A 57150-nucleotide genomic window follows, 5' to 3' on the forward strand; every position below is an offset into this window, starting at 1 on the left:
CGAGGCATGACAGATCATGACATCAAGCAGATCTGCGATCAGCTCAACAACACGCCCCGCAAATGCTTGGGATGGAAAACTCCAGCGGAGGTGTTCCGTGAAAAGATGATGGAGGAAACAGGCAAACACCCCTACCCTCAGCGCCAATAGGAGTCGCAGTTCAACTATCGCTCACAGGCGCAAAGCTTGTCAGAGTACGTAGATAATGAGAATGAGATTCGTCTCGGTCCAGTTTCAAGGATTCATGATTTTTGCGCTTTTCAGCGAAATCTGTAGATTTAGCCGACGCAAGCGATCACAGCGACAGCAGTATTGATCAATTCAAATAGCGCTGCTTTTAAGGAATGTTCTTGAAGTAGAGGATATTGGGTGATGCAGTAGATCCTCGGCATTCGGAGCAAAAAAAGGGAAACGGACGTGCATCATCATAGCGAGACGGAAGATCTCTTGACCCGGCCTGAAGTAGCGACGAGGGCTGTGTTTTGTTTTCATAAATGCTGGTTGACCGCCCTGCCCGCCTCAAGCAGATCGTTCCCTGACAAGGCCGTCTTCATCAATCGAGACCCAGGAGCTTTTTCTGGTCGTTCGCCCATTTCAGGATGGTCAGGTCAAAGGTCAGCGCCATCAGAGCCACGCAAATGCCCAGCACAAAATTCTTGCCCAGATCAGTGCCTGCAAGGGTGCGTTGAAGCTCTTGGCCAAGGTCTTGCGTGCCGATGAACGCCGCAATGATGACCATGAAGAAGGCAAACATAATCGCCTGATTGAACCCAACGGCCATCGTAGGCAGCGCCAGCGGCAGTTGCACCTTCCACAACTTTTGCATCCGTGTGGCACCCGCCATGTCGGCGGCCTCGGTCATCTCTTCCGGCACGGTGCGCAGCCCCTCGATCGTATAGCGGATCAGCGGCACCATAGCGAAGATCAGGATCGAAAAGATTACCGCAATGTCAGTAATGCCAAACAGCATGATCGCCGGAATTAGATAGACAAAACTCGGGAAGGTTTGCGCCGTATCGCAAACCAGCAAAATGCGCTTGGACCACTTTTCCGTCCGTGCGGCCACAATGCCGATGGGCAGGCCCAGAAGCATCGCAATAGCCACCGCTGATAGAACAGAATAAAGCGTGATAACTGAGCGGTCCCACCACCCGGACAGCGCCACCAGCGAAAAGAACAGTGTCGCATAGATCGCCTGCTTTCTGCCCCCCAGCCACAGCGCGAAGGCTGCCACGAGCAAGATGAGCGCGGGCGTCGGGATTGATAGCAGGAAGTTGCGGAACGGGATCAGGATTTGCACATTCACAAAGGCGCGCAGAAAACCAGTGGTGGCCTTCACCGCGCCAATGTCGAGGAAGCCTTTGATCAGATTGTCCAGCTCTTTACCCATGGAGAAGTTCTGCGTGCGACCGAGCTGACCCGCCTCAGGGATTATTTGTGCGACGAGAACAAAAAATACGAACGCGCCTGCGGCAAGGCACAGTGTCAGGTGGCGCTTCCACCATGGGGTGCCTTTCTCGAAATGTTCAGGCTGTTTGACCACCCAGGCCTTAGACATGCGGTCCAGCATCACAGCCAGAAGCACGATGGTAATGCCAATTTCAAACGATCGACCAAGCTTGAAGCTGCCCATCATCGCCAGTAATTTTGCCCCAAGACCGGGCATGCCGATGAAGGCCGTCAGAACCACCATGGCAAGGCAAAGCATGATCACTTGGTTTACACCCACCAGAATTTCCGTTCGGGCCGACGGTAAATAGACATGGAATAACAGCTGACGACGGGTGCAACCGCTCATGTTGCCGGCTTCCACCACTTCGGGTGAAACCTTCTTTAGGCCAAGCGTTGTCATCAGGATCATCGGCGGGATCGCATAGATGGTGGTAGCCACCGCACCAGCCGTTGGACCCACCTTGAAGAAGATGACCGCAGGTAGCAAATAAGTGAAGAAGGGTAGAGTTTGCAGAACCGACAGGATTGGTTTCAGCGCCGCGTCTACCCATGGCTTGCGCCACGCCAAGATGCCAAGACCCAAGCCGATAAGGAACGCCGAAGGGGCTGCGACGACAAGAACTGACATCGTCTCCATGGCAATTTTCCACTGCCCGATCAGCGCCGTCCATACGAATGTGCCCGCAGCCAAAAGCGCCATGGTCCAGCCGCCAAGGTAATAACCAATCACCCCCGCGACAGCCGCGATAGCGGTCCATGGGATGGGGCCAATACTCGGCCAACGCCGCTTGCCGAACAGCAAGTTAGCGGTCGTATCAAGGAAAGCCTGTAAAATTTCGGTCAGAAAGCGCGTGAGCTTCAACAGCCCCAGATCATCTTTCACGAAGTTGAAAATCGCGTCCAGCCAGCCTGCGAAATTCGGGACCACCGCCTCTGGCACCCGAAACAAGGCGGCGGGCAGCAGGCCCGCGTATTGAAGCAGCATGAGCACGATGGCGACACCCACAAGGATAAGTGCGCCACGCGGGCGCGTCAGCGTCTGACCTGTGCGCAATTCAGGCTGGGCTGTCGTCTCTGCCATTAGCCATTCTCCAACAGAATTTCCAACGCTTCGGTGCGGTTCATGCCGCCGATGACTGTGCCGTCTTTGGCAACCGGAATAACGTCGCGGGTGTCTTGGACAAGCAGGCGGGCAAGGTCCTGCACCGTTGCCTTTGCGTCCACAGGATCGCCCTCGCCTATTGTTTCAGCGGTCGCAAGAACGCGGGCATGGACCACGCGGGCCTTGTCGATATCTTCGGTGAACTTACGCACATATTCGGTCGCGGGGCGCAGAACGATCTGATCGGGCGTGTCGCACTGCTCCACCGCGCCGTCTTTCATGATGGCGATGCGGTCGGCAAGGCGCAGGGCTTCGTCAAAGTCGTGAGTGATGAACACGATGGTCTTGCCAAGCAGCGCTTGCAGGCGCAGGAACTCGTCTTGCATCTCGCGCCGGATCAGCGGGTCGAGCGCGGAAAACGGCTCGTCCAGAAACCAAATGTCGGGCTCGATGGCGAGGCTGCGTGCGATGCCAACGCGCTGTTGCTGTCCGCCGGACAACTCGCGAGGGAAATAATCCTCGCGGCCCTCAAGGCCGACCAGTTTCACAACTTCCAGCGCGCGCGCGCGGCGTTCGTGTTTGTCTTGGCCACGCATCTCAAGTGGGAAGGCCACATTCTCCAGCACCGTTCGGTGCGGCAGCAGGCCGAAGCTTTGAAAAACCATGCCCATCTTGTTTCGACGCAACTCGATCAGCTCTTTTTCGGTGAGCGACATGATGTCCTGCCCGTCCACCTCAATGCTGCCACCGGTGATTTCGTGCAGGCGTGAGAAGCAGCGCACCAGTGTCGACTTTCCCGACCCCGACAGCCCCATAATGACCAACATTTCACCCTTGCTAACATCGAGCGAGACATCCTTCACGCCTGCGATGTAGCCATCTTCGCGGATCTGATCAAAGCTCTTACCTTCCGCCATTTGGGCAAGGTAGCGTTCAGGATGTGCCCCAAAGATTTTCCAAACATTGCGGCAGGAAATCACGGGTTTGGTGGTCATGATGCGGCTCTCCCCTCACCGATCCAAGCGCCGGTGCTCAAAACGTCTGCCCGGAGGTTACTCCGGACAGACGCATTTTCTTAGTGATTTGTCAGATAGGCTTTAAGAGCCGGTCCAACCCTGCCAAACGTCGGGATTCGCTTCCAGCCAAGCGGCGGCGGCGTCCTCGGCTTCCATCTCGTCTATGTCGACCAGCTTGGCCATCTCGGCGATCTGTGCGTTGGTGAACGAGACTTTGGTCAGCGTGTCATAGGCTGCGGGCCACTTGTCCTTCATACCATCCCAAGCGGCTTTCTTGAGGTAACCCTTGGCAGGGTTGCCGCAGTCATACATCGCATTCGGGTTCACGCCGACGGCTGGGTCTTTGTCACAGCCTTCGACCCATTCTGGGAATTCCACAAATTCACCGGGCCACACAGCTTCAGCAAAGTTCGGCGTCCAGTTGAACACCACGACCGGACGTTTGTCGGCCTCTGCCGCGCCGATTTCGGCCCAGAGGGCGGCGGCGGAGCCTGCATTCACCACGACGAAGTTCATGTCGAGCGCTTCAACACGTTCTTGACCGTGCTTCAGCCAGTCAACGGGGCCGTCCAGATAACGACCTTTATCGCCAGTCTCGGCGGTCGCAAACACGGCGGCACAGTCATTAAGCGCTTCCCAGCTTGGCAGGCCCGGGCAGGCGTCTTTGGTCCACATCGGATACCACCAGTCCTCGCGCGTCACTGCGTCGTGGTCACCGGCGTCGTGCAGTCCACCTTTTTCCAGCGCCGCGCGGAAGGACGCGCCAAACGCGCCTTCCCAGACCTCCAACTCCATCGTAACATCGCCCAAACGGATGGATTCATAGACGGCTTGGCTATCTGTCGTGACAAATTCCACGTTGTTACCCATGGATTCTAGAATCTGTCCAACCGCGTGGCTCATCACGATCTGTGACGACCAGTTGTGGATCGGAATCACGATTGGATCGCTGCTGTCTTCCGCAAAGGCTAGGCCAGAGCTGAGCGCGAGCGCAGCAGCGGTCAACGCCGTTGTAAACTTCGTCATGTTAATTCTCCCAGTTGTGTCGCGGTCTATTGCGCCGCTTCATATTGGATCGCAGGGCAGTCCTGCGTCTCGCGAAGGTCGAATCTTGTTGAACTTCCGCATTTCTCCGTCGCTACTGTCGCACGATTTTCCTCTCGATCAAGAATTTTTCTTCATGGTGCGTGTTCAACTTTTTGCGGAGAAAGGCCAAAATCTGGTGTTTTGGTCCGATTTGGACGGCTCGAAGTCGGGTTTGGAAGTGACTTTGTGACAAAAAATAGGAAGCCTGTAGCAAAAGAGGTCTGATTCCATGCGCTACTCCGGCTTTAAGGTCATCAAGGAAGCCCTGACGGGCCACCGAGGCTGGACGCCCGCATGGCGCGACCCCGAGCCCCAAAGCCACTATGACATCGTCATCATTGGCGGTGGCGGTCATGGGTTGGCGACTGCGCATTACCTGTCCAAAGTGTATGACGAGAAGCGGGTTGCCGTTCTGGAAAAGGGCTGGATTGGCGGTGGCAATGTCGGGCGCAACACGACCATCATCCGCTCCAACTACCTGCTCGACGGAAACGAGCCATTCTACGAGATGTCGTTGAAGCTGTGGGAAGGGTTGGAGCAAGACCTGAACTACAACGCTATGATCAGCCAACGCGGCATCATGAACCTGATCCATTCGGATGCACAGCGCGATGCGTTTGTCCGGCGGGGCAACGCGATGATGTTGAACGGCGCGGACGCCGAATACCTGAATGAAGACCAAATCCGCAAGGAATACCCGTTTCTGAATTTCGACGATGCTCGCTTTCCTATCAAAGGGGGGCTGGCGCAGCGACGTGGCGGCACCGTGCGCCATGACGCAGTCGCATGGGGCTTTGCGCGCAGCGCCGACAGCCACGGCGTCGACATCATCCAGAACTGCGAGGTGCAGGGCTTCCGCATCGAAGGCGGCGTGTGCAAAGGCGTCGAAACTTCGCGCGGCTTTGTCGGGGCGGGCAAAGTCGGGTGCGCGGTGGCGGGAAATTCAGGACGTCTGATGGCCATGGCGGGCATGCGGCTGCCGATTGAGAGCCACGTATTGCAGGCCTTCGTCTCTGAGGGTCTGAAACCCGTCCTACCCGGTGTCATTACCTTCGGCGCAGGCCACTTCTATGTGTCGCAATCCGACAAGGGCGGGCTGGTCTTCGGCGGCGATCTTGATGGCTATAACTCCTATGCCCAACGCGGCAACCTGCCTGTGGTCGAAGACGTCTGCGAGGGTGGCATGGCGATCATGCCGATGATTGGCCGCGCCCGGATGTTGCGGATGTGGGGCGGGATCATGGATATGTCCATGGACGGTTCCCCCATTATCGACCGCACCCATATCGATGGGCTCTATTTCAATGGCGGCTGGTGCTACGGCGGCTTCAAAGCGACGCCTGCATCGGGCTATGCCTTCGCCCATCTGTTGGCGAAAGATGAGCCGCACGAGACTGCGACTGCATACCGGATCGACCGCTTCCGTACCGGTCACATGATCGACGAAAAGGGAATGGGCAATCAGCCCAACTTGCACTGATGATTATCAACCACCCCCTACTCGGCCCGCGCGACAGCGCCGAATTCATCTATATGGGCGACGCAGGGCTCATCAATCGCCCTGACCCTGAAACCGCCAGCGGAGAAGAATGGTATGCATATGCCTATCTACGCGACAACCCGGCGGGCGAGCATCGGGAATTGTGGTGGCATGAGGGCGGCGACCGCTCTTGGCTGGTGGTGACGCGCAACACGGTAACGCACGAAATATCCAAGGTCGAAATCGCACGTGATGTGGCCCGCGCGCAAGGACGCTCAAAATGACCCAGTCCAATCGCCTGAGCGGCGGCCAGATCGACCGCAACACCACGCTGAAATTTACGTTCGACGGCAAGACCTACGATGGCCACCCCGGTGATACACTGGCCTCTGCACTGCTGGCGAACAACGTGCGTCTGATGGGCCGATCGTTCAAATACCACCGCCCGCGCGGGCCTTTGACTGCGGGCTCGGAAGAACCGAACGCCATTGTTGAGTTGCGCAGTGGCGACCGCCAAGAACCCAACACCCGCGCGACAACGGCCGAGCTATATGACGGCCTCGTCGCCAAATCGCAAAACCGCTGGCCCTCGCTTGCCTTCGATGCCATGGCGATTAATGACCGCTTCTCGAATTTTTTGACGGCAGGCTTCTACTACAAGACCTTCATGTGGCCCGCCGCGTTCTGGGAAAAGGTATACGAGCCGATTATTCGCAAAGCCGCAGGGCTTGGATCGCTGTCCATGCAGGCGGACCCCGACGCGTATGACAAGGGCTTCCGCCATTGCGAATTGTTGATTGTCGGCGCGGGGCCCGCAGGCCTGATGGCCGCTTTGACGGCTGGGCGTGCCGGGCGTGATGTTATCTTGGCAGACGAAGATTTCGCCATGGGCGGGCAACTAAATTCCGAAACCTTTGCATTGAATGACGCCCCTGCCCTTGATTGGACCACCGCCACCGTGGCCGAGCTGTCGTCGCTGCCCAACGTCCGCCTGATGCCCCGCACGACGGTTATTGGCGCGTTCGATCACGGCATCTATGGCGCTGTTGAGCGGATATCGGACCACTTGGAAACCCCGCCAGAGGGCAAGCCGCGCCAAATTCTGTGGCGTATCTACACCCAAAAAACTCTCCTTTGCGCAGGCGCCACCGAGCGCTCGATTGCCTTTGAAAACAACGACCGACCGGGCATTATGCTTGCCTCGGCTATCCGGACATATGCGAACCGTTGGGCGGCCACACCGGCACAGCGTGTTACGATCTTTACCAACAATGACGACGGCCACCGCACAGCCGCCGATCTGCACGCCAAGCATGTGAATATTGCCGCCGTTGTGGACACGCGTGCAGATGCCCCGTTCAGCAGCGACTATGAGGTTATCAAAGGCGCACAAGTGGTCGACACAAAAGGTCGCCTTGGGCTGACATTCGCTGAGTTGCGGTTGGCGAATGGCGAAAGTCGAACCGTCGAGTGCGGTGCGTTGGGCGTCTCGGGAGGTTGGAACCCGAATGTGCATTTGACCTGCCACCAACGCGGACGGCCAACTTGGAACGAGGACTTGGCGGCTTTCGTGCCGGGCGCCGACCTGCCCCCCGGGATGACCGTCGCAGGCGCGGCAGACGGCACGTTTTCCACCCATGGCGCGCTGACCTCCGGTGCGAATGCCGCTGCGCGGATACTGGACATCAAGCCCTCCGACGCCCCAACCACCGAGGATGCCGCCGTCAGGCAAACACCGTTCTGGTTTGTCGAAGGCTGCTCTCGTGCGTGGCTTGATCAACAAAACGACGTGACCGTGAAAGATGTGAAGCTGTCTCATCAAGAGGGCTTCCGCTCGGTCGAACACCTGAAACGTTACACCACACTCGGCATGGCCACCGATCAGGGAAAGACGTCCAACATGGGCGGGCTAGCCATCATGGCAGAGCTTGTGGGTAAATCCATCCCCGAAGTTGGCACCACAATTTTTCGCCCACCGTACACGCCCACAGCCATCGGCGTGCTGGGTGGCCGGATGCGCGGGATGGATTTTCACCCGACCCGCCTGACGCCTTCTCACTTTTGGGCAAAAGAGCGCGGCGCGGTCTTTGTCGAGGTCGGCAACTGGTTGCGCGCGCAGTGGTTCCCCATTGCGGGCGAAACCAATTGGCGCGCAAGTGTTGACCGTGAAGTTCGCGCCACTCGCAATTCGGTCGGCGTGTGCGACTGCACAACGCTGGGCAAAATCGACGTGCAAGGCACCGACGCGGCATTGTTCCTGAATAAAGTATATTGCAACGGGTTTGCCAAACTCGCCGTGGGCAAAACCCGGTACGGTTTGATGCTGCGCGAAGACGGGATTGCCATGGATGACGGCACCGCGGGGCGACTGGCGGAGGATCATTTCGTGGTCACCACGACCACCGCCAATGCAGGCAAGGTCTATCAGCACATGGAATTCGTGCGCCAATGTCTGATGCCGGACGCCGACGTGCAGCTGATTTCCACCACCGAGGCGTGGGCGCAATATGCCGTTGCGGGGCCAAATTCACGAAAGCTGTTGCAAAAGATCGTGGACCCCGCGTTCGACATCTCTAACGACGGCTTTCCCTTCATGGCCTGCGGCAACATCACCGTTTGCGGCGGGCTGCGTGCGCGCCTGTTCCGTATCTCATTCTCGGGCGAGTTGGCATTCGAGATTGCCGTGCCGTCGCGGTATGGTGACGCTTTGATACGCAAGTTGATGGCCCAAGGCGAAGAATTCGATGTCACGCCATATGGCACCGAAGCACTTGGCGTTATGCGGATAGAGAAAGGCCACGCGGCTGGCAACGAGTTGAACGGCACCACCACGGCGCTGAACCTTGGAATGGGGCGGATGGTGTCCAAGGCGAAGGACAGCATCGGCTCCAAACTGTCAGAGCGCGCGGGGCTAAACGAAGACGGCGCACTGGCGCAAGTGGGCATAAAGCCGGTGAACGCAGCCGATAAGATCACCGCCGGCGGGCATTTGATGGCGGCCACAGGCCCGGTCGATGCGAAGCACGATCAAGGCTACGTTACCTCCGCCGCCTTCTCTCCAAGCTTGGATCACATGATTGGGCTTGGGTTCCTGAAAGACGGCGGCAGTCGGCTGGGTGAAACGATGCGGCTGGTGTCACCCGTGACCGATCTAACGGTGGAGGTCGAGATCGTCTCGGCCCATTTTGTCGATCCCGAAGGGGAGCGTGTTCGTGCATGATCTGATAGCCATAACTGCGCTTGGCGGCAGCGCCCCGCGCGTTGACCGCGTGGCGGATACGACGCTGACCGAAAACCCCGGGATCGCGCTGGCGTCAGTCGCCGCGCGTATGGACCAAGAGACTACGTGCCGCAAACATTTGAAAGCCGTCATCGGCGCGGTTCCCGGGCCCGGCAAGGTACAGCTGCACGACCCTGAAGCAGGATTTTGGATGGGTCCCGATCAGTGGATGGTCGGCGCACCGTTCGACACACATGAAGACTTGGCCGCGCAACTAAAGGCGCGGTTTGGCGAGTCGGCATCGGTGACCGAGCAAACCGACGCTTGGGTCTGTTTCGATCTGCGAGGCGACGGAATGGAGGCGGTGATGGAGCTGCTGTGCAACGTCAACATCCGCGCCATGCAAACCGGTGACGCGCAGCGTACATCTATTCACCATCTGGGCTGCTTTGTGCTGCGCCGCGACCCATCCGATTGGGTGCGCATCCTTGGGCCGCGTGCTTCGGCAGGCTCGCTACATCATGCGATCCTGACCGCGATGAAATCTGCACTTTAGGTCGATGGCACCGGCATGTCGCCCACGACGCGAAAGGCATTGATCCGCGCGCGGTCTTCTTGCGGGCTTAGACCAAACGCGGTGCGGTAATGTGCAATTAATGGCGTCGGCGAGGCGTAGCCCACCGCGCAAGCGATCTGCGCCATACTGTCTTTGGAATAAAGCACGAGCTGCCGCGCGGCCTTCATCCGCAGCTTGCGATAGTAATGTGTAGGGTTCTGGCCTGTTGCCTTCTTAAAGGCGCGTTCCACCTGACGCGGTGTTACGTTCAAGCTGTCCGCCACCTCGCCAATGGAAATTGGATCCTCGATGCGTCCTGCGAACAATGCAACGGCGCGGCCCACGAGGTCTGGCAGTGAAGGGTCGGCGCTGGCTTGCATTGGCACCCGCTGCCGAACCCCCTCGCCGCGCATCGTTGGATGCTGGAACCAACATGCGACCTCGTGGGCGATATCTGCCCCCAAGCGGTCCTCGACCAGTCTTAGCGCCAAATCAAACGCAGACGCCGCGCCCGAGACGGTATAGCGGCGGCGGTCGGTCACGATGACGTCCCCTTCGGCTTGCATGTCTGGGAATTCGGCGCGGTATGCCGCCTCGTAGCACCAATGCACCGAGCAGCGATGGCCAGCCATCACACCAGCACGCGTGAGTGGAAACACCCCGCCACTGATGCCTCCCAATATAACGCCACGTCGATCCATGGCCCGCAAAATACCGTTAGAGGCTTTGGGGTCCGTGAAGGTGCTGGTGGGGCTGGACAGAAGAAACAACATGTCAACGTCACGCAAATCCGTCAAAGCGCAATCCGGCTCGAAGCTAACAGCGGCACTTGAGGCGACCTTTTCGCCATGCTCAGACACGAGTTTCCAGGCAAAAGATTGCCGTCCTGCAATCTCGCCTGCGGCTCTGAGTGGCTCGATAAAGGAGGTCAGGCAAGCCATCGGGAATCCGGGAAAAATTAGAAACCCAATCCGCAATATTTCACTGTCGTTCATCTTTATATTTCTATCAGGAATAATCTGACTATAATATAATCAGTTTTCATGGAAAGGCGATTGATCGTTCTTCTATGACCCCCTAAAGCGATTGCGCTATGGACATCGAGAAAATCAGCCCGAATATGGCGTCGAAACTCACCCAAAATCCGCACAAAACGCGGGATGGTGAACGAGAGAAAGTACTTGAGGTCGCCATCGGCCGTGAGGTGCGTGCTTTTCGCCGCCAGAAAGAGCTTACCGTGGCCGAGCTGGCCGCGATCACCGGACTTTCGATCGGTATGTTGTCAAAGATCGAAAACGGCAACACATCCCCATCGCTGACGACCTTGCAAACGCTCGCCAACGCGCTGAGCGTGCCGCTGACCGGCTTCTTCCGCCGCTTTGAGGAAAGTCGCCAAGCCGTCCATACAAAAGCAGGTGAGGGGGTTGAAATTGACCGCGAAGGCACGCGTGCGAACCACCAATACAACCTGTTGGGACATATTGGTGCGAACGCCTCTGGCGTCATCGTGGAGCCGTATCTGATTACGCTCAGCGACAAGTCAGACGTGTTTCCAGCCTTTCAGCATGGCGGGATCGAGACGATCTATATGCTGGAGGGAGAGGTCGACTATCGCCATGGTGACGTCGTGCATTCCTTGCAGCCTGGTGACACATTGTTCTTCGACGCAGATGCCCCGCATGGGCCAGAGCAGTTGGTGAAATTGCCCGCCCGCTATCTGTCGATCATCAGCTACCCGCAAAACGCCTGACAGACCAATCCCCGTGCCCGCGCAGTTACTTCTGCAAAGGCGGCTCGGTATCAGTGTCAGCGAACACGCCCAGTGACGTGGGCAGCCCGTCGTCGAATTGTGACAAGTAGTCCAGCATCATCGGGCGGTTGTCGATGAAACCTTTGTAGGTTGCCAATTCATCGGGCAAATCGCGGATCACGCGATGCAAGCGGCGGCCCCATTTGGGCTTCGTCATCAGATCTTGGAAGCTGCACAAATAACAGCGGATCGGGAACACCAGCGCATTCGAGCGCGGCAGGCGGAAGAATGTCTGCAGCTCCACTCTCAGATGTTGCTTTGACCCAATATTTTCCGGCGTCAGCGACGTCTTCTGGATGCCCCATTTGTGATAGTTCTCTGGGCTGGTATCCAGCAGAGGGTTCACCGTCATCGTCCAGTTCAATCGCCGCGCAGGTGCACCTTGCTGGATGTTGAGCAAGAACTTCAGCGCACGCACAAAGATGCCCTTCTCATGGGCCAGCGGCACAGGTGCGTGCCATTCAAAAAAGTTCATGCCGATATCGAAATCAAGCGACCAGTCAGCCTGCGTCGTGATCATACCCGCATCCATCCACAGGTTTTCGTCACGCTGGTCCAACACGCAGAAATCACCCTGCGCTTGACGCGTGATGTATTCCATTGGTCCGTAAGGCAGCGTGGTTTCGTCCATGAATGTGAACGTGTCGTCGATCCCCATGGGTTTGTTGACCCACCGCCATGTGTCCCCGTCACGGTGCAGCTCGAACAGGTCGGGATAATCCTCTGATTTGGAAACCATGATCAGTTCCAGCAAGTCCCAACCTGCCAGCGTCATATGCGGTAAGCATTGGCACCGCAGTGGGTCATCCGCCAACACCATGGCGCGGTCACGCATCTCGGCCACGTAATGCTCGTCCACATCGAAGCGCTTCTCATAAACCGAGTCCGCTGGCCCTCCTCGGTGTTGTTCCATGTTAACCGAATACATGTAGCTGTCTTCGTGGAACGGGAACGGGAAGCGGTCGATGGCCCTTTGCGAATTGTGGAAAGAGTAGTCGTCACGGAAGGTTTCGTCATTGAATTGCAGGGTCATATTAGCGGTCCAGTTCCAGAGATTTGCCAACAAAGCGACTGACGCAGGGCATGATTTTCTTGCCTGATGCGTGTTCTTCGTCATCCAGCCAATGGTCGCGGTGGACGAATTCGCCATCCGCAGCGATCACTTCGGTTTCACATTGCCCGCATGAACCGCCGCGACACAGGAACGGGGCCTCGACCCCTGCCCGCTCGATTGCTTCCAACAGGCTTTCATCTTCGCGTACGGTGATGGTCTTGTCCGATCTGCACAGGCGCACTTCAAAGGGTTCGCCCGGTTCAGGAGCGAGGAATTCTTCCGAATGGACATGTTCATCGGGCCAGCCTGCGGCGGTGGCCGTGGCGTGAACCCAATTGATCATACCTTTTGGACCACAAACATAAGCATGGGTGCCTAAGGGTTGGCCGTCGAGCAGATGTTCAAGGTCAATCGCTTGAGATTGCTCATCAAAATAGATGTGCACCTTGCCCGGGTACTTATAGCTCAGAACGTCCACATAGCTGCCAAGGCTTTCCGAGCGGCAGGCGTAATGCAGCTCCCAATTCCCGTTTGAACGTTCCAGCTGGGCAATCATTGCCATGAACGGGGTGATACCGATGCCACCTGCAAAGAACAAATGCTTGCGCGCGCGTAAATCCAGCGAGAACAGGTTGACCGGATAGGTGATCGTCATCTCGTCGCCGACCTTAACATTGCGGTGCATGAACAGCGAACCACCGCGCCCTTCATCGTCGCGACGCACGGATATAGCGTAGGTCGACAAATCGCCCGGATCCGACATCAGTGAATAGGGGTTTAGACGCGTGCGGCCATTATCGTTCATCTCGACCACCGTGTGCGCCCCACCAGAGAATGGTGGGAAAAGCGCACCATCGCGGCGTTGGAATTCAAATCGCGTGACGAGGTCATTCAGCGGTACGACAGCAGAGACGGCAATGTCGATCTTCTCGGCTCCGGCCTTCACTTTCTGGGGTGCGGCGCTCATTCGTAAATCCCCTTCGCTTCGGGCACATTGCCCGGGTCTTCTGCGTCGATACATACACCCTGATAGGCGGCTAAACGGCGCGAGTAGTGGTCGCGCACAAACAGGTTCAGGCCACAATGCGCACAGACAAAAGGATCGGTTTCCACGTCTTCGGTGATGCCTTTGCAATGCACACATTGCATTCGCCGCGCGATGGAGCCGCGATGCTCCGTCTGAATGGCGGTGTGTGGATATCCGGCCTGCATCGCCTCGTTCTGGGCTTGGCCCATCAAACCTTCGGTACCGGCAAGGTAGATTTGCAGACCCATATGGGCGTTTTGCAGAACATGACGGATGCGCTGAAGCGAGGCCGCGTAGCTAGGTCCCTCATAAAACTGGGCAGGCTTGAGTGCGCGAAGTTTATCCGTGAAGACGGCACCTTTTGGGATATAGATGATGTGGGTTTTGGCCATTAGTTCAGGTGTGGCCACGTCGAGAATCGCCTCGGCCCCGTCAGCATCCGCGACCATCAGGTGATGTTTTCCGGGGCGCGCTTCCAACGTACCATAGACGGGGCGGCTTCTTATTGACGGCGGGAATTCAAACTTAGGCATTGTCGTCCTCTAGTAAAGCAAGAAGGGCGCGAGCCTTAACCCGCACCCTATCCGATTAGCCTTTGGCGATACGAATTGTCTTTTCTTTGTCGTAGAATGGCATCTCTTCGGTAACACAGCCGATTTCGGTGCCGTCCTCGTTTCTTACCGTCAATTTCACGCCTGGTGTAGCGCAATCCTTGGGCATACGGGCGATGCCGACATTGTGCTTGTTCAGCTCGGAATACATCCCGAAGGTCACGACGCCAACTTTCTTGCCATCCTGCAACAAATCCGCACCTTCGTCGGCCGGTGTGGTGCCGTCCAGACGGACGCCGTAGATCTTGAAGCGCTCCTTGCCCTCTAACGCATAGTGGTTTTCCGCACCGATGAAGCCAGTCTTTTCCGGCGAGACCGTGAATTCCAGACCCAGTTCCCATATCGTGTCGCCCACATGCGGGGCGTCATCAAACGGATAGGTCTCGGAGTTGTCGCCCGGGTAGAACAGCAGGTAGCTTTCGGTGCGCAACAAATCGAGGGTCGAAAACTGCACCGGACGGATCCCCATGCTTGCGCCTTCGGACAGGATGTTGTCCCACAAATGCGTGGCATCCTTGGCGCCTACGAAAATCTCATAGCCCCGCTCGCCGGTGTAACCCGTACGAGAGATCATCACATCACGTCCAAACAGCCGCGTGTTCATGATGCCGAAATAGGCAAGATCACGGATGCCCTTGATGTGCTTGGCAAGGAAATCGACTGCGACAGGGCCTTGCAATGACATGTCGTGCAGGTCGTCGTCGAACAATACAGAGACGTTTTTGGCGGCTGCAACGGACGTGAACTGCTCCATCCCCGCGCCTGTGCCGTGGACGACCATCCATGTGTTCACCGCAAGATGATAGATGATGCAATCGTCGATGAACTTGCCATCAGCGTTCAGGATAGAGGCGTATGTTGAGCGGCCCGGAGCTATCTTTTCGACGTTGCGGGTGGTTACCCGATCAATCACATAGGCCGCATCGGCGCCGACGATATGCAGTTTCTTCAGACCAGACACGTCCATCAGCCCGGCTTTGGTGCGGATAGCTTCGTAGTCTGCTTTCGCCCGCTCGGGTGTATGATCATAGAACCAAGCGGTGCCCATACCGTTCCAATCCTCAAGCTCTCCACCGATTTCCGCGTGGCGGGGGGCGAGGACGGAGTGTCTCCAGATTATGGCCATGTTGGTCTCCCTGTCGTGTTTTTGTGAATCTTTGTTGGGACGCATTGAGCCTCAGAGCAGCTCAAAAAGCAACATTGCAGGCAAATTTTTTTCCTGACAGGCAATATTGAAGAGGCAGCCTTTTTCCGCCCCCTCCATCTTCCGAAACAATCTTACGCTAAAGACAGCATCGTTGACAGAATCTAAGTCTGTGAGTTTATATACAGGAATAAAATATCACTAACAGGCAAAAAGCCTGAAAATTCAACAGGGAGTTGAACAGTGGACGGTAATCTAAACGCACTGACCACGGTGTTCACCGAGTTTTATTACTGGGTCACCGTGGTCTTCATGTTCCTCATTCACGTCGGGTTTTGTATGTATGAGGTTGGCGCAAGCCGACGGCGCAACCATATGCACACGCTGATGAAAAACATCATGATCATTCCCTTGGTCACTGTTACGTTTTTCTTCTTTGGATGGTGGATATATTGGGCATTTCCCAACTTCTACATCTTTGGTGGCTCAATTGATTTTGACGCCGGCGCAGCCAACACGCCTTGGTCCCCAACCATGGCGACCAACCTCGAAGATCGAATCACTGGCGTTTTTTGGGCCGCGTTCTTGCTGTTCTCATGGACAGCGGCTTCTATCGTGTCCGGCTCTGTGATCGAACGTATCCGATCGTCCGCCTTGTGGGTCCACGCCGTCCTTATTGGGTCAGTATTCTGGATCATCGACGCGGCTTGGGGGTGGCACTATGCGGGCTGGATGGTCAAATACCTTGGCTACCACGACGCCTATGCGTCTGGTGTGATCCATGCGATTGCGGGCGGTTATGCGCTTGGTGTGATCATGGTGCTGGGCCCCCGCATCGGTAAGTTTGCAGCCGACGGCACCCCACGCGATATTCCACCGCATAACCCGTGGCTGCTAACCGTCGGGATTTTCCTGATCTATACCGGTTTCTGGGGCTTCTACGCCGCCTGTAACGTGCCGATCATCGCTCCTGAAGTGATTGATGGTCAAATCGTTGGCACCACTTGGACAGCCACGAATATCTATCTGGCACCGACGACCTTATCGGCGATTACCTTCAACTTCCTGATGTCTTTGTCGGGCGGTCTGATGGCGGCTTACGTGGTCTCAAAAGGCGATGCGTTCTGGACATTCTCAGGCGGTCTTGCCGGGATCATCACTGCGTCGGCGGGCAATGACCTTTACCACCCGATCCAAGCCATGTTGGTTGGCGCTGTTGGCGTCGTGATCGTCTACAAGCTGCACTACTGGGTAGAGAAGCGGTTCAAACTTGACGATGCTGTGGGTGCGGTCGCGGTGCACGGCTATTCCGGTGTTGTCGGTCTGATCATTGCAGGCTTCCTACTTTGGGGCGCGCCTACCTCACCATTCGAAGGCTATGCGACGATCACACCGTGGGGCCAAGCCACCGGTGCCGTGATCATGTTCTTCGTGCTGGGTTTCTTGCCGGGGTTCCTTGTGTCCAAAATGCAGGCCGCCGCTGGTGTACTGCGCATTCCAGAAGAGGTGGAATTGCAAGGGCTCGACTATGCAGAACACCACGCCTACGAGGACGCAAAGGCTGACATAATCGAAGCCGACAAAGCGCATCTTGCAGCCACAACAACTCCAGCAGAGTAAGGAGACGAGTATGTCAACTATTGGATACAAAGACTGGGCCGTTGATCTTGCCGAAGTAGGAGCCGTCTATCCGCTCCAAGGCTGGGAGGTCGCGATGACCATCGTAGGCGTAATTTTCTGGCTGGTGTGGCACCGCATCCAGTTTGTTCGCGAAGGCGAACATCTGGAGAAAGCCAAGAAGATGGGAGATCAGGACAAAGTCAAAAAAGCGCTCGAGCGATACTAGAGTTTCGCGAGGGGGCGGCTTAACAATCGCCTCCTCGACCTATCCTCATAGGAATATTTATTTCCTCAGGGTTGAGAGTTGTTTTTTTTGATGCTAGCCTTTGATTCAGCTGCAAACCCACTCCCGAAAGGATCACGCATATGTGCGGAATTGTTGGACTTTTCCTGAAAGACCCTTTGCTTGAGCCAAAGCTCGGCGACATGCTGACTGACATGCTGATCACGATGACGGATCGCGGGCCGGACAGTGCGGGTATCGCAATTTATGGGGCGGAGTCAGAAGGCAACTCCAAACTGACCGTACAATCGGACACGCCTGATCAGGATTTTTCCAAGCTCGACAATGAGTTGCGCAAGATGGTCAAAGGCAAGGTCTCAATGGATGTGATCGACACTCACGCAGTGCTAACGATGCAAGCCGACCAGATCGCAATAGCCCGCGCCGCGTTGGCCGAAATCCGGCCGTCGGTTCGGGTCATGTCTCAGGGCGATACGCTGGAAATCTACAAGGAAGTTGGCTTGCCCAAAGATGTGGCAGCACGCTTTAACCTGCGACAGATGAGTGGGACGCATGGCATCGGCCACACACGAATGGCCACCGAGTCGGCGGTGACAACCATGGGGGCGCACCCGTTCAACACTGGCACGGACCAGTGCTTGGTCCATAACGGCTCGTTGTCCAACCACAACTCCCTACGTCGCAAGCTGCGCCGCCTTGGCGTTCACATCGAGACCGAGAACGACACAGAAGTGGGCGCGGCCTACCTGACGTGGAAAATGCAGACCGGCTCGACGTTGGGCGAAGCCCTGCAATCAAGCCTCGACGATCTGGACGGTTTCTTCACCTTTGTCGTTGGCACCAAGGACGGCTTCGGCGTGGTGCGCGACCCGATCGCGTGCAAACCTGCAGTTATGGCCGAGACGGACCAATACGTGGCCTTCGGGTCCGAGTATCGTGCTTTGGTGAACCTGCCAGGCATCGACACCGCCCGCGTCTGGGAGCCGGAACCCGCAACGGTTTATTTCTGGTCGCACAACGCGGCACCCACCGCACAAGAGAAAGCGGCATAAATGCAAACATTCGATCTTGAAGCGCGTGGGTTGCGCGACCTGAACGCAACTCTCCACGCGCAGGCTGAGAATACGAACCAAACCCATTGGGAAATCATCAATCCAAAAGGCAGCCACGCGATCGCGGTGGGTCTGGACGCACCGATCGAGGTGAGTGTCAAAGGCTCAACCGGCTACTACTGCGCTGGAATGAACAAGCAGGCGACTGTGCATGTCCATGGCTCTGCCGGTCCGGGCACGGCCGAAAACATGATGTCAGGTACGGTGATCGTCGAAGGCGACGCATCACAATACGCGGGGGCGACCGGCCACGGTGGCACGCTGATCATCAAGGGCAACGCATCGTCGCGCTGTGGAATTGCGATGAAAGGCATCGACATCATCGTGCACGGCGATGTTGGTCACATGTCCGCTTTCATGGCGCAGTCCGGCAATATCGTGGTCTGCGGCGATGCGGGCGACGCACTTGGTGACAGCTGCTACGAGGCTCGTTTTTTCGTGCGCGGTTCGGTCAAATCGCTTGGTGCCGATTGCATCGAAAAAGAGATGCGTCCCGAGCATATTGCCATTCTTGAAGACCTGCTTGAACGTGGCGGCTGCGACGCCAAAGCGTCCGAGTTCAGGCGCTATGGCTCGGCCCGCCAACTGTATAACTTCGATGTCGACAACGCTGCGGCTTATTAAGGATATCCCGATGAAAGATCACGACGCCCGGGGCATCCCGCACACGACACCGCGCCAGTCCGCGACCTTCAGCCAAGACGTCAACAGCGACATCCGTCGCGCGGCAGCCACGGGCATTTACGACATCAGAGGCGGCGGCGCTAAACGCAAGGTGCCACATTTCGATGACCTGCTGTTCATGGGCGCGTCGATCTCTCGCTACCCGCTCGAAGGCTATCGTGAGAAATGCGAAACCAAAGTCACACTCGGCACCCGCTTTGCAAAGAACCCGATAGAGCTTGATATCCCGATCACCATTGCGGGCATGAGTTTCGGCGCTTTGTCCGGCCCCGCGAAAGAGGCTTTGGGCCGCGGTGCAAATGCGGCAGGCACATCGACCACCACCGGTGACGGCGGCATGACACCAGAAGAACGCGGCCATTCTTCAAAGCTGGTCTATCAGTACCTGCCTTCGCGATACGGCATGAATCCCGATGATCTGCGCAAAGCCGATGCGATCGAGATTGTGGTTGGCCAAGGTGCCAAGCCCGGTGGCGGCGGCATGTTGTTGGGGCAGAAAATCTCTGACCGCGTGGCCGAGATGCGCAACCTGCCGAAAGGCATCGATCAACGCTCGTCCTGCCGCCATCCGGATTGGACCGGCCCCGACGATCTTGAAATCAAGATCCTTGAGTTGCGCGAAATCACCGGCTGGAAGGTTCCAATCTACGTCAAGATTGCTGGCGCGCGCCCCTACTTTGACACGACACTCGCTGTCAAAGCCGGTGCAGATGTTGTGGTTCTGGACGGCATGCAAGGCGGCACGGCGGCAACGCAAGACGTCTTTATCGAGCATGTCGGGCAACCCACTTTGGCGTGTATTCGCCCCGCCGTAAGGGCGCTGCAAGACCTCGGCATGCACCGCGAAGTGCAGTTGATCGTCTCTGGCGGCATTCGGTCTGGTGCAGATGTGGCGAAAGCCATGGCGTTGGGGGCTGATGCTGTTGCAATCGGCACGGCCGCCCTGATCGCACTGGGTGACAACGACCCGAAATGGGAGGCCGAGTATAACGAGTTGGGCACAACTGCTGGTGCCTATGATGACTGGCATGAAGGTCTGGACCCTGCAGGCATCACCACGCAGGACCCGGAACTGATGAAACGCTTTGACCCCATTGAAGGTGGTCGCCGGTTGAAAAACTATCTCAAGGTGCTGACGCTCGAGGCGCAAACCATCGCGCGGGCTTGTGGCAAAAATCACATGCATAATCTGGAGCCAGAAGACCTTGTGGCCCTGACAATGGAGGCCGCCGCCATGGCCCAGGTTCCATTGGCCGGCACCGACTGGTACCCCGGCAAACCTAATACTTAATTCTAACAAACGAAGGGCGCGACAGTTATGTACGCGCCCTCACTGTTGCGACCAATAGGGACGAAAACAAATGGGAACTGACCTTGCTAAATTCGCCAAGGATAACGGCGTAAAATATTTCATGATTTCATTCACGGATCTGTTCGGAGGCCAACGCGCCAAGCTGGTCCCTGCCCGCGCTATTGCGGACATGCAAGAAGATGGCGCGGGCTTTGCAGGCTTCGCCACATGGCTGGACCTGACGCCTGCTCACCCTGATATGCTGGCCGTGCCAGACCCCGAAGCGGTGATCATCCTGCCGTGGAACAAAGAAATCGCTTGGGTGCCCGCCAACTGCGTGATGGAAGGCGAACCCGTTGCCCAAGCCCCACGTAACGTGCTGCGAAAGCTGGTCGCACAAGCCGCCGAAGAAGGCATGCACGTCAAAACCGGCATCGAGGCCGAGTTCTTCCTGCTGACCCCTGCTGGCGACCAGATATCAGACGAATTCGATACCGCCGCCAAGCCATGCTACGACCAGCAAGCTTTCATGCGCCGCTTGGACGTGATCCGCGAAATCTCTGACTACATGCTGGAACTTGGCTGGGGGGCGTACCAAAACGACCACGAGGACGCCAACGGTCAGTGGGAAATGAACTGGGATTTCGACGATGCGCTGGCGACCGCCGACAAGCATTCCTTCTTCAAGTTCATGGCCAAATGCGTGGCCGAAAAGCACGGCTACCGCGTTACCTTCATGCCCAAGCCGATAGAGGGGCTGACCGGCAATGGCTGCCACGCCCACATCTCGGTCTGGGACGCGCCGGGCGCAGCATCCAAGACCAACGTTTTCGCCATGGAAGCGAACGATAGCAGCCAAACTGCCGAGCTTGGCCTGTCCGAGGAAGGCCGCTTCTTTCTGGGTGGTATCATGAAACACGCGTCAGCGTTGGCCGCGATCACCAACCCCACGGTGAACAGCTACAAGCGCATCAACGCGCCGCGCACGATATCGGGGGCCACCTGGGCTCCGAACACGGTCACATGGACCGGCAACAACCGCACCCACATGGTCCGCGTTCCCGGCCCCGGCCGTTTCGAGCTGCGCTTGCCCGACGGCGCGGTGAACCCATACTTACTTCAGGCCGTCATCATTGCGGCGGGGCTATCGGGGGTGCGTACCAAAGCTGACCCGGGCAAGCGCCATGACATCGATATGTATGCTGACGGCCACAAGGTTCGCGGTGCACCAAAGCTGCCTTTGAATATGCTCGACGCCTTGCGTGACTATGACAAAGACAAGGAACTGAAGGCGTCGATGGGCGAGGAATTTTCCAACGCTTACCTGAAGATGAAACACGAAGAATGGAACTCGTTCGTGTCGCATTTCTCCCGTTGGGAGAAAGAAAACACACTCGATATCTAGTCGCGGCGGCGGGGTGACCCCCGCCCAACACCTAACGGAGATCTACATGCCCAAACGTATCGCCATCATCGGGGCTGGCCCGTCCGGTCTTGCCCAGCTTCGCGCTTTCCAGTCTGCCAAACAAAACGGCGAGGACATCCCCGAGATCGTCTGCTTCGAGAAGCAGTCCAACTGGGGCGGTCTGTGGAACTACACGTGGCGCACGGGCGTGGATCAGTATGGCGAGCCGGTGCATGGGTCGATGTATCGCTACCTTTGGTCGAACGGCCCCAAGGAAGGTTTGGAGTTCGCAGATTATTCCTTCGAGGAACATTTCGGCAAGCAAATCGCCTCCTACCCGCCCCGCGCGGTGTTGTTCGACTATATTGAAGGACGTGTGAAGAAGGCCGGGGTGCGCGACCAGATCCGCTTCGAGACTGCCGTGCGGCGCGTAGAGTTTGAGAACGGCAAGTTCGAGGTCACCGTCAAAGACCTGCCGAACGACCATGAATACACCGAGACATTCGACCATGTGATCTGTGCCTCTGGCCACTTCTCAACCCCGAATGTGCCGGAATTCGACGGGTTCGACATGTTCAAGGGCCGCGTTTTGCACGCTCACGACTTCCGCGACGCATTGGAGTTCAAAGATCAGGACTTGCTGCTGGTCGGCACATCGTATTCTGCCGAGGATATCGGCTCGCAATGTTGGAAGTACGGCGCCAAATCGATCACCATCAGCCACCGCACCGCGCCTATGGGCTATGACTGGCCCGAAAACTGGGAAGAGGTGCCGCTGCTGGTGAAGGTCGACGGCAACACCGCGCATTTCAAGGACGGCACCACCAAGCATGTGGACGCCATTATCCTATGTACCGGCTATCAGCATCACTTCCCCTTCATGGCTGAAGACCTGCGTTTGAAAACTGCCAACCGCTTGGCGACGGCTGACCTCTACAAAGGTGTCGCGTGGGTGCACAATCCTGCGCTCTTCTATCTTGGCATGCAGGACCAGTGGTTCACTTTCAATATGTTCGACGCCCAAGCGTGGTGGGTGCGCGACGCCATCATGAGCAAGATCGCCCTGCCCTCACAGGCCAAGATGGAGGCCGACGTCGCAGACCGCATCGCGCGCGAAGATGCAGGCGCGGACGACTACGATGCCATCTGGTACCAAGGCGACTACATCAAGGAACTGATCGCCGAAACGGACTACCCCAGCTTCGACGTGGAGGGCGCTTGTCAGGCCTTCAAGCAGTGGAAAGGCCACAAGAAGGCCGGGATCATGACCTTCCGCGACAACTGCTACAAATCGGTGATGACCGGCACCATGGCCCCCGTCCATCATACCCCGTGGAAGGACGCGTTGGACGATAGCCTAGAGGCCTATTTGCAGAATTGAGCGTCCCCTACGGCCCCACCTGCAAGCGGGTCGTAGGGATTATTCTGTTGGCCGATTGGAGCCCATCTGGACGAGCGGGCGCAGAGTGTCTCTGAGGTATTTTCCTATGCAGAAGAGCTCGAAATCTTCATCAGCACGATCCCCGCAACGATCAGAAGGGCTGCGATCAGACGCAACGGCGTCAGAGCCTCCCCCAGCCCGATAACACCCACGGCGAACGCCCCGACGGCACCAATGCCGGTCCAGACAGTGTAGGCGGTGCCAAGTGGAAGCGATCGCATCGCGATCGAAAGCAGGAAGACGCTCGCAATCATCGTGACAATAGTGATTATGCTGGGCACTAACAGCGTGAACCCCAAGGATTTTTTCATGAAGAACGTCCAAAGAACTTCCAACAAACCAGCGAAAACGAGATAAATCCAAGCCATTATTTGGCCCTTTCTATTGGGCCGGCCCGTCCTGGAATCTTTTGGAAAAGCCGGTCGTCCCGCATGGGGTGTCTAGTAGTTATGAAGTTGTTACCGGCCAAAGAGTGCGCCCAAAACGTGGCTGGGCCAACCGCGTTTAAATCCCACAAAGCGACAACTCCCCTATCCCCTTCACTTCGGCACAAACGCCAGCCGCCGGCCGTTTAGTATCTTGAACGGCGTCGGCGGGGTTGTCTTTGAGACCCAGAAGTAGTCGCCCAGATACTCCATCACGTACCATCCCTCCCACTCGGTATCGCTTGGCCAGATGGACTGGAATTCGTCACGCTCGGCATCGCTGCGCCATTCACCTTGGCTGGATGGGGTGCCTTCTTGCGCGAAGATTGTTGTGCCATCGGGGTCGAAATACTGTCGGTAAGCGCGACCGTCCCAAATACCGACTGCGGTGTTTCCCGTAAGAAGTGCCGTGATGTCTTCGGCCTTCAGTTTCACTGATTGCGCGACCGCTGGAACAGCAAGCAATGCGCATAGGAATGCAAGTGCGACGCGGCGCTTCATTCGCCCGCCACCTTTCCGTCGTTCACCAGGATCATCGCGACCCGCCGCAGCGTTGCACGCAAGCGGTCGATATGGCTACCTTCATGGCCCAGATCGTCAAGCGCTCGGTCCATGAGCGTCAGCCAGTTCTCGGCATCTTCTAAGCGGATCGGAACATGGGCGTGGATATCGCGCACGTTCATGTGGCGGTGCTTTTCCATGTAGTACTGCCGCCCGCCCATGAAGCCGGACAGAAAATCGAACTGCTCGACCCGCGTGTGGGCAAGCCCGTGATTTTGAAGGTGTAGCGACACAATCTGGCGGCCTTCCGGCATAGACTCGACCAGATCATAGAAATGCTCGACCAACGCGCGCAAAGCGGTTTCGCCGCCGATTTGGTCAAGCACTGTTGTCATGAGCGCGGGCGCTCTTTCTTGGGATCGAACGCCGCCAAGTCAGGGCGGATCGTTGCGGGCAAGCGCTTTTGATGACCGTCGAGCTTGCCGATTTCCAACTGTGTTCCGGCTTCGGCATGGGCCACATCGACCCGGGCGATCGCGATGTTGCGTCCCAGAAGCGGTGAGCGCATGGACGATGTAACCTCACCCACCTGCGCGCGGCCCACATGGACGCAATCGCCATGGCCGACCTCAACCTGACTGTCGATATCCAGCCCCACCAGTTTGCGCATAGGATGCTCTTTACGACGGATCAGGGCATCGCGCCCGATGAAATCGTCTTCTTTGGACTTTAATGGCACAGTAAATCCGACACCTGCTTCGTAAGGATCGGTTTGGTCCGAGAAGTCATAGCCCGCAAAGATCAGCCCTGCCTCAATGCGCACCATGTCCAGCGCATCCAGCCCCATCGGTTTCAGGCCGTGCTCTTTGCCAGCGTCCCAGATTGCGTCGAAAATCTCCTCGCAATCCTTCGGGTGGCACATCACCTCATATCCCAGTTCACCGGTATAGCCGGTGCGTGACAGAACGAAGGCGGTGCCGCTTTCGTTGTTAAGCCGCGCCGGTGTGAAACGGAACCAGCCAAGTTGATCAAATTCAGGATTGTGTGGTGCAGTCCAAGTGATTTTGCGCAGCAGATCGCGGCTTTCTGGTCCCTGCACCGCGACGTTGTGCAACTGATCGGTCGATGCACGCACCAACACCTTCAACCCCAACTTCTCGGCCTGCTCACGGATCCATTCCCCGCCGTAGTCAGAGCCGCCAATCCAGCGGAAATTGTCGCGGCCCAACCGGAAGACGGTGCCATCGTCGATCATGCCGCCATGCTCATAGCACATCGCGGTATAAACAACGGCACCCACAGCCAAAGTCTTCATATTACGAGTGAAGACATATTGGCACAGCGCCTCTGCATCTGGTCCTGTGATCTCGAATTTACGCAGGGGCGACAGGTCCATGATGACGGCCTTTTGTCGGCAGGCGCGGTATTCCTCAATCGGGCCGGTTTCGGCATAACAACTCGCCAACCAATAGCCGTTATACTCGATAAAGTTGCGAGTGTGCTTGGCGAAGCTGTCGTGAAATCCGGTTTGCTTGGTCATTTTAGGTTCCGCATCTGGAGTGGGCCGGTACGCGACCGAGCGTTGGAAGGTCTCTTTGCCGCTATAGGTGCGGATGTGAATGTCGGTCGGGTTCCAGCCATTGGCCGCCGACGTGTCGTCGGGACAGGCGGAGCTGACGCAGACGATATCCGTGAGTGCGCGCAACAACACGAAGTCGCCGGGGCGCGACCATGGTTCGTCGGAATACATCACGCCATGCTCGTCAAGGAAGGTGTTGAAGAAGAAGTTGATTGCCATCCAGCCACGGCGCGGGGCAACGCCGTAATCGGCGAGCGCCCCATTGAAGTTGGTCGAGCAGTTAACGTGGCCGGGATAACCCATGTCGTTATAATACTTCTCGGTACAAGCCATGGCGAACGCGTCATGCCGCCCGCAGGTGTCTTGCACGACCTCGACCAACGGCAACATTTCCTGATCATAGTATTTCGCGTGTAGTCCGGGCATTGGATAAGCATGGCCCATCAGTGTGCGGGTCGTCGTCACGTCAAGCGCGTGCTCAATGCCCTTGTCCAACTTGCGCGCCGAAAAGCATTCGAAGTCAGTGCATTGGCGACCGTCCACATCCTGGATTTGGATGTAGTCGCCCGCCTTAACGAAATAGGACTCGGCGGTGGCGTTGTGGATTCTGACGTCCAGCACAGGGTCGGCCAATGGGTCCGGCAACTCGAACTTGACATGTTGCTTGATGACGGCGCGTTTCACCATGACGGTAAGTGGCGTGGTGGTGTCTTGTGCTTCAATATCCATGGCACCGCCGGGGGCCGCGATGATCACGACCCCGTCGCGCGTTGCGCGTAAGGTCTCTTCCGACTTAGCGCGGGAAATGGCGTCGAACAGCCGGATAGCTTGTGCGTGGGCCACGTCTATCGCCCGCGCGTCAAGCCCCATCCGCAAGCCACGCAGTGAATTGTCAGAGCTGACCAACAGCGCCCGCAGACCCGTGGCCTGTGCGTTGGCGCTCGTGCCCAAAATTGCCGCATCAATTCGGCCTTTGCCGTCGGCGGCAACGATCTCGGCCACCTGCCCGCCTTCATCGTTGATCACGGTGATCTGGTCACCCGCCTCAACGGGGATCAGCACGGCGCCGGCCCCTTCGACCACATAGCGCTCTGTTCCCGGCGGCATCGAGAAGACACGAGGTTGGATAATTTCGCTGGGTTTCGGAGGGCCCGGCCTTACCTTAGGATACGGATCATCAAGCATGTTTTAGGTCCCCGTCGCGCCCATGTTGCATGAGTGGAATAATTCTTTAACAAAAAGAATAACCAGCCGATCTGTGTCCTGCAAAGAAAATCGGTCGGTGCGCAGACGTTTTCCGATGCTTGGCAAGAGATGGGGTGCTTTCCCGAGAGAATAGCAGCCTTAATGCTTAAGAATTTTTACCCGTCTGCGCGCGCGCAGCTTGGATGGCGTTTGGCCGAATTCCTCCTTCACCGCATTTGCCATGGTCGCGAGTGATCCGAACCCCGTGGCTACGGAAATCTCTGTGAGCGGCATCAGTGTTTCTTCCACCAGGTCCTTGGCGCGCCGTGTGCGCAGTCGCTTATAAAACCTTGCGGGTGTGTCGTCGAAGACTTCTCGAAAGTTGCGCTCCAGTTGACGGGTGGACAGACGCAAGTCGCGCACCAATTCGCTAATCGGTATGGGATCGGCGAGCGTGCTCTCCATGATACGGATGGCTTGCGTAACTTGACCGTCAAATAACGCAGCGTTGTCAGCCAGGTTTTTGGGCTGCTCCGCATCGCTTTTGCGGATCGTGTGTATTAGCAGTCGATTGCCCAGCTCCGCCACTTGTGGGCCATCGAGCATTGGAGCGATCAGTCCCAGGATTAACTCTGCGGTTGCCCCCGCCCCTGCGGCGGTGACGATACCGTCTGAATTTTCCGAGAAACAATGGGTCAGGTTTGGGTGGTATCCTTCCTCCGACAGCATTTCGACATCGCGCCAATGGGTGGTAACTTTTCCCGCAGGCGCATGTGTCGCCTTGATATATGCGGTGGCCGCGTCTGACAGCAGCGCAACCGGGCGGGCTTTGCGCTGCATTGCGCGGGCGCGCTTTAGCCATTCGTCGGAACGCGCGGTATTTGTTCCGCCCACCACAATCATGACATCAGACAGCAAATGATCAGGCACTGCCAACTCGGAGCGTACTATCATGTCGCTCCGGCTCTTGGTCAGCCCCGGCGTGTCGGACACAATGCGCCACGTGAAGCGCGCTGTGCCGCATAACTCATTGGCCAATGTTAACGTTCGGGTGACCGATGATAGCTCGAAATCACAAAAACCCGCGCTGACGAACAGCTCGAAACTGCGGAGAGTGCTTGGTTTCCCTGCGACAGCTAAGTTCATGTTGAATTTGGTCCCGTAACGTCCCATTTAAACCTCCAGCTCGCCAGCCGCACGGCGAGAATGCAGCGAGACGGAGCGTGCCATATGGTGGCATTCCGTCACCGCTGCACCTTCGGCCATCAGCATCATCACCGCGGATTTTTCAACGATCTCTGAATGACCAATCATCACAACCTCCGGCATATCGCTGATTGAGATCGACACAAGCTCGGGTATATTATGATGGGCATCGCAAACCGCACGGCAACTCTCAAGAATGCGAGCCGCGACGGCCTTTCCGTCCATCAGGCGGTGGTCGGCGATCAAGTCCTTCATCATGGCATGCCCCAGAAATTATCATAGCGATTTGATACTGTGGCTTGCACAGCGATTTTTCCTAAAATTCAACATTTATTACTTGGGGTCAATGTCCGGGCCACAGCCATCGGCTGATGGCTCAACAGACAAGTCCTCCAGCGCCCCGATCAAATGCCAACGAGACGGCTCGGAAAGTGTAGGTTTGGGGCGCCTAACCTGCTGGCGTCGGACATACACCTCTGAACGCCCAAGCGTGGGGGTCGAATATCTGACACCGATCCAGAAACTGAAAACAGCATAGGTTCCACTTCTTCGCAGTTAAGCCGACACAGACGTTAATGGTTCACTTTCCAGCCCTCCTGTTGCAACAGGGCGTGCGGGCGGCGATATCCGTAGCTCACTGGGCTTTCCGCGTTTCTCAGCGCAAAGGCAATCTGTTCATCGTTGATAAGTTTCTTCGAAATAGGCTCGCTCCTTATCGTGCCAGAAGTATACCCAAATTTCCGCATTAAATTTGAACCGGCTTCAGCGGGTCAAGACCAGACGCATCTTCCCAATTGACTGAGGTCATTGAGCCAAAATCAAGATCCGACATAGTGGTTCCAAACCGTTAAAAATCGTGAATTGTTGGAGAGGTGCCATGTCAGTAGCAGATGACCCACCCGTCCGGGGTATCCCGTCCCGCGCCCTGCTCTTTTTCGTATTCATCACATTTGCGATCACATGGGGGGTGATTGGGTCCTACATTTTCTTTCCCGAACAGGCCATGGCCGCGTTTGGCCAGATCAGCGGCTCGCATCCGTTCTTCTTTCTCGCGACTTGGGCGCCTGCGATTGCGGCTGTCATCCTTGTCCTAAGCTACAGCGGCCTTTTTGGCGTGTGGGCTTTTCTGTCGCGGATTTTTCTGTGGAGGATGTCGCTTGGTTGGGTCGGCTTTGTCCTGGTCGTGCTGCCCTTGGTGTTCATGGTCGGATCGCTGGCAAAGGGCGGACCGCTGCTTGCCCCGATGCCGCCTGAGGGTGCCAGCGCGATGTTCGCCGTTCTTTTCATGATGCTGTTCCTCGGACCAATCGAGGAGTTCGGCTGGCGCGGTATCGCACAGCCGCTGCTGCAGCGCCATATAGCGCCGATCTGGGCGGGTGTTACAATTGGCGCGTTCTGGGGTGTGTGGCACCTTCCCGCGTTTTATTTGTCGGGCACAGTTTTCGGCGGTTGGGACTTCTGGCCTTTCTTTGTTGGCAACATCACTCTTGCTGTGCTTGTCACCCCGATGCTGAACGCGGGTCGTGGGGGGCTGCTTTGGCCGATGCTTTTTCACTGGCAATTGATCAACCCCTTCTGGCCGGATGCACAGCCCTATGACACGTGGATACTCGTTGTCGTGGCCGTTGTGGTGGTCTGGGTCAACCGCGAAACAATGTTCACACGGCAGGGCGCGGTGACCGACGTTATCCCCGACCTGACAGGCCGACGGGCATGACGTGTCGGGCTGTTCTTTTGGCGGCGATGTGTGGACTCGTGGCGGTGATTTCGCCCCTGTCATGTATCGCAGGGGCCGATGAGTTGCCGTCTCAGGTGCAAGAGTTACTGGATGGGTTTTGCGCTGACTACGGGTTTCCCGGCGCAACCGCCGCCTATGCCCTAACGGATGGATCTATCGAGAGTGTGGCGACGGGGCTTGCCGATGTTGAGGCTGGAACGCCGATGACACCTGAAAGCCGCATGCTGGCCGCCAGCATTGGCAAAAGCTTTGTCGGGGCGACCGTGCTGGCACTTGAAGCTGACGGGCTGCTTGATCAGAGTGACCTTGTCGCGCGCCACCTTGGTGACCGCGATTGGTTCGACCGATTGGCAAATCATGAAACGATGAGAATTGGTGACCTGCTTAGACATAGCTCTGGCCTTCCCGATCACGTCCACACCAAGGCCTTCGCTGCCGAAATGCGCGCACGGATGCAATCGGGTGGCGACGCGTTGTCACCCGAAGCCGCCATCGGTTTTGTGCTTGATACCGACGCACTGTTTCGTGCTGGGACAAGTTGGGCATACAGCGACACTGGTTATTTGCTGCTTGGCCTAATTATCGAGCAGGTTGCAGAACGCCGTTACTATGATCTTGTGGCCGAGCGGTTCCTGAACCCTTTGAAGCTCACGGCAACTGCACCGTCCAACAAACGAAGGCTGCCGGGCCTTGCTGTCGGTTACGTTTCTGAGGACAATCCGTTTGGCATGCCGGTTCGCATAATGGACCAAGATGGACGGCTGCTATGGGACCCTGCGATGGAGTGGACGGGCGGAGGGCTGGCCTCCACCTCGCGCGATCTTGCGGCATGGGGACGGGCGATTTTTGGCGGCTTTGCAATGGCGGTCCCCTATTTGGACCGGCTGCTTGATGGCATGGCCATATCGCCTGACACGCCAGATATTCTGTATGGCGCGGGGATTGCGATTTATAAAGATACACCGCACGGGCCGGTATTTGGGCATGGTGGATGGATCCCCGGCTATGTCTCGAGCTTGCGCCACTACTCAAACCACGGCGTTACGATTTCATTCCAGATCAACACTGACGTCGGCATCGCAGATGACAGCACCGACCTTGTGCAAGCTCTTGAGGCCGCTCTGGCCGATCTTGTGATCACTGAGAGTGGCGGGTGAAAGAAAAGAGCCCCAACGCTTTTGTCCAGCCGCTAGCCTCCATCAAGGCGCCCTGGCCGGATATGCAAGCTCAGTCACGTTTGCGATGAAGAACGGGAAGTAGTCGTCTGTCCCAAACCAGTTTCCCGCCTCAACATGCATCGGCACGCGAAAGCCCTGCACCAATTGGAAGTCAGTCAGGTAGCCGCCAAAGGGCTGCAGGCGATGCACGCCCTCGGGGTTCGCGTTGCTCCAACGTTCAAACGCGACCCTCGTTGGCTGCCCGTCACTGTCGACTGTAACATCGACAGATTGCGCGATCCCGCCATTGTGTATCGTGTAGCGTGCGGTGTCTTGATCGACGGCTTCCCACGTGACGTTAGGTCCGGGCAGAATGGCCGCTGGTGTCCAGAATGCTGCCTCGGCGACGTAACGCCCAAAGGCCGAACGCGTATGATCCGCGTCACCCCCAAAACGGGCGACAGGGATCAACCCCACCAGCCAGAACCGCGTCCAGCGCCCTGAGTCTGAGCCTGACATCCGCATCAACCCAAGTCGGCCCGCCATCTTCCACACGAAGCCGTCAGGGGCCGCCAATACCTGCGTTGCGGACATGTTCATATAGTTCGGCACATCCTTGCTGCCGAGGCTGAACTGCCCCTCCATTTCAATCTGCGCGACGGTGTATAGGGGCGTCCCCTCGTCGATCGCGAATGAAAAATAGCGCCGCGCCGGTTCGGGCAAATCGGAGACCATCGCTTGCGAGAATCGTTCCGGCTCTTCTGGTTGGAGCGCGCGCAGGCGGTTCATTTCCGACCAGTCGCCCCGATTGTCGAGCTGCCGCCATCCGAGCAACCCGACAAGCAATAGGACCACGAATACAAACGCCACAAGAAGCAGAACCTTCATTCATCCCCCTATCAGCCGAAGCAATCGATCCAATCACCCCTATACTCGTGCTCATCTCATGCCCGTTCAAGGGTTACAGTGCGTCATGGTCGTCGCTTAGCAAAGGCATCACCCTACCCCAGCGCATAGCCCGTTCCCCGCACGGTGCGCAGTGGATCGTCTCCGCCGTGGCGGCACAGGGCTTTTCGCAGACGGCCAACATGGACGTCGACAGTGCGCGTATCGACATAGACATCACGCCCCCATACACGGTCCAGCAATTGCTCGCGGCTCCAGACACGCCCCGGTTTTTCCATCAGCGTAGACAGAAGGCGAAATTCGGTCGGCCCAAGTTTTACATCTGCCCCTGATCGTGTCACGCGGTGGCTTTCGCCGTCCAGCCTGATGTCGAGATATTCCAACCTTTGGCCAACCGCTGCCGGGCGCGTGCGGCGCAGCTGGGTGCGAACGCGCGCCATCAGCTCACTGACCGAAAACGGTTTGACCACATAGTCATCCGCGCCGGTTTCCAAGCCGCGCACGCGGTCAACCTCTTCTGAGCGGGCCGACAGCATGATCACCGGAATGTTGCGGGTTTCCTTGCGGGTTTTCAGGCGGCGGCAAATCTCGATGCCCGACACGCCGGGCAACATCCAGTCCAGCAACACGAGGTCAGGCATCACCTCATCGACAAGGATCAGCGCATCATCGCCGGTTTCAGCCATGGCCACGTCATAGCCTTCCGCGCCAAGGCTATAGCGTAGGATTTCGCGCTGTGCAGGCTCGTCTTCAACCAGCAACACGCAAGGTTTGTCAGCGGTCATTGCGTGCCCTCGATATGGCCTGCGGTCGGGGTTTCGTAATTGGGCGCATTGCCTTTGGGCCGCGCCTCGTCAGGCATGTCGCCGGTCACCAGATAGATTACCTGCTCAGCGATCGAGGTGACGTGATCCCCCATCCGTTCGATGTTCTTGGCGATGAAATGAAGGTGCATACAAGACGAGATGTTGCGCGGGTCTTCCATCATGAAAGTCAGGAATTCGCGAAACAGCGCGTTATACATCTGGTCAACTTCAAGGTCGCGCTGACGCACATCCAGCGCCAATGCCTCGTCGCGGCGGATATAGGCGTCCAGCGCGTCAGACAGCATTTTCTGCACTTCATCTGCCATCCGCTTGATCGCGCCTGATGCGCCGTCGATGGGCTGCATATGCACCAGAACCGTGGTCCGTTTGGCCATGTTCTTCGCGTAATCTCCGATACGTTCCAGATTTCCGGCGACTTTCATCACGGTCAGAACCGTGCGCAGATCAGATGCAATCGGCTGGCGTAGCGCCAGAAGACGCGCGCATTCTTCGTGGATTTGCATATCCAGCGCGTCAATTTTCTTGTCGTTCTTACGCACGGTATCGGCAAGTTCTTCGTCGCGCCGCTTAAGTGACTTCGCGCCGTCACGGATCGCGTCTTCGACCATGCCGCCCATTTTCATCAGATGGGCCTGAATTTCTTCAAGGTCGCGGTCAAAGGCAGATGCGATATGTTGGTCCGTCATGGGTCTCTCTCCTGCCCCTATGGGCGGTCTTTCGTCAGCCGATCCGGCCAGTGATGTAGCTTTCGGTGCGCTTGTCTTCCGGGTTGGTGAATATCTTATCGGTGTCACCATATTCCACCAGATTGCCCAGATGGAAAAACGCTGTTTTCTGGCTGACGCGCGCGGCCTGTTGCATCGAATGGGTGACGATCACCACGCAATAGCTTTGGCGCAACTCGTCAATCAACTCTTCCACCTGTGCGGTGGCGATGGGGTCGAGCGCCGAGCACGGCTCGTCCATCAACAGCACTTCGGGTTCCGTGGCAATCGCGCGCGCAATGCACAGCCGCTGCTGTTGGCCGCCTGACAGGCCGGTGCCGGGGGCATGAAGGCGGTCTTTCACCTCGTCCCAGATGGCCCCACGACGCAGGGATTTTTCGACAATGTCATCCAGCTCGGCCTTGTTTCTGGACAGCCCGTGAATGCGCGGACCATAGGCGATATTGTCATAGATCGACTTGGGGAACGGGTTTGGTTTTTGAAACACCATCCCGACCTTAGCGCGCAATTGCACCGGGTCGACGCGTTTGTCGTAAATATCCTCGCCGTCCAACAGAATTTCCCCGCTGACGCGGCAAATGTCGATTGTATCATTCATCCGGTTCAGGCAGCGCAGGAAGGTCGACTTGCCACAGCCGGACGGCCCAATAAAGGCGGTCACCGTCTTGTCTTGTATGTTGACCGAGACATCCTTGATGGCGTGGTTGTCGCCATAATGGACCTGCACGCCGCTTGCGGTGATTTTGATGTCCTGCATCGCCGCGACCTTCTCGATTTTCGTCATATCGTTCATGTGTTTGGTCTTTCCTACCAGCGACGCTCGAACCGGCGACGCAGAATGATTGCGATGATGTTCATGCACATCAGGAATAAAAGCAGGATGATAATGCCGCCCCACGCGCGTTCATAATAAGCTGGATCGGCGCGTTTGGCCCATTCATAGATCTGCGCGGGCATGGCCGAATTTGGCGACATAAAGCCGTCGACCAACCCGCTGGGATAGTTTGATGCGACATAGCCCACCATCCCGATCAGCAGAAGCGGCGCGGTTTCCCCAAGCGCCTGCGCCAACCCGATGATGGTTCCCGTAAGAATGCCCGGCATGGCCAGTGGCAGCACATGATGGAACACGGTCTGCATCTTGGACGCGCCCACACCCAAGGCGGCTTCGCGGATCGAAGGTGGTACGGATTTCAGTGATGCGCGGGTCGAAATGATGATCGTTGGCAAGGTCATCAGGGTCAGCACCAGCCCGCCGACCAGCGGCGCCGATTGCGGTAGGTGGGCAAACTGAATGAACACCGACAGCCCCAATATGCCGAACACAATAGACGGCACAGCGGCGAGGTTTGCGATGTTCACCTCGATCAAATCTGTGAACCAGTTCTGCGGGGCGAATTCCTCTAGATAGATCGAGGCCGCGACCCCAACCGGCAAGGCGCAGGCCAGCACTACAAGCATCATATAAAGGCTGCCCAACATTGACACACCGATCCCCGCTTGTTCCGGGCGGCTTTCCGACGCGTCCGCGCCGGTGATGAAGGGCAGGTTGAAACCCTTCGACACAACCCCTGCCCCATAAAACGCATCGACCAGATCAAGATGCGCGGGCGTCAGGTTCTTGTCGCGCGTAAGGCTTTCGCGGCTGACGCGGCCTTTCAGATACCCATCGACGCGCGATGAGGCCAGCAGGTGGAATTCGACCGTGTCACCGATCCGATCCGGGTTGGCGATGACAAAGTCGCGAACGTCTGCCGCCGCACTTGAACTGAGCATCTTGCGCAGGTCTTTGCCCTTCGAAAACGGGTTGTCAATCGCGGCGTCGGTGAGGGCTTGCGCTAAGGCGGCGTCGATCAATGGGTTATACCCGAAGGTCGTGATCTTCTTGATGGCCTCAAGATCGCGGGTGCCGGATTTGTCGATTTTTGCTTCAGACAGTTCGACATTAAGGGTGATGAACGTTTGCTGGAACGCGCCCATACCTTTGGCGAAGATCGAGGTGATCAACACCATGAGGAACAGCAAACCAATGGCGATGGCCCCAATGCCATAAGCGCGAAAGCGTGCCTCGGCCGCATTGCGTTTCTTGGTACGTGCATCCAACGCCAGAAGCGAGGATTGCGCGCGCGCACCAACGGGGAAATTCGCGTCGCTCATTCGTATTGCTCCCGATATTTGCGCACGATGTAAAGCGCGAGGATATTCAGGCCAAGCGTCAGGACGAACAGCGTCATGCCAAGGGCGAAGGCCACCAGCGCTTCGGGACTGGCAAAGTCGCTGTCGCCGGTCAACTGGCTGACGATCTTGGCTGTGACGGTAGTCATTGCTTCAAACGGGTTCAGGTCCAGCCGGGCGGCGGCCCCTGCCCCCATAACGACAATCATTGTCTCGCCAATCGCGCGGCTTGCGGCCAAAAGAACGGCACCCGCGATGCCTGGAAGGGCAGCCGGCAGCACAACCTGACGTACGGTTTCAGACTGCGTGGCACCCAGCCCGTAAGAGCCGTCGCGCATCGCCTGTGGCACCGCATTGATAATGTCGTCGGACAGCGAACTGACAAATGGGATCAACATGATACCCATCACAAGGCCCGCGGTCATTACCGAGCGTGCGCCCTGCATCCAGCCCAAACCGTCCGCGCCAAACACGTTGACCAGCAAGGGTCCGACTACGGTCAGGGCGAACAGGCCATAGACGATGGTTGGGATGCCCGCCAGCACCTCTAACAGCGGTTTGGCGAAAGCGCGGGTTGTGCGGCTGGCATATTCTGACAGATAGATGGCGGCAAACAGCCCGATGGGCACGGCCACCAAAAGGGCCACGAAGGAAATATAGAGCGTGCCCCAAAGCAGCGGCAGAATGCCCAGATGTTCCGACCCGCCACGGCCCTCCGGGCTCCAGGTTGTGCCAAACAGGAAGTCAGCGGCTGGGAACATGCCAAAAAAACTGATCGTGTTGAAGATCAGAGACAGAACAATGCCGACCGTGGTCAGGATCGCGAGCGACGCAGCCCCTATCAGCAGCAGTTTCACACCATACTCGACCGTATTGCGCGCCCGAAACGTGCCCGAGGTCATGCGCATCGCGGCCAGAAAACCCAGGGACGCAACGACCAGCACGACGAACGTCATGGCACGTTGCCCGGTGGTCGACTGGTCACGCAGCAATCGCGCGGCGGTTAGTATGTCGGCGCTGATATCGCTGCCGATTGCCACGCCAACACTCCCAAGCAGCGCACGCAGGTCGGAGGTTTCGGGGTCAAGTGTGTGAATGCCCTCGGCGGTGATGACACCCTGACGAAGGGCGTCACCCAACCCATCCGCGACGCGGTTCACATCGCTCATGATCAGGTTCAACTGACCTGCGTCACTGTAAAGTGCGTCGGGAATGTGGCCCGAGACATTGGCATTGATCATGATGGGTTGGATCACGACCCACACGGCCAGAACCAGAAGCGCGGGCACCAAGGCCAGCATTGCAACGTTGAACCCGTAATAATTCGGAAGCGAATGCAGCTTTCGCCGGTCCCCGCCAACCGACGCAACCGCGCGGCCGCGGCCGAGAATGAACCCAGTGGCGGCCAGTGCCAGTATGATTATGAGTAACCAGAGTGCGGACATGATGAACTCTTGCAGCAAAAGCAATAAGCGGTGCGAGGTCCCTGCCCCGCACCGCCAGATTTCAGTTGGTCAGAACGTCTTCTGCCGCAACAGACGCTTGGGTGGCGGCCAGTTCCGGGTCAGCCACCAGGCCATATTCCGACAGCGGGCCGTCGGGTCCGGCAATCTCGTCCGAGATGAAGAATTCCGCGAATTCTTTTACACCGGGGATGACGCCGATATGGGCCTTCTTGATGTAAAAATATAGCGGGCGCGACACGGGGTATTCGCCGGACGCAATCGTGTCCGTTGACGGTGCGACGCCCGACATGGTCGCCACTTTCAACGCGTCAGTGTTGTTTTCGTAAAAAGCCAGACCGAAGATCCCGATGCCATCCTTATTTGACGAGATCGACGCAAGCGTTTCGGTATAGTCGCCGTCGATATCGACGGATTTGCCATCGGTGCGCACTTTGTAACACATCTTGGCCGCGGCTTTCGCCTTGGCCTTGTCGTCGTCACCTTCCGCACCTGCCAGAAACGCGTCATATGCGCCGGTTGCCTTACAGCCTGCTTCCATCACTTTCACCTCAAACACTTCGCGGGTGCCGTGTTTGGTGCCGGGGATGAACGCTGCGATGTCCGTGTTGGGCAGGTCGGCGTTGAGATCAGACCATTTTTTATGGGGGTTCTCGACCAGCTTGCCGTCGACAACCACCTGCGCGCCAAGGGCGTGATAGATGTCGGCTGGATCAAACGTGGTAAAGTCGGGTCCTTCGATCTGGCTCGCGAACACGATGCCATCATAGCCGATCCGAACCTCCAAGATATCGGTGACACCTGCGTCGGCGCAAGCGGCGACCTCGCTGTCTTTGATCTTGCGTGACGCGTTCGCGATGTCGATTGTGTTTTCGCCAACACCATCACAGAACCGTTTCAGACCAGCCGACGAGCCGCCCGATTCAACAACCGGGGTCGGGAAGTCGAAGTTCTCGCCGAAAGCTTCCGCAACGATCGCGGCATAGGGCAGCACGGTCGATGATCCGGCGATCTGAACCTGATCACGGGCGTGAGCAGCGGTTGCAGACACGGCGGCGATCGCCAGCGTAGATGCGGTTAGGTTCACAAAGGACATGGATTTCTCCTGTTTTGAAATGGCATCGCCCGCTTGGACGACATGAGGTTGTCCTAGAGCTGTTGATCAAAGCTTTTGTGTAAGTTTTGTAAAAGTAGTGTGACAATTGGCGCCTGCAGACCGATTTTCTGCCTCAGAACAGAAACAAACCAGCCCCGCAGCTTGTCAGGTTTTCGGTGGCAGCGGCAATGAAACCAAAAATGTACTGCCTTCGCCCGGCGTGCTTTCGATCCGCAGCCGCCCGCGATGGCGATTGACGATGTGTTTCACGATCGCCAGCCCCAACCCGGTGCCGCCGAGCGCGCGCGAGCGATGGTCATCGACGCGATAGAACCGCTCGGTCAATCTTCCCAGATGCTTTGGGTCGATGCCTTCGCCGTCGTCTTGGACCGTGATTTGTAAGCCCGGCCCTTTGAATGCCGGGATCATGTCCGCAGACTTGACCGTTACCTGAACCGACCCGCCTTCGCGACCATACTTGATCGCGTTTTCAAATAGGTTGGTGAAAACCTGAATAAGCTGGTCCCTGTCCCCCAGCACAACAATCGAGCGCGGTGCGTCAAAGTTGGTGTGAAAGACAACCCCTCGTTCGCCCGCCGCCGGGCTGAGTGCGTTGATCACCGACAATATGACCTGATCCAACTCGATCAAATCAGTGGGGCGCATACGCACCATGTCTTCAACGCGGCTCAGGGACAAGAGGTCTGTCACCAGCCGGTTCATCCGGTTCGCTTCCCCATCCATAATATCCAAAAACCGCGCGCGCGCGTCAGGATCGTCGCGTGCAGGGCCGCGCAAGGTTTCTATAAAACCCGACAGCGCGGTCAACGGCGTGCGCAACTCGTGGCTGACATTCGCGACGAAATCCGACCGCATCTGCCCCGCCTCTTCATGAGACGACACGTCAACAAAGGTCAATACGACCGCATTTTCCGAGCGAACGGGGGCCACATGGACGTCAAAAACCAGTTCGCGACCGGGTCTTGACATGAGATAGCGAACGCTGGATTTGGGTGCGCCGGACAGCACCGATTCGACCGCCTCAAGTAATGCAGGTTGACGAACGGAGTTGGCAACATGTCGACCGATCAGATTGGCACCGAGCAAGTCCGTCGCCGCGTCATTTTGCTGCGTGACCCGGTGATCGCGACCGATCATCATGGTCGGCACCGGCAAGGCCTGCAAAATTTCAACTGACGCCATAACGCCCCCAAAACGGACTTCGTTTCCTCAGACCAATGAGATGGCCGGATAATAACGGCACGTCAAACAGCAAAAATACAACATTCCGCGTGCAGAGAGAATTGCAAATTCCACGTTCGCCTTATATGTGCATTCGGGAAGGCAATCCGACGGGCGGGCACGGCGTCCACCTGTCATTTCAAGCGGCTAATTGTGGCGATAGAATCCTCAGAACGGGAACCGGGTTGATGGCAAGTGACCGCGCCGAAAAACCGATGCTATTGGCATTGGGAGGCGATACATTCTTTGAATCCCTTTCTACGGATACATACCGTGTTTCGCACATGACGTGCGACGTTTTCTGTAAGATGACGCGGGACGACTTCGAAGAAAAGTCGATCCAACTGGTGCTGTCAGCGTTGTTTTGCGCCCAGACGGATTGCATCGAAATTGGTCAGCGTTTACATAGTCTTGGATTTCAGGGCACCTATTTGATCCGCGCCGACACCCTACCAAACCCGGCCATCATCAAACGCGAACTCCGTCAGCTATATCCGGGTTTGGATTTTCGGATCGTTATGCCCGACGAGATGACGCATGCTTTGGACAGCCCGGAGGCAGCAACCGGTCAATAGATCAGGTCATGGTCATCGCCAGAGACCTTGCCATAATGGCGCGCAAGATAGCTTAGCGCGACGCGCAACATGTATTTGCCTGACCGCGCGGGCATCGACATATCCGCCTCGACCCGTTCCATACCCCTTTCGTGACAGCATACCGCCATGGCAATCTGAGCGAGCTCTGGACCCAGCGCACCGATCGCATCCGAAAACCGCTTGCGGGCGTCAAGCTTGCGGTCCGAAGGGTGGCCGGACGGCGCTGGCGTCTGGATTGCAGCTTGCACCCGATCCCAGGTGGCCGTGCCCGACAGTGCAAACTTGCCCAAGGCAAAGTCGCGATGCAACCGTTCGGCTGCGTTCACCAGATCGGGCGCAAGATAGGGTTGCTGGCGCCCTTTGGCACGCCCCAGAACCCGCACTGGGCTGTCTGCGCCGATGGGACGTTTTGACCGTGCGCCCTTCGATGAGTTGGCGGATTTTGCCCCTTTGTGAAGGTCGGTAAGCCCCACCTGTGCCTTGACAAATCCCGTTGCACGACTTTCCATCTGAGCCAGCATCCGGTTCAACGCCACCCGGCCCTCGGACGTCATGTGGTAACGGCAAATGCGCCCTTTGGTGCTGCCGTCGATCCAACCGCGAAGGGCCATCACCTCGACCACCTCGGTCGGGCCTTTGGCCAAGGCCACCGGGTCACCCCCCTCATTGGCCGCCAGCACGACGGCGGTGTCGACGCCCTGACTGACAACCATCACGGCCTTGTCTTTCATCATCGCCCGCAACAACCTGAGCATATGGGGCGATACGGGGTCGTCCTCGATCGTTTCCAATGTGGCCTCAATCGCTTCAAGGTCGGCCTGCCCGTCGCGCACGCCTTCGCCCAAGCGGGTTAACAGGGAATCAACCAACGGATCATCCCGGCGCGCCTCGGTCTTGCGCACTTGGCGCATCACGGTCGAAGCATGAACCCCCATATCGCGCGCAAGTGCCCGGATCGACGCGCCCTTTTCGGTATGTTTTAGATACAGATGGACCTCGTCCGGCAACCAGCGCAATACAGTGTTGTGTTCGATCCCAGATGGCGTCGCGTTTTGCATTCAAGCCCCTTCCAATTGGCGTTCCGTGCGTTTCGCGATATCCCACCGCGCAACCGCAGGTTGAATTTAAGCCGATAGACCTATCATTCGTTTGGTTAGCGGTTCGTTAACCCATATCGCTCGCAGTAAGGATTGTTGCCAAAGCGGTAAGATTTGTTAAAGCCTGCGAACGGTGCAAATCGCCCTCGCGCAACACCCGCTTTGGTTGAGTCATGATCACGAGGAATCACTGAAAGGGATCCTCATGACTGACGCCTTCACTTGCTTTAAAGCACTTCGCCGCCCCCGCCTTCTGGTGCGGGCTGCGCGCTTCGGATTGGTCGACTATAACCGCGATAGAGACTTGAAAAAGCTTATGAAAACCGCCGCGACACCTAGTCCGGCCAATGCGGTTAACGAATTGTTGCAGGAAGAAGCGCGGCTAGAGGATACACGCAAAACGGGGGATGCGTCCTACTCCATTGCTTATCATGTCGAGATTCTGATCGCCCTGATGTCGGAAGTGCGACTGCTTCCGCACGGCCCGCGTGAGGTCCGATGATCGCATCTGAGACCTCAATAAGTAAGGGGGCCGTTAAGCCCCCTTACCCAGTCGTTAACCGTATCGAACGGACACGGAACAGTTGGTAAACGATTCCGTCTTAGCCAAACGCATCAGGCATGGATGCCTTTTTGGCTTCAACATAATCGCGCAAGCCTTCGGCGATCCCAGGATCCATGCCGGGCTGTTGGTAATCTGTCAGCAGTTTCGCGACGCGGGCAGATGCCAATGCCTCGGTGTCGCGCGCGCCTTCTTCTTCCCACGTCTCAAACGGTTTGTAATCCAACAGGTCCGAGCGCCAGAAGGCCGATTTGAAATTCGCCTGCGTATGCGCGCAACCAAGATAATGCCCGCCCGGCCCAACCTCACGGATCGCGTCCATCGCTTGCCCGTTTTCGTCGATTGAAATGCCCTGTGCCAAATGGTGCAGCGTGCCAAGCTGGTCGGCATCCATGACGAATTTCTCAAGGCTGGCGACCAGTCCGCCCTCAAGCCAACCCGCCGCATGCAGCATGAAGTTTACGCCGGACAAAAGGCCCATATTCAAGCTGTTGGCCGTTTCATAGGCTGCTTGCGCATCTGGCAGTTTCGACCCGTTAAATGAGCCCGCAGAACGATATGGCAGACCCAAACGACGGAATAGCTGCCCCGCGCCATAGGTCACATGTGCGGCTTCAGGCGTGCCGAAAGTTGGCGCGCCAGAATTCATGTCGATCGACGATACAAACGTGCCCGCCACAACCGGCGCACCTTTGCGGATCAACTGGCTATAGGCCACGCCTGCCAGCACCTCGGCCAGCACTTGCGTCAGGGTGCCTGCGACCGATACCGGTGCCATGGCACCACCGACAATAAACGGCGAGATGATGGAGGCTTGGTTGTTGGCGGCAAACACCTCCATCGCGCCCATCATCACGTCGTCATATTGCATCGGCGAGTTTATGTTGATGAGCGACGTCATCACCGTGTTGTCCCGCACGAAGTCTTTGCCAAACAGAATCTCGGACATCTCAATACTGTCCTGGGCGCGTTCGGGCGCAGTTACGGACCCCATGTAAGGCTTGTCCGACAGGGTCATATGGGCGTGTAACATGTCCAGATGACGCTTGTTCACCGCCACGTCGGTCGGCTCGCACACCGTGCCACCAGAATGGTGCAGCCACTTGGACATATAAGTCAGCTTCACGAATTTGCGGAAATCCTGCATCGTTGCGTAACGACGCCCGCCTGCCACGTCGCGCACGAAGGGTGGGCCATAGACGGGTGCAAGCACCAGATGGTTGCCGCCAATTTCGACATTCCGTTCGGGATTGCGGGCATGCTGCGTAAACTGGCTGGGCGCCGTTTTGCACAGCTCACGCGCCAATCCGCGCGGGATACGCACCCGTTCCCCGTCAATATCGGCCCCCGCCTCTTTCCACCGCTCAAGTGCGGCAGGGTTTTCAACGAAATTGACGCCGATTTCCTCAAGCACCGTTTCGGCGTTGTATTCGATGATCTCCATCGCCTCTTCGTTGAGGATTTCGAGATTGGGAATGTTGCGCGTGATGAATTTCGCACATTCGATGCGAACGGCGGTGCGTTCAGCGCGACGAGCAGCGCCGCCGCCCCCGCGACCACGACGGGTGGGTGCCTCGGTCATGGTAATCCTCCAAAATGTCCTGTTGATTTGTGAATATCCTGCGGTCCCCGCTAAATCCGCTCGCAAGCGTCCTTCATGGGGCAAAAGCGACATCCTGCCGGTAAAGCCAGAAAAAAACGTCCGCCAGATGGCGTTGATGCGCGCGCGGGACTTGCTTTGCCCGGGCCCCTGCCCTAATCCGACGACATGACAGATCAAAGCCACGACCGCCTTCTTATCATCGACTTCGGCAGCCAGGTGACGCAACTTATCGCGCGCCGCCTGCGCGAGCTGAACGTCTATTGCGAAATTCACCCCTACCAGAAGGTCACGATGGGTTTCGTGCGCGAAATGGCCCCGAAAGCGGTGATTTTGTCTGGCGGCCCTGACAGCGTCACCCGTGAGGGCAGTCCGCGCGCGCCACAAGAGATTTTCGACTATGGTGTGCCCATTCTGGGCATCTGCTATGGTCAGCAGACCATGATGACCCAGTTGGGCGGCAAAGTGGAAAGCGGCCACGGCACGGCAGAGTTCGGCCGCGCCTATGTGACCCCCAGCGCCAAGCTCGACTTGTTGGACGGCTGGTTTGACCACGGCGTTGAACAGGTCTGGATGAGCCACGGCGACCATGTCTCTGAAATCGCTCCGGGTTTTGAGGTCTATGGAACCTCGCCCAACGCCCCCTTCGCGATCACCGCCGATGCCAGCCGTCATTTCTATGCCGTGCAGTTCCACCCGGAAGTGCACCACACCCCCAAAGGGGCGAAACTTTACGAGAATTTCGTGAAGCTGGCCGGGTTCAAAGGCGACTGGACCATGGACGCCTATCGCGACGAGGCGATCCGCGTCATTCGTGAACAGGTTGGCGAAAAGAAAGTGATCTGTGGCCTGTCCGGCGGCGTGGACAGCTCAGTGGCCGCTGTGCTCATCCACGAAGCCATTGGCGATCAGTTGACCTGCGTTTTTGTCGACCACGGATTGCTGCGTAAAGGTGAAGCCGAAGAGGTCGTGACCATGTTCCGCGACCATTACAACATGCAACTGATCCATGCAGATGAGCAGGAGCTGTTTCTGGGCGAGTTGGACGGGCAAAGCGACCCCGAAACCAAGCGCAAGATCATTGGTCGCCTGTTCATCGACGTGTTCCAGAAACATGCCGACCAGATCGAGGGCGCAGAGTTTTTGGCCCAAGGCACGCTGTATCCGGACGTCATCGAAAGTGTCAGCTTTTCTGGCGGCCCGTCGGTGACAATCAAGTCGCATCACAATGTGGGTGGCCTGCCCGAGAAGATGGGCCTGAAGCTGGTCGAGCCGCTGCGCGAGTTGTTCAAAGACGAAGTGCGCGCCTTGGGTCGCGAACTCGGCCTACCGCAAAGCTTCATCGGTCGCCACCCCTTCCCCGGCCCCGGTCTTGCCATCCGCTGCCCCGGAGAGATCACCCGCGCCAAGCTCGACATTCTGCGCGAAGCGGACGCTGTCTATATCGACCAAATCCGCAAACACGGATTGTATGACGAGATCTGGCAGGCCTTTGTCGCGATCCTGCCCGTCCGCACCGTGGGTGTGATGGGCGATGGGCGCACCTATGACTATGCCTGTGCGCTGCGTGCCGTGACCTCGGTGGACGGTATGACAGCCGATTACTATCCGTTCAGCCACGAATTTCTTGGTGAAACCGCGACCCGGATCATCAACGAGGTCAAGGGCATCAACCGCGTCACCTATGACGTGACCTCGAAGCCACCCGGCACGATCGAGTGGGAATGACACAACTACTAAAATACGCCGCCGTAAGGGCGGCGTATATATTTCATGACGGTGTCACCCGCGCGCGACTGACATCACAGTAATTCCCCTCGCTTTCAATCCAGAGACTTGCTAGCCGTGAGAAATGTCGCAACCGCCTCGCATCATACTCTCCGGACATAAGGCCTGCATGAAATCAAGCCCTTGGGCCAGGATCACTGCGGGCATCCCACGTCGTTACAAGATCGAAGAGGTTGCGTCGTGACAGCGACCCTGCGGGCCGCGCTCTGGATGACCGGGGCGATAACGTCGTTCACGGCGATGGCCGTCGCGGGGCGCGCGGTCAGTCACCAACTGGATACGTTCGAACTGATGCTCTACCGTTCCTGCGTTGGGTTTGTGATTATCCTGTCGATTGTTATGATCAACGGACGACAATGCGAACTGAGGACCGCAAACGCCCCCCTGCATCTGCTGCGCAACCTTGCGCATTTCGCCGGACAGAACCTTTGGTTCTTCGCTCTGACGGCGATCCCGTTGGCACAAGTCTTTGCGTTGGAATTCACCTCGCCCCTGTGGGTCGCTGCTCTGGCGCCATTGGTGCTGGGCGAACGCCTGACCGCGACACGCGCCATCAGCGCCATGGTCGGTTTCGTCGGCATTCTGATCATCGCGCAGCCGGGGTCCGGGCTGGGCCTGTCAAACGGCATCGTCGCAGCCGCGCTGTCAGCGATCTGTTTTGCGTTCACCGCGATGTTCACCCGCAGGCTGACCCGGACCGAGACCACACTGGCGATCCTGATGTGGCTGACCGCGACACAGCTTGTGTTCGGGCTGATCACCGCAGGTTTCGACGGGAATATCACCCTGCCGACGTGGGCCACGGCCCCCTGGCTCGTGCTGATTGGATGTGCCGGACTTCTGGCGCATACCTGCTTGACCATCGCACTGTCGATCGCCCCGGCATCCGTGGTTATTCCGATCGACTTCACCCGCTTGCCGCTGATCGCGCTGATCGGGGCGGTGTTTTACGGCGAGCCGGTCGGCTGGGCTTTGGTTCTTGGCGGCGGTCTGATCGTTCTGGCGAACCTCGTCAACATCCGCGCCGAGTCGACCGTAAAACCGGCGCTCGGTAATTAATGCAAACTATACTAAAGTGTTTTGTTGCGATCATTTCTACCAGAAAGCGTGTCCTTTCCACATCGTTTAACGGGTTATAAACAACGCAGTGATATCTGACCCAAGGTAACGATTGACCAATATCAAGTGCGACAAATAGCTTGTTCCTAATGTAACTATGCATATTGGACAGTTAGTGGTTCACGGGAGGAACGATGAACAACCTTAAACTTACAACAGCTGCGCTTTTCACTGCCGCGGCAACCACCGCACAGGCGGGGATTGATCGCTCGGGTCAAAACATCGGCATCCTTTTCGAAGAGGGCAACTATGTCGAATTGAGTTTTGCAAATGTGAGCCCGGATATTGCAGGAACCAACCCGTTTGTTGGTTCGATTTCGCAATCCGCCGTAGACTATAACTCTTTCGGCTTCGGGTTTAAAAAACAGATCAATGACCAGTGGAGCTTTGCACTGATCTATGATCAGCCCTATGGCGCGAACATCAGCTACGAAAACACGCCGATTCAGATTCCATTTCCACCGGGATCTGCTAATCCGGCGATGGCTGAAGTGAAAAGCCACGCCCTGTCGGGTATCGTTCGTTATGAGATGGGCAATGGTTTTAGTGTCCACGGTGGTCTGCGTGCCCAGAAACTCTCGGGCGCCATTCTGTCGGGGGATGGGCAACTGGAAGCGTCCAGCGAGTATGATCTAGGTGGTCTGGTTGGTGTGGCATACGAACGCCCCGACATCGCAATGCGCGTGGCGTTGACCTATTTCACTGCGATCGAGCATGATCTTACCGGTACGCATAACCTTTTGCCGGCCACAGGAAATGTCGAGATGCCGGCTGCCTTCAACTTGGATTTCCAGACGGGTATCGCGGCAAACACGTTGCTCTTCGGGTCCGTTCGCTATGCGAAATGGGACGGAATCACTTTGAGCTCAAACAGCGATGTTTTCGGCCCGGTGGATTGGGTGGATTTCGTTGAAGACATCACCACCTACAAGCTGGGCTTGGGTCGCAAGTTGAATGATAACTGGTCCATTGCAGGCACCGTTTCCTATACTAGTGGCTCGGATGTAGGTACCACTCTGCTGGCTCCTGCGGGCGCAACCACAAGCATTGGTCTTGGCGCCACATACACCCAAGACAACATGAAAATTCAGGCAGGTGTTCAATACTCAATGATTGACGAGAAAACCGTCACCACGGGTATTGGGCCAACCACCTTTAGCGATGGCAATGCACTTGCCTTCGGTATGAAGGTTGGTTTCAGCTTCTAATCCGGCTTGCAACATGATGATAAAAACGCCCCGCAATTTGCGGGGCGTTTTCGTTCGTGCGCGAAGCATTTGACCCGCCCGCCCCTGCCCCTTACGAAGGTGCAAAACGATGGGTAACCAGATGCTGTATAAAAACGCACAGGAATGGCTGAACGCCCCGCATAAACGGGTGCTTTTCTTTGGCATGTCGGGGCTGGGGAAAACCTATCTGTCAACAATGCTGCGCGATCAAGGTGATTGGTTCCACTACTCGATCGATTACCGGATCGGCACGCGTTATATGGGCGAACATATCGCGGATAATTTCAAAGCCGAGGCGATGAAAGTGCCGTTCCTGCGCGACCTTTTGCTATCAGATTCGATCCGAATTACGTCCAAGATCAGCTTTGACAACCTGACCCCTGTCGCCACCTATCTTGGCAAACCCGGCGACCCGGCCAAAGGCGGCGTGGCAATCGACGAATACCGCAGGCGGCAGGACCAGTTCAAAACCGCCGAGATGTCGGCCCTTTTGGACACCGGGCACTTCATCGAACGTGCCGGGCGCATCTATGGCTATCCCCACTTCATCTGCGACACTGGCGGCTCCATCTGTGAATGGATAGATCCGGCACTAGGCGAAAATGATCCCTTGATCGCTGAACTTGGCCAACAGTGTCTTCTCGTCTGGCTCAAAGGGGATGATGCGCATACCCAAAGGTTGGTTGAACGCTTTGACCGCGCGCCCAAGCCGATGGCCTATCAACCAGAGTTTCTGGTGCGCGCTTGGGATGAATACCTGTTGAAATTCAAACTGCAAGAGGGTGATGTTGATCCAGATGACTTCATCCGCTGGACCTATGCGCAAGCGCTGGCGCATCGTCAGCCGCTCTATGAACATATGGCGCGTTATGGCGTGTCGCTTTGCGCACACGAGGTCGCGTCGATCAAAAGCCCTGACGACTTTGACACGATGATCGCCGCGGCCATTGACGCCACCTGATCCGACCCCATCTACGTTCCTTCCTCTGACATCCAAGGACATCTGACATGCCTATCAAGATCCCTTCATCCCTGCCCGCCGCTGACGTGCTGACGGAAGAAGGCGTGATGGTCATGTCCGAGGATCAGGCGTCCAAACAGGACATCCGTCCGATGCGGATCGCCCTTTTGAACCTGATGCCAAAAAAGATCGAGACGGAAACCCAGTTTGCACGCCTGATCGGGGCGCATCCGCTCCAGATTGAGCTTACGCTGATCCGTCCGTCCGAACACACCTCAAAAACCACCAGCCAGGCCCATATCGGCGAATTCTATCAACCGTGGGAGGAGGTCCGCGATCAGAAATTTGACGGGCTGATCATAACAGGCGCCCCGATCGAACACCTACCGTTTGAAGACGTCACATATTGGGATGAGATCAGCCAGGTCTTTGACTGGACCCAGACCAATGTTCATTCAACCTTTGGCGTTTGCTGGGGGGGTATGGCGATGATTTATCACTTCCATAAGGTGAAGAAGCACATTCTGGATGCGAAAGCCTTTGGCTGCTTCCCGCAGAAAAACCTGGACCCCGCGTCTCCGTATTTGCGCGGGTTTTCGGATAGTTGCGTCGTTCCGGTCAGCCGCTGGACCGAGATGCGGCAAGATGAAATTGACGCTGCCCAAGGGTTGACCACCCTTCTGGGATCGGACGAGGTCGGGCCGTGTTTGGTTGAGGATACCGCCCATCGCGCGCTCTATATCTTCAATCATTTCGAATATGATACCAGCACGCTGAAGGGCGAATATGACCGCGACGTCGCCAAGGGCGCGCCAATCAACGTGCCGATGAACTACTATCCCGGCAATGATCCCGCCAACCGGCCGGAAAACCGCTGGCGCAGCCACGCGCATCTGCTTTACGCCAACTGGATCAACGAGATGTATCTGACCACGCCCTTCGACATCGACAAGATCGGCGAAAGTCGTCAGGACCGTCGCAACTGAGTTGGGTCAGGTCGTGTCGCAATTGCCAACCGGCAGCGAACGCCCCATAATGGCGCGAAATCAGGAGTTTGCGTATGTCTTTGCCTTTCGATGGTGCGATTTCGAAATTTTATAAAGAGACTGCACCCGACGCGGTGCGAAAGGTGATCAAAAAGGCCAGCAAGAAGGATATTCTGTCGACCACCTATCCTTATGAAACGCCGATGGACAAAGACACTTATGAGGCCGAGATTGAAGCGCTACAGCTTGAGTTGGTGAAGCTTCAGGCCGATGTGAAGGCCACCGGAAAGCGGGTTGTCGTTGTGTTTGAAGGGCGTGATGCGGCGGGCAAAGGCGGCACGATCAAGCGCATTCGCGAGAACTTGAACCCGCGTGTGGCGCGCGTTGTGGCGCTGTCCAAACCGTCGGATCGTGAGGCGGGGGAATGGTATTTCCAACGCTATGTGCGTGAACTGCCGTCGGCCGGAGAAATCGTGCTGTTTGACCGCAGTTGGTACAACCGCGCCGTGGTCGAAAAGGTTTTCGGATTTTGCGAAGATCATCAACGCGAGGCGTTCTTTCGCCAGCTGCCGGAATTCGAGGATATTTTGGTAGATGAGGGCATCCATTTCGTGAAGCTTTGGCTGAATGTCGGGCGCGCAGAACAGTTGCGCCGCTTCCTGTCGCGCGAAAAAGCCCCCCTAAAGCAGTGGAAGCTCAGCTGGATCGACGTCGAGGGGTTGCAACGATGGGACGCCTATTCCGACGCGATCACCGAGACCTTCGAGCGTAGCCATCGTAAACGCGCGCCATGGACTGTTGTGCGGTCTGATGACAAGAAACGCGCCCGTCTGGCCGCTATTCGCGCCGTCCTGCAAGGGATTGATTACGCTGGTAAAGATGGAAATATTGCGCATGCGCCAGACAGCAAAATTTGCGGAGGCCCCGATATCTGGGATGGCTAAACGCGGCTATCATCATGGCAACCTGCGTCAGGCGCTGGTCGATGCGGCCCTTGAGCTGATCGAGGCGAAAGGGCCCACCGGCTTCACCTTGTCCGAGGCAGCAAAACAGGCCGGTGTCACGCCCGCCGCGGTTTATCGCCATTTTGCAGGCCGCGAAGACCTGATCGCTGAGGCCGCGCGTCAGGGCTATGAGATTTTTGCGGATCTGATGGAATTTGCCTATGATAAAGGCCACCCATCCGCCTTGGCGAGTTTTGAGGCAACAGGCCGCGCTTATCTAGCTTTTGCCCGGAAATATCCCGGCCACTACATTTCGATGTTCGAAAGCGGGATTTCGATCAACCATTCGCCAGACCTTGCCCGCGTGGCTGGGCGCGCCATGGGCGTGCTGGAAAAAGCGGCCGAGAAACTGGCTGAAAACATCCCGCAAGACAAACGCCCCCCCTCGCGGATGGTCAGCGCACATGTCTGGGCGATGAGCCACGGTGTGGTAGAGCTGTTTGGTCGTGGCAGTCCGGGCCAGAAAAGCCCGTTTCCGCCCGAAGAACTGTTGGAAAGCGGGATCGGGATTTATTTGCGCGGGCTTGGGTTGATCAAGCCCGACGGGTGAATCGCCCTTGGGTCAGGCGCGGATGAACCTCGCGCATGCTGGACTTAGACCAGCAGTCGGTGGCAAAGCTCCAACCCCTCGATCAGCCGATCGACCTCGTCTTTGGTGTTATAAAGACCGAACGATGCGCGGGCGGTGGCAGAGACTCCCAGATGCTCCATCAACGGTTTGGCGCAATGATGCCCGGCCCTGACAGCAATCCCTTTTTTATCAAGGATGGTCGAGATGTCATGGGCATGGGCCGCACCTTCCATGGTGAATGAGAAGATCGCGGCTTTACCGGGTGCATGGCCCTGCACATTGACCCAATTCAGGCCCGCAAGACGTTCTGACGCGTAGGCCGCAAGCGATGCTTCATGGGCGGCGACATTCCCCATCCCCAAATCCATCAGATATTCAAGCGCGGCGCCAAACCCAATGGTTTGCACGATGCCCGGCGTCCCGGCTTCGAACTTCAAAGGGGGGGAAGCGTAGGTCACATTGTCTTTTGATACCTCGTTGATCATATCGCCGCCGCCGAAGAACGGCTGCATTTCCGCTTGCCGTTCGCTGCGGATATAGATCGCGCCGGACCCTGACGGACCATAAAGCTTGTGGCCCGTGATCGCATAGAAATCGCACCCGATATCTTGCACATCAACCGGCAAATGCACCGCGCCTTGCGAGCCATCCACCAGTACAGGCACGCCCTTGACCTTAGCCCCCGCGCAGATCGTCTTTACGTCCACCACGGTGCCAAACACGTTGGAACACTGGGTAACGGCGATCAGTTTCGTGCGATCGGTGATCGCGTCGAGCACTTTTTGGGCATCCAGTGATCCGTCCACTTCGGGATCGACCCATTTCAAGACCACCCCTTGCCGTTCGCGCAGGAAATGCCACGGCACGATATTGGCGTGATGCTCCATCGTGGACAGAATGATCTCATCGCCCGCAGTCAGGCGCGGCGCGGCCCAAGCGTACGAGACGAGGTTGATCCCTTCGGTCGTGCCCGAGTTAAAGATGATCTCGTTTTCCGACCCGGCATTCAAGAACCGCGCCACGGTGGCGCGCACGGCCTCGTATTTCTCGGTCGAAAGGTTCGACAGAAAATGCAGGCCACGGTGGACGTTGGAATACTCCTCGCCATAAGCGCGGGTGACGGCGTCGATCATCACCTGCGGCTTTTGTGCCGACGCCCCATTGTCGAGATAGATCAAAGGTTGACCGTTCACCTGACGCGACAGGATCGGAAAGTCCGCACGGACCTTGTTGATGTCAAACATGACGCGAACTCCGATCAGTTGGGTGTGGTCATTGGCACGGGTTCAACACCCAGCAAGACCAGCACGAAAGACAGCGCGAAAACAGCGATAATCATGAAGCCAAGGATCGACGTGAACACCAGCCCGGTCGACTGAAAGCCGTGGCTTTCGCAGGTAAAATGGCTGAGCACCCAAAAAAATAAAAACACCGAGGCAACCATCATGATCGCCGCAAGACCCGGGGCAAAGAAAGTCAGGATCAGTGTGACCGCCTGCAATACGAGAAAGATCAGCTCCATCCAGACGACGGTGATGATCGCATCAGACAATCCACCCTGCCCGCCAAACATTCGCCCAATCAGATAGATCGCCCAAGCGAGGCCAAACATAAACCCGGCTTCGATCATCCCCAGCAGGACGGGGCTGGACAGAAGGGTGCCCATTTGCTCGGGGTCCATTGGGAACATCATGCCAGCAATCACGCCAAGGGCCGCGTTCAAGACCACGACCAGCATCAGGGCTGTCCACAGGGTTTCGCGTGACACGTTTAGGTCGAATAGGTCGCGCGCAACCTTGCGCGGTTCTGGCACCGTTTGCAGCGCCATTCCGAAAAGATAGCCGGGGTCAAACCGCATGGATCATCCTTCCACCTGACGTTCCGCTTCACGCAGGTTGATGGACCAGAACAACAAGAAAGCCAACAGCGCAAGCGCGCCGGTTACCGTCATTTGCACGCCTTCGCCGATGAAGCCTGCAACCATGCCCCACAACAACCAAAGCGGCGTCGCGCAAAGAAGCGCCCAGAACAGCGCAAAACGCGCGCGAAACGCCGTTCCCCGCCCGCCAACCAGACGCATCACAAAATGGCTGAGCGTCCCGATCAGATAGAACGCAAGCGGCATGATGAAAATCCATGCCAACATGGTCGCGCCCATCAGCATGTTCAAATCTTCGCCGGTTTCGTGCGCAACGCGGGCCAGACGCGGCAGTTGCGCGGCGAATACCAGAAGGCAGCCGCCCATTAGCACCGCCAGCGCCTTGTCTTCACGGGTGCCCATGCTCAGACGTCGCTGAAACACCGCGCGTGGCGCGCGGTAGCTTCGAATGACATCGTCGATCACAGACATTTCGCAGGCCCCTGTTTAGCCACGATGGCGGGCAAGCCACGCATCCAGACGGTCAGTGATCTCGGCGCTGATGGCGTCATCTTCGATCTCTTCTATCGCGTCGGCAAGGAAAGCCAGCACCAGAAGATCGGTGGCGATATGAGCCGGGATGCCGCGCGAGCGCAGATAGAACATCGCCTCTTCATCAATCGCGCCCGAGGTCGATCCGTGCGAGCAGATCACATCATCCGCATAGATCTCTAGTTCAGGTTTCGCTTGGAAACTTGCGTCATCATCCAACAACAGAGATTGCGATTTTTGATAGCCGTCCGTTTTCTGGGCCTTCTGTTTCACAAGAATTTTGCCCTGAAACACGCCTTTCGCGCCGTTCTTCAGCACCTTTTTAAACACCTGACGGCTTTCGCAGGCCACTGCGTCATGGGTTATGAAAACCGTGTCGTCGTGATGGAATTCCCCATCCGCTCCGTCGCCCAAAGCAGCACCGGCCGCATGGGCAATGGCATCGTCGCCCAAAAACTCGATGACACATTCGTTGCGGGTCAGTTTGCCGTTCACCGTCATGGTGAAGCTTTTGAACACCGATTGTGCGCCCAAACGGGCAAACATGTGAGTGATCGCTTGGCGTTGATGATCGCGACCCTGCGCGCGAACATGGTGGAATTCGCCGCCATCAGCCACGTCAACCTCAACAACCTTTGAGAAGCGCGCAGCCGCGGCCCCGTTTTCCAGAAGGGTCAGCTTCGCGCCCGCTTCCACCCGGATCACGTGGTGCAGCACAGCGTCTGAATTTGCATCGTCATGGCGATAGAACACGCTGACCGGGCGGCTTATGCGCCCCGTCGCGCGGATCACCACGCCATCTGTCGCCATCGCCGTGTTGTGGGCGGCCAGCGGGCGGACCACGGGCGACTGCCCGCGTGTTTCAAGCACCCCATAAAGGTCTTTGGCCCAGTGGATATCCTTGGCGGCTGCATCTGACAAACGCTCAATCTCAAGCCCCTCGCCGGACAGATCATCCGACGCCTCGGCATCAAAAACGCCGTCGACGAAGACAATCTTCAAGCGGTCAACCTGATGGAAAACCGGCGGTTCGCCATCATAGTCGAAAACCTCAGCTGATGCAGGCGTGGCCGTGATCAGGCTGTCGGGACGTGTCCATTTCCAATACTCGTCACGGCGCGTGGGCAAACCCATCTCGGCCAGCCGGTGGGCGGCATCTGCGCGCGCGTCGTGCGCCCACGCACCTGACACTGGTCGCGCATCGGCGCTGATAAGCGTTGGCGCTGGTTTGGCGGCGGTGTTCATGCGTCAATCTCCATCTCGGCAAGGATGCCCGCATAGCCGTTGTTTTCAACCTCTAGCGCCAGTTCGGGTCCGCCAGATTTCACGATCCGGCCATCGGCCATGATGTGCACCACGTCGGGTTTAATATGGTCCAGAAGGCGTTGATAATGCGTGATAACTAGGAACGAACGTCCAGTATCTCTCAGCGCATTCACGCCTTCGGACACCAGCTTCATCGCGTCCACGTCCAGACCAGAATCGGTTTCGTCCAGAATGCACATCTTGGGTTCCAGCATCGCCATTTGCAGGATCTCGTTGCGCTTCTTTTCGCCGCCCGAAAAACCGACATTGACGGGGCGTTTCAGCATGTCGGCGTCGATTTTCAGCTCTTTGGCCTTGGCGCGGATGAACTTCAGGAAATCCGCTGCAGACATTTCGTCCTCGCCGCGTGCCTTACGCTGTGCGTTCACCGCGGTGCGCAGGAAGGTCATGTTGCCAACACCGGGAATTTCGACCGGGTATTGAAACGCCAAAAACAGACCGGCGGCGGCGCGCTCTTCCGGGTCCATGTCCAGAAGGTCATTGCCTTCAAGCGTCGCGCTGCCTTCTGTCACCTCGTAGCCGTCACGGCCCGACAACACGTAAGACAGCGTTGACTTGCCCGAGCCATTGGGCCCCATGATTGCGTGCACTGACCCAGCGGGCACCTCAAGGTCGACCCCTTTCAGGATACGCTTGTCTTCTTCTTCAAGTTTGACGTGCAGGTTATTGATTTTCAGCATTTTTATATCCTTACGAAACAGTGACAGCCGTGCCCGAGGCCGACACCATCAGCATATTGTTGATCACTTCATAGTCGAGGTCCACGCCCACGACCGCATTGGCGCCCATTGACGCCGCTTGTTCTTCCATTTCGGCCAGCGCTGTGCGTCGCGCCTTGCCCAGTTCTTCTTCATACGCGCCCGAGCGCCCGCCCACGATGTCACGCACCTGTGCAAAGATGTCGCGAAAGATGTTCGCGCCCAAAATGGCCTCGCCCGTGACGATGCCGTGATATTTCACAATGGGATGGCCTTCGACCGAGGGGGTTGTTGTGACAATCATTCGAAGTGCTCCAATTCAACCTGCCGCATCACCGCCACCGATCAAGAACAGCGAGCGCACCGCGCGCCGTGAGCCAGCCAAGGAAAATACCCCCGCCGACCCAATACATCGGGTTCAGTTGGTCCAATTTGTGCAGGTTTACATAGATGATCCCCGCTAAACCGCCGATCGCCGGAAACACGTATGGAATGACGGTCTCGAAACCCTCAAGGATCGCTCTCATCTTGCTTTGCTGTTCCATCGACTTTCCTCTGACTGACGCACCGACCGGGAGTTTCTATCCCACCGATCCTTCCAGCGAAATCGCCACGAGCTGTTGCGCTTCCATGGCAAATTCCATCGGCAGCGCCTGCAGAACTTCCTTGGCAAACCCATTGACGATCAGGGCCACGGCCTCTTCTTCGTCCATGCCACGCTGGCGGCAATAGAACATCTGTTCTTCGTCCACCTTGGATGTGGTCGCTTCGTGCTCAACGCGTGACGAATTATTCTTCACCTCAATGTAAGGCACCGTATGCGCCCCGCATTTGTTGCCGATCAGAAGGCTGTCACATTGCGTATAGTTGCGCGAGTTCTTGGCCTTCGGGTGCATCGACACAAGCCCGCGATAGGTATTCTGCGCAAACCCCGCCGAAATACCCTTGGACACGATCCGCGATTTCGTATCGCGCCCCAGATGGATCATCTTGGTGCCGGTATCGGCCTGCTGATGGTTGTTGGTGATGGCGATCGAATAGAACTCGCCCTGGCTTTCGTTGCCGCGCAGGATGCAGGACGGGTATTTCCACGTCACAGCCGAGCCTGTTTCGACTTGTGTCCACATCACTTTTGACCGGTCACCCCGGCAATCGGCGCGTTTGGTCACGAAGTTATAGATGCCACCCTTGCCGTTTTCATCACCGGGATACCAGTTCTGAACCGTCGAGTATTTCACCTCGGCGTCTTCTTCGATGATGATTTCGACCACGGCCGCGTGCAGTTGTGCAACGTCGCGCTTGGGGGCCGTGCAGCCCTCAAGATAGCTGACGTAAGAGCCTTTGTCGGCGATGATCAGCGTGCGCTCGAACTGGCCGGTATTTTCCGCGTTGATGCGGAAATATGTGGACAGCTCCATCGGGCAGCGTGTGTTGGGCGGGATATAGACGAACGACCCGTCCGAGAAGACGGCCGAGTTCAGCGTCGCATAATAGTTGTCCGACACCGGCACGACCGAGCCGAGATATTTCTTCACCAGTTCGGGATGATCACGGATCGCTTCCGAGATCGAACAGAAGATGACCCCGGCTTTTTTCAGCTCTGCCTGAAACGTGGTGCCGACA

56 protein-coding genes (1 of these 56 only partly in view) are annotated in these 57150 nt (G+C 57.2%); 24 read left to right on the top strand and 32 right to left on the bottom strand.

Annotation, left to right across the window (positions count from 1 at the left end):
* The coding region (locus tag MUY35_RS00005) for an integrase (RefSeq protein ID WP_248363815.1) at nt 1-150 on the top strand (150 nt) is incomplete at its 5' end.
* Between the two features lie 403 nt (nt 151-553).
* Here the strand turns inward: MUY35_RS00005 and MUY35_RS00010 are convergent.
* The 3 genes from MUY35_RS00010 to MUY35_RS00020 form a co-directional block, all read right to left on the bottom strand.
* Nucleotides 554-2533 carry an ABC transporter permease subunit gene (locus MUY35_RS00010; protein WP_248362894.1) on the bottom strand — a complete coding sequence of 660 codons (1980 nt, stop codon included), beginning with the start codon at nt 2531-2533 and terminating at the stop codon, nt 554-556.
* Nucleotides 2533-3549 carry a glycine betaine/L-proline ABC transporter ATP-binding protein gene (locus MUY35_RS00015; protein ID WP_248362895.1) on the bottom strand — a complete coding sequence of 339 codons (1017 nt, stop codon included), beginning with the start codon at nt 3547-3549 and terminating at the stop codon, nt 2533-2535. The genes MUY35_RS00010 and MUY35_RS00015 overlap by 1 nt, the downstream gene beginning before the upstream one ends.
* Nucleotides 3550-3651: 102 nt before the next feature.
* Nucleotides 3652-4596 carry an ABC transporter substrate-binding protein gene (locus MUY35_RS00020; protein WP_248362896.1) on the bottom strand — a complete coding sequence of 315 codons (945 nt, stop codon included), beginning with the start codon at nt 4594-4596 and terminating at the stop codon, nt 3652-3654.
* Between the two features lie 289 nt (nt 4597-4885).
* On the opposite strand from MUY35_RS00020, the gene MUY35_RS00025 reads away from it, so the two are divergent.
* Genes MUY35_RS00025 through MUY35_RS00040 form a run of 4 tightly spaced genes read left to right on the top strand, consistent with a single transcriptional unit; the run spans nt 4886 to nt 9912 of the window.
* Nucleotides 4886-6136: a sarcosine oxidase subunit beta family protein gene (locus MUY35_RS00025; RefSeq protein ID WP_248362897.1), complete on the top strand. Its 1251-nt coding sequence runs from the start codon at nt 4886-4888 to the stop codon at nt 6134-6136.
* On the top strand, nt 6136-6420 hold the full coding sequence (locus MUY35_RS00030; protein ID WP_248362898.1) for a sarcosine oxidase subunit delta: 285 nt from the start codon (nt 6136-6138) through the stop codon (nt 6418-6420). The genes MUY35_RS00025 and MUY35_RS00030 overlap by 1 nt, the downstream gene beginning before the upstream one ends.
* Complete coding sequence (locus MUY35_RS00035) at nt 6417-9356, top strand: sarcosine oxidase subunit alpha family protein (RefSeq protein WP_248362899.1); 2940 nt, start codon at nt 6417-6419, stop codon at nt 9354-9356. The genes MUY35_RS00030 and MUY35_RS00035 overlap by 4 nt, the downstream gene beginning before the upstream one ends.
* The gene (locus MUY35_RS00040) at nt 9349-9912 is read left to right on the top strand and encodes a sarcosine oxidase subunit gamma (protein WP_248362900.1); all 564 of its coding nucleotides are present in this window, start codon (nt 9349-9351) and stop codon (nt 9910-9912) included. Before MUY35_RS00035 ends, MUY35_RS00040 begins: the two co-directional genes overlap by 8 nt.
* On the opposite strand, the gene MUY35_RS00045 is transcribed toward MUY35_RS00040, so the two are convergent.
* Complete coding sequence (locus MUY35_RS00045) at nt 9909-10907, bottom strand: GlxA family transcriptional regulator (protein WP_248362901.1); 999 nt, start codon at nt 10905-10907, stop codon at nt 9909-9911. The two genes, MUY35_RS00040 and MUY35_RS00045, sit on opposite strands and share 4 nt — an antisense overlap.
* Nucleotides 10908-11005: 98 nt before the next feature.
* On the opposite strand from MUY35_RS00045, the gene MUY35_RS00050 reads away from it, so the two are divergent.
* Complete coding sequence (locus MUY35_RS00050) at nt 11006-11662, top strand: XRE family transcriptional regulator (RefSeq protein WP_248362902.1); 657 nt, start codon at nt 11006-11008, stop codon at nt 11660-11662.
* Nucleotides 11663-11687: 25 nt separating this feature from the next.
* Here MUY35_RS00050 and MUY35_RS00055 read toward each other — a convergent pair whose 3' ends face one another.
* The 4 genes from MUY35_RS00055 to MUY35_RS00070 are packed head-to-tail and all read right to left on the bottom strand — an operon-like array spanning nt 11688 to nt 15540.
* Nucleotides 11688-12755, bottom strand: a complete 1068-nt coding sequence (locus MUY35_RS00055; protein ID WP_248362903.1) for a DUF3445 domain-containing protein — start codon at nt 12753-12755, stop codon at nt 11688-11690.
* Between the two features lies 1 nt (nt 12756).
* Nucleotides 12757-13743, bottom strand: coding sequence for a PDR/VanB family oxidoreductase (locus MUY35_RS00060; RefSeq protein ID WP_248362904.1), 987 nt, complete (start codon nt 13741-13743; stop codon nt 12757-12759).
* On the bottom strand, nt 13740-14336 hold the full coding sequence (locus MUY35_RS00065; RefSeq protein WP_248362905.1) for a dimethylamine monooxygenase subunit DmmA family protein: 597 nt from the start codon (nt 14334-14336) through the stop codon (nt 13740-13742). The genes MUY35_RS00060 and MUY35_RS00065 overlap by 4 nt, the downstream gene beginning before the upstream one ends.
* Before the next feature lie 55 nt (nt 14337-14391).
* Nucleotides 14392-15540 carry an aminomethyltransferase family protein gene (locus MUY35_RS00070; protein WP_248362906.1) on the bottom strand — a complete coding sequence of 383 codons (1149 nt, stop codon included), beginning with the start codon at nt 15538-15540 and terminating at the stop codon, nt 14392-14394.
* A gap of 261 nt (nt 15541-15801) precedes the next feature.
* Between MUY35_RS00070 and MUY35_RS00075 the strand changes: the two genes are divergently transcribed.
* The 7 genes from MUY35_RS00075 (at nt 15802) to MUY35_RS00105 (ending at nt 23295) form a co-directional block, all read left to right on the top strand.
* Nucleotides 15802-17178: an ammonium transporter gene (locus MUY35_RS00075; RefSeq protein ID WP_248362907.1), complete on the top strand. Its 1377-nt coding sequence runs from the start codon at nt 15802-15804 to the stop codon at nt 17176-17178.
* A gap of 10 nt (nt 17179-17188) precedes the next feature.
* On the top strand, nt 17189-17404 hold the full coding sequence (locus MUY35_RS00080; RefSeq protein ID WP_248362908.1) for a hypothetical protein: 216 nt from the start codon (nt 17189-17191) through the stop codon (nt 17402-17404).
* A gap of 140 nt (nt 17405-17544) precedes the next feature.
* Nucleotides 17545-18474 carry a glutamine amidotransferase family protein gene (locus tag MUY35_RS00085; protein ID WP_248362909.1) on the top strand — a complete coding sequence of 310 codons (930 nt, stop codon included), beginning with the start codon at nt 17545-17547 and terminating at the stop codon, nt 18472-18474.
* Entirely contained in the window at nt 18475-19158 is a 684-nt protein-coding gene (locus MUY35_RS00090; protein WP_248362910.1) for a protein GlxC, read from the top strand.
* 10 nt (nt 19159-19168) lie between these two features.
* Nucleotides 19169-20509, top strand: coding sequence for an FMN-binding glutamate synthase family protein (locus tag MUY35_RS00095; RefSeq protein WP_248362911.1), 1341 nt, complete (start codon nt 19169-19171; stop codon nt 20507-20509).
* A gap of 70 nt (nt 20510-20579) precedes the next feature.
* Nucleotides 20580-21914, top strand: a complete 1335-nt coding sequence (gene glnT, locus MUY35_RS00100) for a type III glutamate--ammonia ligase (RefSeq protein ID WP_248362912.1) — start codon at nt 20580-20582, stop codon at nt 21912-21914.
* Between the two features lie 46 nt (nt 21915-21960).
* Nucleotides 21961-23295: an NAD(P)/FAD-dependent oxidoreductase gene (locus MUY35_RS00105; RefSeq protein ID WP_248362913.1), complete on the top strand. Its 1335-nt coding sequence runs from the start codon at nt 21961-21963 to the stop codon at nt 23293-23295.
* A gap of 104 nt (nt 23296-23399) precedes the next feature.
* Here the strand turns inward: MUY35_RS00105 and MUY35_RS00110 are convergent, their stop codons facing one another.
* The 6 genes from MUY35_RS00110 to MUY35_RS00135 all read right to left on the bottom strand — a co-directional run bounded on the left by MUY35_RS00110 (nt 23400) and on the right by MUY35_RS00135 (nt 28509).
* The gene (locus MUY35_RS00110; RefSeq protein ID WP_248362914.1) at nt 23400-23723 is read right to left on the bottom strand and encodes an SMR family transporter; all 324 of its coding nucleotides are present in this window, start codon (nt 23721-23723) and stop codon (nt 23400-23402) included.
* A gap of 171 nt (nt 23724-23894) precedes the next feature.
* Nucleotides 23895-24281, bottom strand: a complete 387-nt coding sequence (locus tag MUY35_RS00115) for a hypothetical protein (RefSeq protein ID WP_248362915.1) — start codon at nt 24279-24281, stop codon at nt 23895-23897.
* Complete coding sequence (locus MUY35_RS00120) at nt 24278-24676, bottom strand: group II truncated hemoglobin (RefSeq protein ID WP_248362916.1); 399 nt, start codon at nt 24674-24676, stop codon at nt 24278-24280. Before MUY35_RS00120 ends, MUY35_RS00115 begins: the two co-directional genes overlap by 4 nt.
* Nucleotides 24673-27045 (bottom strand): aminomethyltransferase family protein, encoded by a 2373-nt coding sequence (locus MUY35_RS00125; protein WP_248362917.1) that lies wholly within the window; start codon nt 27043-27045, stop codon nt 24673-24675. Before MUY35_RS00125 ends, MUY35_RS00120 begins: the two co-directional genes overlap by 4 nt.
* 159 nt (nt 27046-27204) lie before the next feature.
* Nucleotides 27205-28218, bottom strand: a complete 1014-nt coding sequence (locus tag MUY35_RS00130; RefSeq protein ID WP_348984487.1) for a helix-turn-helix domain-containing protein — start codon at nt 28216-28218, stop codon at nt 27205-27207.
* Complete coding sequence (locus MUY35_RS00135) at nt 28219-28509, bottom strand: hypothetical protein (protein ID WP_248362918.1); 291 nt, start codon at nt 28507-28509, stop codon at nt 28219-28221.
* Nucleotides 28510-29128: 619 nt separating this feature from the next.
* On the opposite strand from MUY35_RS00135, the gene MUY35_RS00140 reads away from it, so the two are divergent.
* Both MUY35_RS00140 and MUY35_RS00145 read left to right on the top strand, forming a co-directional pair.
* Complete coding sequence (locus MUY35_RS00140) at nt 29129-29968, top strand: type II CAAX endopeptidase family protein (RefSeq protein WP_248362919.1); 840 nt, start codon at nt 29129-29131, stop codon at nt 29966-29968.
* Nucleotides 29965-31146 (top strand): serine hydrolase domain-containing protein, encoded by a 1182-nt coding sequence (locus MUY35_RS00145; protein ID WP_248362920.1) that lies wholly within the window; start codon nt 29965-29967, stop codon nt 31144-31146. The genes MUY35_RS00140 and MUY35_RS00145 overlap by 4 nt, the downstream gene beginning before the upstream one ends.
* Before the next feature lie 42 nt (nt 31147-31188).
* On the opposite strand, the gene MUY35_RS00150 is transcribed toward MUY35_RS00145, so the two are convergent.
* The 8 genes from MUY35_RS00150 to MUY35_RS00185 all read right to left on the bottom strand — a co-directional run bounded on the left by MUY35_RS00150 (nt 31189) and on the right by MUY35_RS00185 (nt 39541).
* Nucleotides 31189-32034: a DUF6544 family protein gene (locus tag MUY35_RS00150; RefSeq protein ID WP_248362921.1), complete on the bottom strand. Its 846-nt coding sequence runs from the start codon at nt 32032-32034 to the stop codon at nt 31189-31191.
* Nucleotides 32035-32147: 113 nt separating this feature from the next.
* Entirely contained in the window at nt 32148-32837 is a 690-nt protein-coding gene (gene phoB, locus MUY35_RS00155; RefSeq protein WP_248362922.1) for a phosphate regulon transcriptional regulator PhoB, read from the bottom strand.
* Nucleotides 32834-33565, bottom strand: a complete 732-nt coding sequence (phoU, locus tag MUY35_RS00160) for a phosphate signaling complex protein PhoU (protein ID WP_248362923.1) — start codon at nt 33563-33565, stop codon at nt 32834-32836. Before phoU ends, phoB begins: the two co-directional genes overlap by 4 nt.
* Before the next feature lie 34 nt (nt 33566-33599).
* Nucleotides 33600-34397, bottom strand: coding sequence for a phosphate ABC transporter ATP-binding protein PstB (gene pstB, locus MUY35_RS00165; RefSeq protein ID WP_282569142.1), 798 nt, complete (start codon nt 34395-34397; stop codon nt 33600-33602).
* Nucleotides 34398-34411: 14 nt separating this feature from the next.
* Nucleotides 34412-35761, bottom strand: coding sequence for a phosphate ABC transporter permease PstA (gene pstA / locus MUY35_RS00170; protein ID WP_248362924.1), 1350 nt, complete (start codon nt 35759-35761; stop codon nt 34412-34414).
* Entirely contained in the window at nt 35758-37224 is a 1467-nt protein-coding gene (gene pstC / locus MUY35_RS00175; protein WP_248362925.1) for a phosphate ABC transporter permease subunit PstC, read from the bottom strand. Before pstC ends, pstA begins: the two co-directional genes overlap by 4 nt.
* A 61-nt stretch (nt 37225-37285) precedes the next feature.
* Nucleotides 37286-38338, bottom strand: a complete 1053-nt coding sequence (locus tag MUY35_RS00180) for a substrate-binding domain-containing protein (protein ID WP_248362926.1) — start codon at nt 38336-38338, stop codon at nt 37286-37288.
* A 165-nt stretch (nt 38339-38503) separates the two neighbouring features.
* Nucleotides 38504-39541 carry an ATP-binding protein gene (locus tag MUY35_RS00185; protein WP_248362927.1) on the bottom strand — a complete coding sequence of 346 codons (1038 nt, stop codon included), beginning with the start codon at nt 39539-39541 and terminating at the stop codon, nt 38504-38506.
* 227 nt (nt 39542-39768) lie between these two features.
* Between MUY35_RS00185 and MUY35_RS00190 the strand changes: the two genes are divergently transcribed.
* A complete protein-coding gene (locus MUY35_RS00190) occupies nt 39769-40155 on the top strand; it encodes a hypothetical protein (protein WP_248362928.1) in 387 nt (128 codons plus the stop codon).
* Here MUY35_RS00190 and MUY35_RS00195 read toward each other — a convergent pair.
* Entirely contained in the window at nt 40149-41234 is a 1086-nt protein-coding gene (locus tag MUY35_RS00195; protein WP_248362929.1) for a DUF6456 domain-containing protein, read from the bottom strand. The genes MUY35_RS00190 and MUY35_RS00195 overlap by 7 nt on opposite strands.
* Before the next feature lie 244 nt (nt 41235-41478).
* Here MUY35_RS00195 and MUY35_RS00200 point away from each other — a divergent pair, with 244 nt between their 5' ends.
* Nucleotides 41479-41775: a DUF6477 family protein gene (locus MUY35_RS00200; protein WP_248362930.1), complete on the top strand. Its 297-nt coding sequence runs from the start codon at nt 41479-41481 to the stop codon at nt 41773-41775.
* 100 nt (nt 41776-41875) lie between these two features.
* On the opposite strand, the gene MUY35_RS00205 is transcribed toward MUY35_RS00200, so the two are convergent.
* The gene (locus tag MUY35_RS00205) at nt 41876-43417 is read right to left on the bottom strand and encodes a trimethylamine methyltransferase family protein (protein ID WP_248362931.1); all 1542 of its coding nucleotides are present in this window, start codon (nt 43415-43417) and stop codon (nt 41876-41878) included.
* A 186-nt stretch (nt 43418-43603) separates the two neighbouring features.
* Here MUY35_RS00205 and guaA point away from each other — a divergent pair, with 186 nt between their 5' ends.
* The 7 genes from guaA (at nt 43604) to MUY35_RS00240 (ending at nt 51072) form a co-directional block, all read left to right on the top strand.
* Nucleotides 43604-45163, top strand: a complete 1560-nt coding sequence (guaA, locus tag MUY35_RS00210) for a glutamine-hydrolyzing GMP synthase (RefSeq protein WP_248362932.1) — start codon at nt 43604-43606, stop codon at nt 45161-45163.
* Nucleotides 45164-45403: 240 nt separating this feature from the next.
* The gene (locus tag MUY35_RS00215) at nt 45404-46282 is read left to right on the top strand and encodes a DMT family transporter (protein WP_248362933.1); all 879 of its coding nucleotides are present in this window, start codon (nt 45404-45406) and stop codon (nt 46280-46282) included.
* Between the two features lie 194 nt (nt 46283-46476).
* The gene (locus MUY35_RS00220; protein ID WP_248362934.1) at nt 46477-47550 is read left to right on the top strand and encodes a hypothetical protein; all 1074 of its coding nucleotides are present in this window, start codon (nt 46477-46479) and stop codon (nt 47548-47550) included.
* Between the two features lie 121 nt (nt 47551-47671).
* The gene (locus MUY35_RS00225) at nt 47672-48532 is read left to right on the top strand and encodes an ATPase (protein ID WP_248363820.1); all 861 of its coding nucleotides are present in this window, start codon (nt 47672-47674) and stop codon (nt 48530-48532) included.
* A 47-nt stretch (nt 48533-48579) separates the two neighbouring features.
* The gene (gene metA, locus MUY35_RS00230) at nt 48580-49518 is read left to right on the top strand and encodes a homoserine O-succinyltransferase (protein ID WP_248362935.1); all 939 of its coding nucleotides are present in this window, start codon (nt 48580-48582) and stop codon (nt 49516-49518) included.
* 74 nt (nt 49519-49592) lie between these two features.
* Nucleotides 49593-50462 (top strand): polyphosphate kinase 2, encoded by an 870-nt coding sequence (ppk2, locus tag MUY35_RS00235; RefSeq protein WP_248362936.1) that lies wholly within the window; start codon nt 49593-49595, stop codon nt 50460-50462.
* On the top strand, nt 50455-51072 hold the full coding sequence (locus MUY35_RS00240) for a TetR/AcrR family transcriptional regulator (protein WP_248362937.1): 618 nt from the start codon (nt 50455-50457) through the stop codon (nt 51070-51072). Before ppk2 ends, MUY35_RS00240 begins: the two co-directional genes overlap by 8 nt.
* 44 nt (nt 51073-51116) lie before the next feature.
* Here the strand turns inward: MUY35_RS00240 and MUY35_RS00245 are convergent, their stop codons facing one another.
* The 8 genes in view from MUY35_RS00245 to sufB are tightly spaced (at most 36 nt apart) and all read right to left on the bottom strand, a layout consistent with a single transcriptional unit that may run on beyond the window.
* Nucleotides 51117-52337: a cysteine desulfurase gene (locus MUY35_RS00245; RefSeq protein WP_248362938.1), complete on the bottom strand. Its 1221-nt coding sequence runs from the start codon at nt 52335-52337 to the stop codon at nt 51117-51119.
* Nucleotides 52338-52351: 14 nt separating this feature from the next.
* Complete coding sequence (locus MUY35_RS00250) at nt 52352-52951, bottom strand: YIP1 family protein (RefSeq protein ID WP_248362939.1); 600 nt, start codon at nt 52949-52951, stop codon at nt 52352-52354.
* A 3-nt stretch (nt 52952-52954) separates the two neighbouring features.
* Nucleotides 52955-53443: a YIP1 family protein gene (locus tag MUY35_RS00255; protein ID WP_248362940.1), complete on the bottom strand. Its 489-nt coding sequence runs from the start codon at nt 53441-53443 to the stop codon at nt 52955-52957.
* A 15-nt stretch (nt 53444-53458) separates the two neighbouring features.
* Entirely contained in the window at nt 53459-54748 is a 1290-nt protein-coding gene (locus MUY35_RS00260) for a SufD family Fe-S cluster assembly protein (protein ID WP_248362941.1), read from the bottom strand.
* Nucleotides 54745-55509 carry a Fe-S cluster assembly ATPase SufC gene (gene sufC / locus MUY35_RS00265; RefSeq protein ID WP_248362942.1) on the bottom strand — a complete coding sequence of 255 codons (765 nt, stop codon included), beginning with the start codon at nt 55507-55509 and terminating at the stop codon, nt 54745-54747. The genes MUY35_RS00260 and sufC overlap by 4 nt, the downstream gene beginning before the upstream one ends.
* Nucleotides 55510-55519: 10 nt before the next feature.
* Nucleotides 55520-55831: a heavy metal-binding domain-containing protein gene (locus MUY35_RS00270; RefSeq protein WP_248362943.1), complete on the bottom strand. Its 312-nt coding sequence runs from the start codon at nt 55829-55831 to the stop codon at nt 55520-55522.
* Between the two features lie 28 nt (nt 55832-55859).
* Nucleotides 55860-56072, bottom strand: a complete 213-nt coding sequence (locus MUY35_RS00275; protein WP_248362944.1) for a hypothetical protein — start codon at nt 56070-56072, stop codon at nt 55860-55862.
* A 36-nt stretch (nt 56073-56108) separates the two neighbouring features.
* Nucleotides 56109-57150 carry the 3' portion of a Fe-S cluster assembly protein SufB gene (sufB, locus tag MUY35_RS00280; RefSeq protein ID WP_248362945.1) on the bottom strand. It continues 482 nt past the right edge of the window, so the window shows 1042 of its 1524 coding nt (coding positions 483-1524); its start codon lies beyond the right edge, outside the window; it ends in the stop codon at nt 56109-56111.

The organism is Aliiroseovarius sp. S1339 (genome assembly GCF_023195695.1).
Taxonomy (GTDB): Bacteria; Pseudomonadota; Alphaproteobacteria; order Rhodobacterales; family Rhodobacteraceae; genus Aliiroseovarius.

Bases quoted from the DNA above. Each gene is read 5' to 3' on its own strand.
- MUY35_RS00010 (WP_248362894.1), bottom strand. From the start codon at position 2,533: ATGGCAGAGACGACAGCCCAGCCTGAATTGCGCACAGGTCAGACGCTG.
- MUY35_RS00015 (WP_248362895.1), bottom strand. From the start codon at position 3,549: ATGACCACCAAACCCGTGATTTCCTGCCGCAATGTTTGGAAAATCTTT.
- MUY35_RS00020 (WP_248362896.1), bottom strand. From the start codon at position 4,596: ATGACGAAGTTTACAACGGCGTTGACCGCTGCTGCGCTCGCGCTCAGC.
- MUY35_RS00025 (WP_248362897.1), top strand. From the start codon at position 4,886: ATGCGCTACTCCGGCTTTAAGGTCATCAAGGAAGCCCTGACGGGCCAC.
- MUY35_RS00030 (WP_248362898.1), top strand. From the start codon at position 6,136: ATGATTATCAACCACCCCCTACTCGGCCCGCGCGACAGCGCCGAATTC.
- MUY35_RS00035 (WP_248362899.1), top strand. From the start codon at position 6,417: ATGACCCAGTCCAATCGCCTGAGCGGCGGCCAGATCGACCGCAACACC.
- MUY35_RS00045 (WP_248362901.1), bottom strand. From the start codon at position 10,907: ATGAACGACAGTGAAATATTGCGGATTGGGTTTCTAATTTTTCCCGGA.
- MUY35_RS00050 (WP_248362902.1), top strand. From the start codon at position 11,006: ATGGACATCGAGAAAATCAGCCCGAATATGGCGTCGAAACTCACCCAA.
- MUY35_RS00055 (WP_248362903.1), bottom strand. From the start codon at position 12,755: ATGACCCTGCAATTCAATGACGAAACCTTCCGTGACGACTACTCTTTC.
- MUY35_RS00060 (WP_248362904.1), bottom strand. From the start codon at position 13,743: ATGAGCGCCGCACCCCAGAAAGTGAAGGCCGGAGCCGAGAAGATCGAC.
- MUY35_RS00065 (WP_248362905.1), bottom strand. From the start codon at position 14,336: ATGCCTAAGTTTGAATTCCCGCCGTCAATAAGAAGCCGCCCCGTCTAT.
- MUY35_RS00070 (WP_248362906.1), bottom strand. From the start codon at position 15,540: ATGGCCATAATCTGGAGACACTCCGTCCTCGCCCCCCGCCACGCGGAA.
- MUY35_RS00080 (WP_248362908.1), top strand. From the start codon at position 17,189: ATGTCAACTATTGGATACAAAGACTGGGCCGTTGATCTTGCCGAAGTA.
- MUY35_RS00085 (WP_248362909.1), top strand. From the start codon at position 17,545: ATGTGCGGAATTGTTGGACTTTTCCTGAAAGACCCTTTGCTTGAGCCA.
- MUY35_RS00090 (WP_248362910.1), top strand. From the start codon at position 18,475: ATGCAAACATTCGATCTTGAAGCGCGTGGGTTGCGCGACCTGAACGCA.
- MUY35_RS00095 (WP_248362911.1), top strand. From the start codon at position 19,169: ATGAAAGATCACGACGCCCGGGGCATCCCGCACACGACACCGCGCCAG.
- glnT (WP_248362912.1), top strand. From the start codon at position 20,580: ATGGGAACTGACCTTGCTAAATTCGCCAAGGATAACGGCGTAAAATAT.
- MUY35_RS00105 (WP_248362913.1), top strand. From the start codon at position 21,961: ATGCCCAAACGTATCGCCATCATCGGGGCTGGCCCGTCCGGTCTTGCC.
- MUY35_RS00110 (WP_248362914.1), bottom strand. From the start codon at position 23,723: ATGGCTTGGATTTATCTCGTTTTCGCTGGTTTGTTGGAAGTTCTTTGG.
- MUY35_RS00115 (WP_248362915.1), bottom strand. From the start codon at position 24,281: ATGAAGCGCCGCGTCGCACTTGCATTCCTATGCGCATTGCTTGCTGTT.
- MUY35_RS00120 (WP_248362916.1), bottom strand. From the start codon at position 24,676: ATGACAACAGTGCTTGACCAAATCGGCGGCGAAACCGCTTTGCGCGCG.
- MUY35_RS00125 (WP_248362917.1), bottom strand. From the start codon at position 27,045: ATGCTTGATGATCCGTATCCTAAGGTAAGGCCGGGCCCTCCGAAACCC.
- MUY35_RS00130 (WP_348984487.1), bottom strand. From the start codon at position 28,218: ATGGGACGTTACGGGACCAAATTCAACATGAACTTAGCTGTCGCAGGG.
- MUY35_RS00135 (WP_248362918.1), bottom strand. From the start codon at position 28,509: ATGATGAAGGACTTGATCGCCGACCACCGCCTGATGGACGGAAAGGCC.
- MUY35_RS00140 (WP_248362919.1), top strand. From the start codon at position 29,129: ATGTCAGTAGCAGATGACCCACCCGTCCGGGGTATCCCGTCCCGCGCC.
- MUY35_RS00145 (WP_248362920.1), top strand. From the start codon at position 29,965: ATGACGTGTCGGGCTGTTCTTTTGGCGGCGATGTGTGGACTCGTGGCG.
- MUY35_RS00150 (WP_248362921.1), bottom strand. From the start codon at position 32,034: ATGAAGGTTCTGCTTCTTGTGGCGTTTGTATTCGTGGTCCTATTGCTT.
- phoB (WP_248362922.1), bottom strand. From the start codon at position 32,837: ATGACCGCTGACAAACCTTGCGTGTTGCTGGTTGAAGACGAGCCTGCA.
- phoU (WP_248362923.1), bottom strand. From the start codon at position 33,565: ATGACGGACCAACATATCGCATCTGCCTTTGACCGCGACCTTGAAGAA.
- pstB (WP_282569142.1), bottom strand. From the start codon at position 34,397: ATGAACGATATGACGAAAATCGAGAAGGTCGCGGCGATGCAGGACATC.
- pstA (WP_248362924.1), bottom strand. From the start codon at position 35,761: ATGAGCGACGCGAATTTCCCCGTTGGTGCGCGCGCGCAATCCTCGCTT.
- pstC (WP_248362925.1), bottom strand. From the start codon at position 37,224: ATGTCCGCACTCTGGTTACTCATAATCATACTGGCACTGGCCGCCACT.
- MUY35_RS00180 (WP_248362926.1), bottom strand. From the start codon at position 38,338: ATGTCCTTTGTGAACCTAACCGCATCTACGCTGGCGATCGCCGCCGTG.
- MUY35_RS00185 (WP_248362927.1), bottom strand. From the start codon at position 39,541: ATGGCGTCAGTTGAAATTTTGCAGGCCTTGCCGGTGCCGACCATGATG.
- MUY35_RS00190 (WP_248362928.1), top strand. From the start codon at position 39,769: ATGGCAAGTGACCGCGCCGAAAAACCGATGCTATTGGCATTGGGAGGC.
- MUY35_RS00195 (WP_248362929.1), bottom strand. From the start codon at position 41,234: ATGCAAAACGCGACGCCATCTGGGATCGAACACAACACTGTATTGCGC.
- MUY35_RS00200 (WP_248362930.1), top strand. From the start codon at position 41,479: ATGACTGACGCCTTCACTTGCTTTAAAGCACTTCGCCGCCCCCGCCTT.
- MUY35_RS00205 (WP_248362931.1), bottom strand. From the start codon at position 43,417: ATGACCGAGGCACCCACCCGTCGTGGTCGCGGGGGCGGCGGCGCTGCT.
- guaA (WP_248362932.1), top strand. From the start codon at position 43,604: ATGACAGATCAAAGCCACGACCGCCTTCTTATCATCGACTTCGGCAGC.
- MUY35_RS00220 (WP_248362934.1), top strand. From the start codon at position 46,477: ATGAACAACCTTAAACTTACAACAGCTGCGCTTTTCACTGCCGCGGCA.
- MUY35_RS00225 (WP_248363820.1), top strand. From the start codon at position 47,672: ATGCTGTATAAAAACGCACAGGAATGGCTGAACGCCCCGCATAAACGG.
- metA (WP_248362935.1), top strand. From the start codon at position 48,580: ATGCCTATCAAGATCCCTTCATCCCTGCCCGCCGCTGACGTGCTGACG.
- ppk2 (WP_248362936.1), top strand. From the start codon at position 49,593: ATGTCTTTGCCTTTCGATGGTGCGATTTCGAAATTTTATAAAGAGACT.
- MUY35_RS00240 (WP_248362937.1), top strand. From the start codon at position 50,455: ATGGCTAAACGCGGCTATCATCATGGCAACCTGCGTCAGGCGCTGGTC.
- MUY35_RS00245 (WP_248362938.1), bottom strand. From the start codon at position 52,337: ATGTTTGACATCAACAAGGTCCGTGCGGACTTTCCGATCCTGTCGCGT.
- MUY35_RS00250 (WP_248362939.1), bottom strand. From the start codon at position 52,951: ATGCGGTTTGACCCCGGCTATCTTTTCGGAATGGCGCTGCAAACGGTG.
- MUY35_RS00255 (WP_248362940.1), bottom strand. From the start codon at position 53,443: ATGTCTGTGATCGACGATGTCATTCGAAGCTACCGCGCGCCACGCGCG.
- MUY35_RS00260 (WP_248362941.1), bottom strand. From the start codon at position 54,748: ATGAACACCGCCGCCAAACCAGCGCCAACGCTTATCAGCGCCGATGCG.
- sufC (WP_248362942.1), bottom strand. From the start codon at position 55,509: ATGCTGAAAATCAATAACCTGCACGTCAAACTTGAAGAAGAAGACAAG.
- MUY35_RS00270 (WP_248362943.1), bottom strand. From the start codon at position 55,831: ATGATTGTCACAACAACCCCCTCGGTCGAAGGCCATCCCATTGTGAAA.
- MUY35_RS00275 (WP_248362944.1), bottom strand. From the start codon at position 56,072: ATGGAACAGCAAAGCAAGATGAGAGCGATCCTTGAGGGTTTCGAGACC.